This is a genomic window from Streptomyces sp. NPDC085937 (assembly GCF_044540535.1).
Taxonomy (GTDB): domain Bacteria; phylum Actinomycetota; class Actinomycetes; order Streptomycetales; family Streptomycetaceae; genus Streptomyces.
In genome coordinates, this window is sequence record NZ_JBITSH010000005.1 from 279,855 (window position 1) to 335,290 (window position 55,436).

Annotated in this window: 52 protein-coding genes, 2 tRNA genes and 2 pseudogenes (1 of these 56 only partly in view); 32 read left to right on the forward strand and 24 right to left on the reverse strand. The window is 71.4% G+C overall.

Features of this window, described 5'->3' with window-relative positions:
* The first annotated feature begins 26 nt into the window (after positions 1-26).
* The 3 genes from ACIF8S_RS13940 to ACIF8S_RS13950 all read left to right on the forward strand — a co-directional run bounded on the left by ACIF8S_RS13940 (position 27) and on the right by ACIF8S_RS13950 (position 1,914).
* Complete coding sequence (locus ACIF8S_RS13940) at positions 27-659, forward strand: DUF4352 domain-containing protein (RefSeq protein ID WP_399999319.1); 633 nt, start codon at positions 27-29, stop codon at positions 657-659.
* A 140-nt stretch (positions 660-799) separates the two neighbouring features.
* On the forward strand, positions 800-1,159 hold the full coding sequence (locus tag ACIF8S_RS13945) for a hypothetical protein (protein ID WP_349798660.1): 360 nt from the start codon (positions 800-802) through the stop codon (positions 1,157-1,159).
* 83 nt (positions 1,160-1,242) lie between these two features.
* Entirely contained in the window at positions 1,243-1,914 is a 672-nt protein-coding gene (locus tag ACIF8S_RS13950; protein WP_399999320.1) for an enoyl-CoA hydratase-related protein, read from the forward strand.
* A gap of 9 nt (positions 1,915-1,923) precedes the next feature.
* Here the strand turns inward: ACIF8S_RS13950 and ACIF8S_RS13955 are convergent, their stop codons facing one another.
* The 3 genes from ACIF8S_RS13955 to ACIF8S_RS13965 all read right to left on the reverse strand — a co-directional run bounded on the left by ACIF8S_RS13955 (position 1,924) and on the right by ACIF8S_RS13965 (position 3,361).
* Positions 1,924-2,367 (reverse strand): hypothetical protein, encoded by a 444-nt coding sequence (locus ACIF8S_RS13955; RefSeq protein ID WP_399999321.1) that lies wholly within the window; start codon positions 2,365-2,367, stop codon positions 1,924-1,926.
* A gap of 164 nt (positions 2,368-2,531) precedes the next feature.
* Positions 2,532-2,864 (reverse strand): hypothetical protein, encoded by a 333-nt coding sequence (locus tag ACIF8S_RS13960; RefSeq protein WP_399999323.1) that lies wholly within the window; start codon positions 2,862-2,864, stop codon positions 2,532-2,534.
* Complete coding sequence (locus tag ACIF8S_RS13965) at positions 2,861-3,361, reverse strand: DUF6232 family protein (RefSeq protein ID WP_399999324.1); 501 nt, start codon at positions 3,359-3,361, stop codon at positions 2,861-2,863. The genes ACIF8S_RS13960 and ACIF8S_RS13965 overlap by 4 nt, the downstream gene beginning before the upstream one ends.
* Positions 3,362-3,869: 508 nt before the next feature.
* Here ACIF8S_RS13965 and ACIF8S_RS13970 point away from each other — a divergent pair.
* Together ACIF8S_RS13970 and ACIF8S_RS13975 are read left to right on the forward strand one after the other, a co-directional pair.
* Positions 3,870-4,808, forward strand: a complete 939-nt coding sequence (locus ACIF8S_RS13970) for a MerR family transcriptional regulator (protein ID WP_399999326.1) — start codon at positions 3,870-3,872, stop codon at positions 4,806-4,808.
* A 53-nt stretch (positions 4,809-4,861) separates the two neighbouring features.
* On the forward strand, positions 4,862-5,428 hold the full coding sequence (locus ACIF8S_RS13975; protein ID WP_399999327.1) for a GNAT family N-acetyltransferase: 567 nt from the start codon (positions 4,862-4,864) through the stop codon (positions 5,426-5,428).
* Between the two features lie 229 nt (positions 5,429-5,657).
* Here ACIF8S_RS13975 and ACIF8S_RS13980 read toward each other — a convergent pair whose 3' ends face one another.
* The 3 genes from ACIF8S_RS13980 to ACIF8S_RS13990 all read right to left on the reverse strand — a co-directional run bounded on the left by ACIF8S_RS13980 (position 5,658) and on the right by ACIF8S_RS13990 (position 7,060).
* Complete coding sequence (locus tag ACIF8S_RS13980; RefSeq protein ID WP_399999328.1) at positions 5,658-5,858, reverse strand: dehydrogenase; 201 nt, start codon at positions 5,856-5,858, stop codon at positions 5,658-5,660.
* Between the two features lie 111 nt (positions 5,859-5,969).
* On the reverse strand, positions 5,970-6,299 hold the full coding sequence (locus tag ACIF8S_RS13985; RefSeq protein ID WP_399999330.1) for a hypothetical protein: 330 nt from the start codon (positions 6,297-6,299) through the stop codon (positions 5,970-5,972).
* A 179-nt stretch (positions 6,300-6,478) separates the two neighbouring features.
* The gene (locus ACIF8S_RS13990; protein ID WP_399999331.1) at positions 6,479-7,060 is read right to left on the reverse strand and encodes a hypothetical protein; all 582 of its coding nucleotides are present in this window, start codon (positions 7,058-7,060) and stop codon (positions 6,479-6,481) included.
* Between the two features lie 404 nt (positions 7,061-7,464).
* Here ACIF8S_RS13990 and ACIF8S_RS13995 point away from each other — a divergent pair, with 404 nt between their 5' ends.
* Complete coding sequence (locus tag ACIF8S_RS13995; protein ID WP_399999333.1) at positions 7,465-8,142, forward strand: hypothetical protein; 678 nt, start codon at positions 7,465-7,467, stop codon at positions 8,140-8,142.
* 650 nt (positions 8,143-8,792) lie between these two features.
* On the opposite strand, the pseudogene ACIF8S_RS14000 reads toward ACIF8S_RS13995, so the two are convergent.
* Positions 8,793-8,954, reverse strand: a pseudogene (locus ACIF8S_RS14000) (IS630 family transposase); the annotation flags it as partial.
* Positions 8,955-9,476: 522 nt separating this feature from the next.
* On the opposite strand from ACIF8S_RS14000, the gene ACIF8S_RS14005 reads away from it, so the two are divergent.
* Entirely contained in the window at positions 9,477-9,842 is a 366-nt protein-coding gene (locus ACIF8S_RS14005) for a DUF952 domain-containing protein (protein WP_399999335.1), read from the forward strand.
* A gap of 756 nt (positions 9,843-10,598) precedes the next feature.
* Here ACIF8S_RS14005 and ACIF8S_RS14010 read toward each other — a convergent pair.
* Entirely contained in the window at positions 10,599-11,354 is a 756-nt protein-coding gene (locus ACIF8S_RS14010; protein WP_399999337.1) for a GntR family transcriptional regulator, read from the reverse strand.
* Between the two features lie 236 nt (positions 11,355-11,590).
* Here ACIF8S_RS14010 and ACIF8S_RS14015 point away from each other — a divergent pair, with 236 nt between their 5' ends.
* A complete protein-coding gene (locus ACIF8S_RS14015) occupies positions 11,591-12,040 on the forward strand; it encodes an ATP-binding protein (protein ID WP_399999340.1) in 450 nt (149 codons plus the stop codon).
* A gap of 90 nt (positions 12,041-12,130) precedes the next feature.
* Here ACIF8S_RS14015 and ACIF8S_RS14020 read toward each other — a convergent pair.
* From ACIF8S_RS14020 to ACIF8S_RS14030, 3 genes are all read right to left on the reverse strand, one after another.
* Positions 12,131-12,206, reverse strand: a tRNA-Arg gene (locus ACIF8S_RS14020).
* Positions 12,207-12,433: 227 nt separating this feature from the next.
* Positions 12,434-13,243, reverse strand: coding sequence for an SAM-dependent methyltransferase (locus tag ACIF8S_RS14025; protein WP_399999341.1), 810 nt, complete (start codon positions 13,241-13,243; stop codon positions 12,434-12,436).
* A gap of 112 nt (positions 13,244-13,355) precedes the next feature.
* Positions 13,356-14,648 carry a M6 family metalloprotease domain-containing protein gene (locus tag ACIF8S_RS14030; protein ID WP_399999342.1) on the reverse strand — a complete coding sequence of 431 codons (1,293 nt, stop codon included), beginning with the start codon at positions 14,646-14,648 and terminating at the stop codon, positions 13,356-13,358.
* A 340-nt stretch (positions 14,649-14,988) separates the two neighbouring features.
* On the opposite strand from ACIF8S_RS14030, the gene ACIF8S_RS14035 reads away from it, so the two are divergent.
* Both ACIF8S_RS14035 and ACIF8S_RS14040 read left to right on the forward strand, forming a co-directional pair.
* A complete protein-coding gene (locus tag ACIF8S_RS14035) occupies positions 14,989-15,630 on the forward strand; it encodes a TetR/AcrR family transcriptional regulator (RefSeq protein WP_399999343.1) in 642 nt (213 codons plus the stop codon).
* 161 nt (positions 15,631-15,791) lie between these two features.
* Positions 15,792-17,348, forward strand: coding sequence for an MFS transporter (locus tag ACIF8S_RS14040; protein ID WP_399999344.1), 1,557 nt, complete (start codon positions 15,792-15,794; stop codon positions 17,346-17,348).
* Between the two features lie 96 nt (positions 17,349-17,444).
* Here the strand turns inward: ACIF8S_RS14040 and ACIF8S_RS14045 are convergent, their stop codons facing one another.
* Positions 17,445-17,963, reverse strand: coding sequence for a MarR family transcriptional regulator (locus ACIF8S_RS14045; RefSeq protein WP_349798617.1), 519 nt, complete (start codon positions 17,961-17,963; stop codon positions 17,445-17,447).
* A 181-nt stretch (positions 17,964-18,144) separates the two neighbouring features.
* Between ACIF8S_RS14045 and ACIF8S_RS14050 the strand changes: the two genes are divergently transcribed.
* Positions 18,145-18,906, forward strand: coding sequence for a dioxygenase (locus ACIF8S_RS14050; protein WP_399999461.1), 762 nt, complete (start codon positions 18,145-18,147; stop codon positions 18,904-18,906).
* Positions 18,907-18,955: 49 nt separating this feature from the next.
* On the opposite strand, the gene ACIF8S_RS14055 is transcribed toward ACIF8S_RS14050, so the two are convergent.
* On the reverse strand, positions 18,956-19,474 hold the full coding sequence (locus tag ACIF8S_RS14055) for a GNAT family N-acetyltransferase (protein WP_399999347.1): 519 nt from the start codon (positions 19,472-19,474) through the stop codon (positions 18,956-18,958).
* Positions 19,475-19,668: 194 nt separating this feature from the next.
* Here ACIF8S_RS14055 and ACIF8S_RS14060 point away from each other — a divergent pair, with 194 nt between their 5' ends.
* Both ACIF8S_RS14060 and ACIF8S_RS14065 read left to right on the forward strand, forming a co-directional pair.
* A complete protein-coding gene (locus ACIF8S_RS14060; RefSeq protein WP_145826856.1) occupies positions 19,669-20,667 on the forward strand; it encodes an RNA polymerase sigma factor RpoD/SigA in 999 nt (332 codons plus the stop codon).
* A gap of 480 nt (positions 20,668-21,147) precedes the next feature.
* Entirely contained in the window at positions 21,148-21,876 is a 729-nt protein-coding gene (locus tag ACIF8S_RS14065; protein ID WP_399999349.1) for a TetR/AcrR family transcriptional regulator, read from the forward strand.
* 64 nt (positions 21,877-21,940) lie between these two features.
* Here ACIF8S_RS14065 and ACIF8S_RS14070 read toward each other — a convergent pair whose 3' ends face one another.
* A complete protein-coding gene (locus ACIF8S_RS14070) occupies positions 21,941-22,912 on the reverse strand; it encodes a helix-turn-helix transcriptional regulator (RefSeq protein WP_399999350.1) in 972 nt (323 codons plus the stop codon).
* 63 nt (positions 22,913-22,975) lie between these two features.
* Between ACIF8S_RS14070 and ACIF8S_RS14075 the strand changes: the two genes are divergently transcribed.
* The 5 genes from ACIF8S_RS14075 to ACIF8S_RS14095 all read left to right on the forward strand — a co-directional run bounded on the left by ACIF8S_RS14075 (position 22,976) and on the right by ACIF8S_RS14095 (position 29,187).
* Positions 22,976-24,523, forward strand: a complete 1,548-nt coding sequence (locus ACIF8S_RS14075) for an MFS transporter (protein WP_399999351.1) — start codon at positions 22,976-22,978, stop codon at positions 24,521-24,523.
* Between the two features lie 365 nt (positions 24,524-24,888).
* Positions 24,889-25,650, forward strand: a complete 762-nt coding sequence (locus tag ACIF8S_RS14080) for a DeoR/GlpR family DNA-binding transcription regulator (RefSeq protein WP_356793796.1) — start codon at positions 24,889-24,891, stop codon at positions 25,648-25,650.
* Positions 25,647-26,588 (forward strand): 1-phosphofructokinase, encoded by a 942-nt coding sequence (pfkB, locus tag ACIF8S_RS14085; protein WP_399999353.1) that lies wholly within the window; start codon positions 25,647-25,649, stop codon positions 26,586-26,588. The genes ACIF8S_RS14080 and pfkB overlap by 4 nt, the downstream gene beginning before the upstream one ends.
* A gap of 123 nt (positions 26,589-26,711) precedes the next feature.
* Complete coding sequence (locus tag ACIF8S_RS14090) at positions 26,712-28,766, forward strand: fructose-specific PTS transporter subunit EIIC (RefSeq protein ID WP_399999354.1); 2,055 nt, start codon at positions 26,712-26,714, stop codon at positions 28,764-28,766.
* 109 nt (positions 28,767-28,875) lie between these two features.
* On the forward strand, positions 28,876-29,187 hold the full coding sequence (locus ACIF8S_RS14095) for a hypothetical protein (RefSeq protein WP_215213676.1): 312 nt from the start codon (positions 28,876-28,878) through the stop codon (positions 29,185-29,187).
* A gap of 81 nt (positions 29,188-29,268) precedes the next feature.
* Here ACIF8S_RS14095 and ACIF8S_RS14100 read toward each other — a convergent pair whose 3' ends face one another.
* Positions 29,269-30,015: a DUF6227 family protein gene (locus tag ACIF8S_RS14100; RefSeq protein WP_399999355.1), complete on the reverse strand. Its 747-nt coding sequence runs from the start codon at positions 30,013-30,015 to the stop codon at positions 29,269-29,271.
* Between the two features lie 271 nt (positions 30,016-30,286).
* Complete coding sequence (locus tag ACIF8S_RS14105) at positions 30,287-31,315, reverse strand: P1 family peptidase (RefSeq protein WP_399999356.1); 1,029 nt, start codon at positions 31,313-31,315, stop codon at positions 30,287-30,289.
* 43 nt (positions 31,316-31,358) lie between these two features.
* Here ACIF8S_RS14105 and ACIF8S_RS14110 point away from each other — a divergent pair, with 43 nt between their 5' ends.
* Both ACIF8S_RS14110 and ACIF8S_RS14115 read left to right on the forward strand, forming a co-directional pair.
* Positions 31,359-31,535: a hypothetical protein gene (locus ACIF8S_RS14110; RefSeq protein ID WP_399999358.1), complete on the forward strand. Its 177-nt coding sequence runs from the start codon at positions 31,359-31,361 to the stop codon at positions 31,533-31,535.
* 427 nt (positions 31,536-31,962) lie between these two features.
* On the forward strand, positions 31,963-32,460 hold the full coding sequence (locus ACIF8S_RS14115) for a peptidoglycan-binding domain-containing protein (RefSeq protein ID WP_399999359.1): 498 nt from the start codon (positions 31,963-31,965) through the stop codon (positions 32,458-32,460).
* Between the two features lie 101 nt (positions 32,461-32,561).
* On the opposite strand, the gene mscL is transcribed toward ACIF8S_RS14115, so the two are convergent.
* The 6 genes and pseudogenes from mscL to ACIF8S_RS14145 form a co-directional block, all read right to left on the reverse strand.
* Positions 32,562-33,077, reverse strand: coding sequence for a large conductance mechanosensitive channel protein MscL (mscL, locus tag ACIF8S_RS14120; RefSeq protein ID WP_399999361.1), 516 nt, complete (start codon positions 33,075-33,077; stop codon positions 32,562-32,564).
* 111 nt (positions 33,078-33,188) lie between these two features.
* Complete coding sequence (locus tag ACIF8S_RS14125; RefSeq protein ID WP_399999462.1) at positions 33,189-33,692, reverse strand: hypothetical protein; 504 nt, start codon at positions 33,690-33,692, stop codon at positions 33,189-33,191.
* A 342-nt stretch (positions 33,693-34,034) separates the two neighbouring features.
* Positions 34,035-34,877, reverse strand: coding sequence for an S-methyl-5'-thioadenosine phosphorylase (locus ACIF8S_RS14130; protein WP_399999362.1), 843 nt, complete (start codon positions 34,875-34,877; stop codon positions 34,035-34,037).
* A gap of 312 nt (positions 34,878-35,189) precedes the next feature.
* Positions 35,190-35,519 carry an FmdB family zinc ribbon protein gene (locus tag ACIF8S_RS14135; protein ID WP_349798587.1) on the reverse strand — a complete coding sequence of 110 codons (330 nt, stop codon included), beginning with the start codon at positions 35,517-35,519 and terminating at the stop codon, positions 35,190-35,192.
* A gap of 67 nt (positions 35,520-35,586) precedes the next feature.
* A complete protein-coding gene (locus tag ACIF8S_RS14140) occupies positions 35,587-36,879 on the reverse strand; it encodes an MFS transporter (RefSeq protein WP_399999364.1) in 1,293 nt (430 codons plus the stop codon).
* 225 nt (positions 36,880-37,104) lie between these two features.
* Positions 37,105-38,636, reverse strand: a pseudogene (locus tag ACIF8S_RS14145) (potassium/proton antiporter).
* A 260-nt stretch (positions 38,637-38,896) separates the two neighbouring features.
* Here ACIF8S_RS14145 and ACIF8S_RS14150 point away from each other — a divergent pair.
* Positions 38,897-41,710, forward strand: a complete 2,814-nt coding sequence (locus ACIF8S_RS14150; RefSeq protein ID WP_399999365.1) for a penicillin acylase family protein — start codon at positions 38,897-38,899, stop codon at positions 41,708-41,710.
* Positions 41,711-41,774: 64 nt separating this feature from the next.
* On the opposite strand, the gene ACIF8S_RS14155 is transcribed toward ACIF8S_RS14150, so the two are convergent.
* Entirely contained in the window at positions 41,775-42,419 is a 645-nt protein-coding gene (locus tag ACIF8S_RS14155) for a 5-formyltetrahydrofolate cyclo-ligase (protein ID WP_399999367.1), read from the reverse strand.
* A 92-nt stretch (positions 42,420-42,511) separates the two neighbouring features.
* Between ACIF8S_RS14155 and galU the strand changes: the two genes are divergently transcribed.
* The 7 genes from galU (at position 42,512) to ACIF8S_RS14190 (ending at position 48,109) form a co-directional block, all read left to right on the forward strand.
* Positions 42,512-43,423: a UTP--glucose-1-phosphate uridylyltransferase GalU gene (galU, locus tag ACIF8S_RS14160; protein WP_145826872.1), complete on the forward strand. Its 912-nt coding sequence runs from the start codon at positions 42,512-42,514 to the stop codon at positions 43,421-43,423.
* Positions 43,420-44,742, forward strand: a complete 1,323-nt coding sequence (gene glp / locus ACIF8S_RS14165; RefSeq protein WP_399999368.1) for a gephyrin-like molybdotransferase Glp — start codon at positions 43,420-43,422, stop codon at positions 44,740-44,742. The genes galU and glp overlap by 4 nt, the downstream gene beginning before the upstream one ends.
* 86 nt (positions 44,743-44,828) lie before the next feature.
* Positions 44,829-45,344: a cyclic pyranopterin monophosphate synthase MoaC gene (gene moaC / locus ACIF8S_RS14170; protein ID WP_215213461.1), complete on the forward strand. Its 516-nt coding sequence runs from the start codon at positions 44,829-44,831 to the stop codon at positions 45,342-45,344.
* Positions 45,341-45,862, forward strand: coding sequence for a molybdenum cofactor biosynthesis protein B (locus ACIF8S_RS14175; RefSeq protein WP_399999370.1), 522 nt, complete (start codon positions 45,341-45,343; stop codon positions 45,860-45,862). Before moaC ends, ACIF8S_RS14175 begins: the two co-directional genes overlap by 4 nt.
* Before the next feature lie 23 nt (positions 45,863-45,885).
* A complete protein-coding gene (locus ACIF8S_RS14180) occupies positions 45,886-46,542 on the forward strand; it encodes a GNAT family N-acetyltransferase (RefSeq protein WP_399999463.1) in 657 nt (218 codons plus the stop codon).
* 173 nt (positions 46,543-46,715) lie between these two features.
* Positions 46,716-47,975, forward strand: a complete 1,260-nt coding sequence (gene glpR / locus ACIF8S_RS14185; protein ID WP_399999371.1) for a gephyrin-like molybdotransferase receptor GlpR — start codon at positions 46,716-46,718, stop codon at positions 47,973-47,975.
* 60 nt (positions 47,976-48,035) lie between these two features.
* A tRNA-Ala gene (locus tag ACIF8S_RS14190) sits at positions 48,036-48,109 on the forward strand.
* 209 nt (positions 48,110-48,318) lie between these two features.
* Here ACIF8S_RS14190 and ACIF8S_RS14195 read toward each other — a convergent pair.
* Positions 48,319-49,197, reverse strand: a complete 879-nt coding sequence (locus ACIF8S_RS14195; protein WP_399999372.1) for a YwqG family protein — start codon at positions 49,195-49,197, stop codon at positions 48,319-48,321.
* A gap of 267 nt (positions 49,198-49,464) precedes the next feature.
* Here ACIF8S_RS14195 and ACIF8S_RS14200 point away from each other — a divergent pair, with 267 nt between their 5' ends.
* From ACIF8S_RS14200 to ACIF8S_RS14215, 4 genes are all read left to right on the forward strand, one after another.
* Positions 49,465-50,922 carry an aldehyde dehydrogenase family protein gene (locus tag ACIF8S_RS14200; protein WP_399999373.1) on the forward strand — a complete coding sequence of 486 codons (1,458 nt, stop codon included), beginning with the start codon at positions 49,465-49,467 and terminating at the stop codon, positions 50,920-50,922.
* 129 nt (positions 50,923-51,051) lie between these two features.
* Positions 51,052-51,324: a hypothetical protein gene (locus ACIF8S_RS14205; protein ID WP_399999374.1), complete on the forward strand. Its 273-nt coding sequence runs from the start codon at positions 51,052-51,054 to the stop codon at positions 51,322-51,324.
* Positions 51,325-51,329: 5 nt separating this feature from the next.
* Entirely contained in the window at positions 51,330-52,571 is a 1,242-nt protein-coding gene (locus tag ACIF8S_RS14210) for a low temperature requirement protein A (protein WP_399999375.1), read from the forward strand.
* Positions 52,572-52,839: 268 nt separating this feature from the next.
* Positions 52,840-55,436, forward strand: the 5' portion of a protein-coding gene (locus ACIF8S_RS14215) for an ATP-binding protein (RefSeq protein ID WP_399999376.1). The gene runs 163 nt beyond the window's last position; the window shows 2,597 of its 2,760 coding nt (coding positions 1-2,597); the start codon lies at positions 52,840-52,842; its stop codon lies beyond the right edge, outside the window.

A 55,436-nucleotide genomic window follows, 5' to 3' on the forward strand; every position in this document is an offset into this window, starting at 1 on the left:
GGAACGACCGAGGGGGACCCCGCACCGTGACCCAGCCGAACGACCCGAACCAGCAGCAGCCGCAGCACCGGCAGCAGCCTTATGTGAACCAGCATCCGGGGTACGGCGTCCCCGGTGCCCCGCCCCCGCCCCGTAAGAAGGGCCGCTTCGTCAGGTTCGCGGGATTCGGGTGCGCGGGCGTGCTCGGCCTGGTCGTCGTGATCGCCGCGGTGTCGGCGAGCGGTGACTCCGACGACGGCGGGGACACGGCCGCCGGCCCCTCCGTGTCCGCGGCGGCCTCCGCCGGGGCCGACGAGGACACCTCGAAGAAGGAGGAGGAGTCCGCCCGGACCGGCCCGGTGCGCATCACCGCGGAGCGCACGGAGTTCAGCAAGACGGTCCTCGCCGACGGCAGCGGCTACACCAGTGTGCTGATCACCGTCGTGAACAACGGCGACGACGAGGTGAGTGTGAACCCCCTGTACTTCACGATCACCGACACCCGGGGCAGCAAGCACACCGCCGAGCTCGGTGTCGACGAGAAGGAGATCGACGCGGTGGAGCTCGCCCCCGGCGAGAACATCTCGGGCACGGTCACCGGCAAGGGCGGTTTCACGCCGAAGTACGTCACCTACACGGACGGCCTGCTCGGCGACCCGGTCCGCGTGGACGTGTCCTGACCACGGGCGGCAGCGAGGGCAACGGAGATCGCTTGTCCCGGACACCGTCGGCCTGTCCGGGCAGGTCGGAGGACCCCTCCGTCCCCGTCCCGGACAGGGCCCGGCGCGCCGCGGACCGCCCCCGCATAGAATCCGGTCCCATGGTGAAGCCCGACGAGCTGATCGTAGACATCGCCGCCCGCGTGGAAGCGGGCCAGAGCAGCCAGATGTCTTTGACCGTGGTCACCGGTGGTGCCGTCATCACCGGCCGGCTGGCTCCCGAAGCGGTATGGCGGAAGAGGGTCTCGGAGGTGCTGAAAGCCTCCGACCGACTCGGTGAGTTCGCCCCCGTCTTCGACGCCCCTGTGAAGAACGACGGCCCTCCCACCCACCTGCACTTCCACGTCGCCCGGATCCTCCAGGGCACGATCGGAATCCCGGAGACGGGTGGCATGTACCGGGTCGCGATCGAGGACGTCAGCGCCTGGACCGTGGGGGACTTCAGCTACTCCGACCACTGAGCGCACGTCCCGTGACTCTTGCGCCGCCCACCTCATGGCCGTAAGTTACTGACGAGTAGGCCACAGGTGAACGGAGCGCCGTCATGCCCTCGCTCGACCGTCAGGAAAACGTGTACGTCCTCGACCTGGGGGACGGCGAGAACCGCTTCCACCCCGACTGGATCGCCGCGGTCGGGGCCGCGCTGGACGAGGTGGAGAAGGCGGAGGGCCCGCGCGCCCTGGTGACGGCGGCCACCGGCAAGTTCTGGTCCAACGGCCTGGACCTGGAGTGGCTGTTCGCCAACGCCGACCACTACCACGACTACGTGGTCTCGGTGCACGAGCTGTTCGCCCGCCTGCTGGCGCTGCCGGTCGTCACCGTGGCGGCGCTGCAGGGGCACACGTTCGCGGCGGGGGCGATGCTCTCCCTGGCCCACGACTTCCGCGTGATGCGCGCGGACCGCGGCTACTGGTGCCTGCCCGAGGCGGACATCGACATCCCGTTCACCCCGGGCATGTCGTCGCTCATCCAGTCCCGGCTGACCCCGCAGACGGCCCACGAGGCGATGACCACGGCCCGCCGCTACGGCGGCGGCGACGCCGCGGCCGCCGCCATCGTCGACCGCGCGGTCCCGGAGGACGCGGTCCGCTCCACGGCACTGGAACTGGCCCAGTCCCTGGCGCCGAAGGCCGGCGCCACCCTGGGCACGATCAAGTCCCGTATGTACGCCCCCACCCTGACGACGCTGCGCGACACCACGAACCCCTTGGGCTGACCGGCCGGTTCAGTCGCCGGAGTGGCCCCAGAAGTAGATCTCCTGGGGCTTCCCGTCGTCGTCGTGCAGCACCGCGCAGCGCCCGACCCAGCGGGACCGTGGGAAGATGTCGAAGTCCTTGACGTGCGCCCGTGTCAGCATGTCCGTCCCCAGCAGCTCCCGCGCCTCCTCACGCGTCACGGGCTCCACGGTCCGGTAGTCCGGGGTGTCGTCGGGCCCCAGGACGCGGGTGATGTCGAGGATCGAGTGCGTACCGGCCTCCTGCACCAACTCGTCGTCCCAGAGGTCGTCCAGCGACTGAGGAAGAGGCTCCGTGCTGTCCTTCGCGAGCCACTCGTCGCCGTTGACCCAGTAGTAGTCCCCGGCTTCGAACACCTGCTGCCGCAACTGCTGCAGCGCGGCCTCCAGGTCCTCCTGATACGGCACGTAGTAGTCCCACTCCGAAGCGCCCACGACCCTCATCCCCTCCACACCAGGTCACGTTGGCCGGAAGCTAACACCGGGCTGTGACATCGGGACCCGCACCGCCACGTCGTACGGGCGACGTGCCGATGCCCCCGAGCCGTGAACGGCTCGGGGGCATCGCGTCGTACCGGTCGGCGGGACCGCGCCTCGCCTCAGCCGGACAGCAGCGCCTTCGCGGCCGTGACGACCGGCAGGCCCACCTCACCGACCAGGGCGGCGATGCCGGTGACGCGCTGCACCAGGGTGCGCCGGCGCTCCGGAGACGACTCCTCGGCGAGCGACTCGGCGGCCGCGTCCACCTCCGCCCGGTCGCCCTGGTCCAAGTGCGGGCGCAGCTTGGCGATTTCCTCCAGAAGTGCCTTCACGGCGGGATTCGCGACCGTTGCCCCGACGGTCTTGCCGCCGGCCACGATGTCCCCGGAGCCGGTGTGCTCGGCCCGGCCGATGTTCCCCGAGCCGTACTGCTGAACGTGGTCGCCGCTCATGATGCCTGGATGCCCCCGCTCCCGCTGTGCTGAGCCGTGCCGATGTTTCCCGAGCCGTACTGCTGGATCACGTTGTTCTGGACCGCGTGCTCCACGTTGATGACCGTCTGGGCGACGTCGGGATTGCCGATGGCCTTGGTCACCTCGTAGATCAGTTGCTGGATCTCCTCCTGCCGTGTGGACCAGATGGCTTCGCGCTGGGTGCCGGAGGTGTTCAGGACGAGGCCGAACACCGGAGGTATCTGGAGGGTGGTGACCAACTTCCAGATCAGATAGGCCTCCACGGCGATGAAGATGATGACGCCCACGGCGTCCGCCGCAGCGACGAGAATGCCGCCGAGGACCAGCCACACGAAGGTCGCCTGGAAGAACTTCTTCCATGCGGCGCCTTTGTTGATGTCCATTCTCCTCTGACCGACGTGAGAGATGTTGCGCAGCGGATAGGCCTCGCCTCCCACCCACAGCACACCCTCATTGATTTGCACTTGGGCCGCCACAGGACCCTCCCGTCAGCTTTTGGACACTGAGGTGTGAAGAGTAGCGAAGGTTATGTGGACATGTGATGTGAATCCCTTTATCTCTTCGCCCTGATCTGGCGGGTTCCGGTGCGGTGCGCGCTGCGTTGAATTAGTCATACAGTCTTCTTAAATAAGCACCGAGCCTTTTCGTGACCAAAACAGAAAACAAATGCTCAGATGCGAAATGGCGACGCGACCGGGGGCGCCCGCCGGACCGGTGGCACGGGAACCCCAACTGGCCCCGACGGCCGCCCTGTTCCGGCGGGACAGCCGGGCTGTAGGGTCCGCCCCGAGAGGGCGAACATGGCTGACCAAGGCTGGTACGACGACAGCGAGTACCACGAAGCGACCCGGCGGGCGGAGCGGGCGACACGGTTCGGGTGGTCGGCGATCGCGGTGGTGGCGAGCCATTACCGGTGAGCCCCGCGCCTCATCGACAGATGCGGGGACTTGAGTCTCCCGCAGGGGGAGACGTCACGGTGGGGGCATGGACGGCGAAACGCTCTACTCGATCGGCGAACTGGCCCGGCGGACCGGCATGTCCGTCAAGACCATCCGGTTCTACTCCGATCGCGGAATCGTGGCGCCGACGGACCGCAGCCCGGCCGGCTACCGCCTCTACGACACGCACGCCGTCGCGCGCCTGGACCTGGTGCGGACCCTGCGGCACCTGGGAATGGACCTGACCACGATCCGCGCGATCACGGACAAGGAACTCGCGCTCCCGGAGGTCGCCGCCGCGCACGCGGAGGCTCTGGCCGTACAGATCCGCGTCCTGCACCTGCGGCACGCGGTGCTGACGGCGGTGGCCGAGCGCGGACTCACAGCTGAAGAGGCGGATCTGATGCACAAGCTGGCACAGCTCTCCGAGGACGAACGCCGACGCCTGACCGCGGACTTCCTGGACGCCGCGTTCGGCAGCCCGGCCACCGACTCGCCGCTGGTGGGTGTCAGGCGCTCGATGACCCCCGAACTGCCCGACAGCCCGGACGCGGAGCAACTCCAGGCATGGGTGGAGTGGGCCGAACTGACCGCGACACCGGACTTCCGCGCCGCCATGCGACGGTTGGCCGAGGACCTCGCGTCCGAACACGTGCAAGGCGGCTCCACGGTTCCGCACCGTGACCTAGGGGCCGTCGTCCGCGACCTGGTCACCCCGGCCCTGACGGCAGGCATCACCCCGGCCGCACGCCAGGCCGACGCGATCGTTACGGAGCTCACGGCCCACTACGCGCACGTTCAGGGCCGCCCCGACGACGCCGCGCTGCGCCGCGCGCTGCTGACCCGGCTGGAGCGTGCCGGCGACCCCCGCCGGGACCGGTACGCCGAACTCCTGGCGGTCATCAACGGCTGGCCGCCCCCGGAAAGCCTGGCACCCGCGGTCACCTGGTCCAGCGAGGCACTGCGCGCCCGGCTGGAACGGTAGCGGGCCGGCAGCCGCCGCCGTGGATGCGAACAACTGCCGCTTACGATCGACCGGTGGGTGACATCGTCGTGCTGCACGCGGAGGGCACACACTCCGCTCCCGTCCTCGTCCTCCGTCCCTGGCGCATGGAAGACGCGGCTGCCCTCGTCGCCGTGTTCCGGGACCCGGTACTGCGCCGGTGGACCAGCTCGGCCCTGGACACCGAGGGCGACGCACGGCGGTGGGTGCGGAGCCAGGAGCGAGGCTGGGCGGCAGGGGACCGGTACGGGTTCGCGGTACTTGAGGTGCAACCGGACTCGAACTCCGACCGGTTGGTGGGCCAGGTGGTCCTCAAGGACGTGGCCCCCGGCCATCCGTCGGCCGAGGTCGGCTACTGGACCGCGGCGCATGCCCGCGGGCGAGGCGTGGCACCGCGCGCCCTGGGGGCTCTCACCGGCTGGGCCTTCGACGCCGTGGGCGCCGACGCGCTGGAGCGTCTGGAACTCCTGCACCAGGTGGACAACCCGGCGTCGTGCAGCGTGGCCCACAAAGCCCGGTACGACTTCGCCGCAGTCCTCCCCGCAGCCCCGCCCGCCTTCCCGCGTGACGGCCATCTGCACATACGGCACAGGAGCCCGTGACCCCACGTGGACACCGCATGCTCCCGGCTGTCGGTCCCTGTCCGCCGCACCGGACGAATGACGCCCCGAACTGGCCGTCAGACTGATCTGCCCGACGAAGGCATCGATATCGTCCAGGGCGCCGAGATCTCGACGGGGATCCGGGGCCGCGACGACGACCACCGACGCACACTTCAGGCTGCTGTGCGGCGCCGTCGTCGTCCGGGGTCGTTGCTGTCGGCGTTCAATGTCACTGGAACAGCTCGGGCACCGTGCAAGCCTCCAGCGGAGACTCCGGCCGGTCGGCCCAGAGCCACCAGACATGCCGACCGGTACACCTCAACAGTGTCCGGCAGGTCCGCTGCCCGTCGTCTTCCCGCTTGACGAGGACGAAGCCGCCGGACTTCAGGGGCCGGCTGCACTCGGGACAGGCCGTGGCTTCGTTGGTCATGCGACGCACCTTAACGAGCGACCTCTTCGTCCCGAGTCACCTGCACTGATGGTCCGCAGATGCCTGCGCCCGTCCGCCATCGTCCGTGGGCGTCGTCATGCGGTCAGACACTTATGGCTGCTGCGCAGCTTGTTTCGCTGCAATGTTCCGAGCGTGAGCTTCGCGTCGCAGCCGGCGTTCGTAGTCCGCGATCTGGCGAGCTATGGGCACGCTGGTGGCAGTTCGGATCAACCGCTCGTTTTCACGATCCACCAGGAAAGGACCGTTGCCTCCCAACCGAGGGCGCTGTCCGTTCCGATCGTCCCAGACTGCCCCCCAGTAGAAGATCCAGCCGAAGGGCAAGGAACCCACGCGCAGGATCCGAAGGTCGTACGTGTCATGGCTCCGCACGGCGTCGATCTCGGCCAGCACCAGCCGGCGCGCGTCCTCTTCGGTCAGCATCATCCGATGGTGCCATGGTGCCCTCACGTGCTGGCCCGTGTACACCCGCTTCAGGCGAGTGGCCGGGGCGGCATGACGGTGACCTGGAGCTCCGACAACTGGGCAGATGCCCAGCAGCTCAACTGTCAGGCGCCCTCGTTGACCGTGACGACGACCTCTGCACCGAGCCAGGGCGTCTTTCAGTCCAGGAAGTACGACCAGAAGGGGATCGTGGCGTACTGATGATCCTCGAGTGTCGGCACAGCGCGACCGAACTCGTGGTGGAAGTAGTCCACCAGATCGGTGCCGTAGTAAATGATGTCCGTCTGGTGCATCGACAGCACAGGCGCTCCGGTGCGGTCCGGACCGGCCGGCACATACCGGTGAGAATAGATCGGCACCATGACCGGGACTTCGGCCAAATACGTGCGAGCCACTTCCAAGGCATCCTGAGTGGCCACCGGCCGCGGCTCCCAGTCCGGATGCCAGAAGCCGTTGCGCTCCACGTCGAACAGCACTCCGTCCACCGGCCGAGCCAACCGCGCCGCCAGGTCCTCCGGGTCGCCGTCCCGCCAATCGGGCCAACGGCGGCTCCCCGTCGGCAGTCCTGCGCCCAGCAGCACGCGGTGCTCCGGCGCGAAACGGAACCTCCAGCGCTCCTCGACATGATCAAGTTCCCGTTCGCTCATGCCTCGCTTTACCTCGACGCTCGCAGGGAGCATGGCAAGTAGCGCCAGGGCGTTCTCGGAAGTCATCGGGTTCTCGGAACTGATCGGAGTCATGCGCGGAACGGTAGGACATCATCAAAAATGGGTGCAGGGGCATTCCGCCGAGACCGCGGCGTAGGAACCGGCTTGACGGTTCCGTCGACCCGCTGTCGATCAGTGTCATGAACTGAGGGCGTCTCTGGGCGGGTGACCGCTGTCCCCTATGGCTCTCCGCAGCACCCGACACGGGAGCCAGCGGCCAGCCGACTCCTCGTCGGGAAGGCGTAGGCCGAGTAGATGCAATACCTGGACGTACAGTTCACGGAGAGGGGCATGTCGATGCAACGTGGCCGAGGGTTGTAGCTGGTCGCGGCCAACTGCCGTGGGGGCTGCACTTCGCGGCTGAAGCGGCATTCTCGTGGCCGGTGCCGAGCATATGGAGTGGTGGTCGCGTACCCCCTCACGACATGATCTGCGCCGTGACAGAAGCAGCAGGCTTGGGCACGGACGAGGGCCATGAGCGGGTCGAGCATTTGGCATGGGCTTTCGACTTGGTGTCGCCGGACCCCGCTGAGCGCGCTGCTGCCCTTGACCGTCACGCCAGAGCCCGCAGGGAGATCGAGGCCGCGTACGAGCGGTTGCACGAAGGCCGGTTCCCAAGGCTGTGGTTCAGAGCCAGGATGCGGGCCTACAGCAATGCCTGCGGCCGCTGCTTTCCGGGAGCGTTGTGGAGCGGGCGCGGGTATGCCCACGGGAAGGTCAGCACGTGGCCGCAGTTGCCCCTCGCGCTGCTCTTTCTGGAATGGGAGGCACGCTACCCACAGGAGTGGACGGAGCAGGCCAAGGCCTGGGGCACGAAACAAGCTCTGATCCGTGACCTGGCCGCCACCGACCACGATCAAGGTCTGAGAGCGAAACTTGTGGATCTGGTCGACCTGGCAGTCCAGCGGACCTACCGATGCAAGGACCGTGAGTATGTGCGTGTGGCCCGAGCAGTGGACGGAGACGAGCTGCGTGACAGGCTCCACAGGGCGCGGTGCTCGGGAAACCCTGCGGCACGGCTTCACGCAGGCTACGTGCTGTGGCTCCTCGACCGGCCTGAGATACCGAATACTCGGCATGTCTGGCGCACGTGGCGTTCCGGCACTCTCACCTGATGGCTTACGGCGCACGCCTTCCACGTCCCGGGCCAGGTACAGGTGGATGACGCGGAGCCCGGCAACCGTGTGAGGCTCCCACCTCCTTCCGCGGGGTGTCCGGCTGCTAGTGCTCTGACCGGAAGGTTCACCGCGGTCAGTACCCTGAGCCCGGCTGCGGTGGACGAGGAGGTCGGGCATGACTCGGAGACTGTCGGTGGACGAGGCCGTGGGACTGCTTGAGGGCGAACTGGGGTCAGGGCAGCGCGCGCTTGACGACCTGGTCACCGAAGACCTTTGGCTTGCCTTCCTTTGATTCGGCCGGCGGCTGTTCGATGTCTCGGACACACCCGACGCTGACGGTCTTCTATCTCAGTACGGGACCCACGCGTTCGACGGCCCTTCGGCATTCACGCTGGACGTCACTCGACAGTTCGAGATCTCCGACACCAACGGTGATCACGACCATTACGTGCAGGTCCACTGTGAGCTCAGATACGGACTCGCACCAGACCTGGAGGACCTCGGAAGCTTCGACTCGTGGTTCTTCCACGATGCCGGAGACGATCTCGAAGAGTGGGCTCAAGGACTGACCGAGCGGGCAACCTGGGCAACGATCCACAGACTCAAGCCGACCGAGATCAGGGTGTATCAGGAGCAGGTGTAGTCGTTCAGGCCGCCATCGTGGTGGGACGCCCTCCCCAGCGGACACCCTCCTCACTGCGGATGCGGGCTCGCTCACGTCGTTGGGCTGCGAGGACGTCGGGGTGGCGGGCGTTCTGGTTGCGCCAGCGCAGGTAGGCGTGGAGGGCCCGGGTCTGGACCGTATGGTTGCCCCATCCCGCCTCCCCACTGGTCCGGGAAAGCATTTCCAACCAGCACACGAGCAACCCGGCGAACCTTCCCGGTCACAGCACTGGCGTCCGGCACCATGTGGGCTCAAGAGATCGTGGCCGACCGACCGGCCTGGCGGTACATTCCCTCCGGAGTGGTCTTCCGGGCCATTCCCGGTGGGACGTTCCAGATGGGCCTGTCCGACGCGGAACTGGAGGCGGTGTGAGCCATCGAACGGGCCGACGCCGCCGATGACTCGAAGTTGCGACACCCGCTTCAAGGAGTTCAGTCCGAGTCCGCTCCGACCGGCTGCTAGGCCCGCGAGAGGGAGCGCGGCCACCGCGCCGAAGGACACGGCGAGTTCCAGCGGCAGGCGGGGGGGCCTGCCGCGCGGACGAGCCTCACGCATATACGCAACGCTCGTAGCGTGAATGGCTCGTTCGGGGACGTCCGGCGTCGTCGAAGTCATCCGTGGACGTCAGAGCGGCACAGCCGCATGACCTCGCTGGCACGATGGTCCCGTGGCTGACCAGGAATGCATCAAGGCAGAGACCGTGTGTACGTCGGAGCACATCGTGCACATCACCGAGCGCTCTCTATGGGAGGCGGCCCGTGAGTCCGGCACCTACGAGATGTCCACCCGCGGCCGGACGCTCCAACAGGAGGGGTTCGTCCACTTCTCCACCCGCGACCAGCTCCCGCGTATCGCGGCCTTCCTCTACGGCGACTACGAGGGCCCCGACGAGTTGGTGGTGCTGGTCGTGGACCCGGACAAGCTCGACGTCCCGCTGAGATACGAGGCCATGTCACCGAACGGCGAGGAGTTCCCGCACGTGTACGGGGCAGTACCAGTCGAGGCCGTGGTGGGCGTGGAGCCCTGGGGATGAGCGAACAGCCGACTTCGAAGGACCCGTGACCGCACTCCGTCTTCGTGGCCGAACAGCCCCGGCCCCGGTGCTGACCTGGGTCACGACCAAGGATTCAGGGTTTCGGGGCTCGGCGGCTTTCACCGTGGTTCCCCGCTCTTCCCCCTCGATCTGGTGCGCTTGTGGTCCATGGGTGCCACGCTGCATGCCGGGTATCCGTCCCTGCATGCTGGCCATCGTGTACCGGTCCCACGACGTGGCGACGACCGTGTGGGCGTTCGTGTTGTCGGTCCTAGTCGTGTTGGTCGTGGGCTGGTACGTCCGGCGTCGCAGGTAGGTATGACCATGACCACCGCATGAGAAGCGCATGCCGGAAAGCTCGCCCCAGAACTGTTATGCCGGAGCGTCCGCGGGCGGCGGGGTGGACTCCAGTCTCTCGACGTCACCCCTGAGTTCGCGCCCGCTCCCGTACCGCTGGGCGGCATCGTGGGCCTGTACGAACGACCTGGACGCCATGAGCCCCGTCTGCTCGGCTCTGCCTGGCGCAACGGTGGACGGGATGGGAGCCCACAACCCCTCGCCACCCATGGGCCCGCAGTCCGGAACGGCGCCCCCGCCATCCCGGTGCCGGCCGATCCCGTCGGAGGCACCCTCTTATGGCCGCCGATATCGTCCCGCGCTTGCCCGCATGCGCGACCGCGCCCTGCGCGGGCCTTGAATCAGCAGGGATAGTTCGGAACAGGCTTGGCTGAGGGGTGCTGCGGCGTCGGCGGTGGTCTATGCGTCGAAGTCGTATTCCAGGACGTAGGAGGCGGCGTCGAGGGTCATCTCGTTGACCTCGACGGGGCGGCCTTCGTCGGTGAACGCGGTGCGGCAGATGAGGATGACCGGAGTGCCCGGCGCCAGGCTCAGCTGCGTCTGCTCGTCCGGTGACGGCATGCGTGAGCGGATCTCTTCGCGGAAGTGCACCGGCTCGTAGCCGAGTTCGGCCAGTCGGGCGTAGGTGCCGCCCGGGCCGGTGTCCTCTTGGGTGACGGCGGATCCGGCTACCAGGGACAGGGGCAGGTAGCTCGTCGCGAGCAGGACCGGCTTGTTGTCCAGGACGAAGCGCCGGCGCCTCACACACGTCACGTCGTCAGCAGCCAGGTCCAGCACCGCACTGACGTGTGCGGGAGCCGTTTCTTCCGACACGGAGACCTGGTCGACCTCCAGCGCCCTGGACTCGAGATCCGCCGACCAGATCGAGCGGCCGTTGCCCCACTGCGCGCGGGCCAGTCGCTGAATGCCTCGGCGGCGAAGCGGGCGGAAGGCGCGGACGAACACGCCGGCCCCCTTGCGGGCCTCGGCGATGCCCTCGTCCCGCAGGACGCCGAGTGCCTGCCTGGCCGTCATGCGGGCCACGCCGTGCGCGGTCATGAGGTCGTTCTCTCCGGGGAGTCGATCACCGGGACCGTACTCGCCCGTCCGGATCGCCTCGCGCAAAGAGTCCGCGATCCTCTGGTACTTGGGCCGACGGTCGTCGGTAGAAGCCATTCCGGAACCCTCCTCGCTTCTCTAGACACCTTAGGCCATAGGTCAGGTGCGGGCTTGCTGCGTGTAGCCGTCCCGTCCCTCGTTCCGGCGGTCCACGGTCGCGACGCTTGGCATCTCTAGAGAGGTCTCGCGATGGTCGGGATGTCTAGAGAGGTCGTTCCGGCCTCTGTCTGGGCGAGGGGTGTCCTCATGCGGTCCGCGGTGGCTTCCCTTCCAGTAGCGAGGAGAGAGTGCTGATGGCCTTTGTGATCGACCGTGATCCCTGTGACGGGTCGCCGAGACTCGGGTCGATGGTCCTGGATCCGACGCCGGAGTCCGTCTCTCGGGCACGGTGCTGGTTCCGGAAGCTCATCGCCCCGTACGAACCTGCCTGTTCGCCGGATGACTGCGTTCTGCTGATCTCGGAGCTGGTGACCAACGCGATCCTTTACGGACAGTCCGACGAGGAGTGGGTCGTCCGGGTCGAGTGGGCGCGGAAGGGATCGTTACTGAGTGTGGAGGTGCACAACCCGGGATTCCCCGCGAGCGTGCGCCTCAGGCGACCGGACGCCGACGACGCTCACGGACGTGGGCTGCTCCTGGTCGACTCCATCGCCGCGGCCTGGTGCTCCGGACCGAGCCGCTTCGGCGGAACGGTCGTCTCCTTCGAATTGGCCGACGCCTGGCCCTCATGTCGTCCCGAGTGACAAGGGGAAGCCGCAATCGGCATCCCGATCGTTGATGTCAACGGGAGATGTCAAAGGCCCCGGACCGTGATCGGTCCGGGGCCTTTTGCCTGGTGCCCCCGGCAGGATTCGAACCTGCGACACCCGCTTTAGGAGAGCGGTGCTCTATCCCCTGAGCTACGAAGGCGTTGAGCGTCCTGGTCGGCGGCTGCGGGCCGCTCGCGTGGCCGCAGCACCCGCCGGGGCGCTCGATCCACAGGGTACCGGATCGCAGCTGGGGCGGTCGCTGGACGGGGAGGGAGGCGGCCAGGGGGGAGGGGACCCGGGTGGGGCGGGCAGTCAGGGGAAGGGAAGGTCCGGCAGAGGGCACCCCCTCAGCTCACCCCCGGCCCCAGCCCCCGCCCCGCCCCAGCCTCACCCCTTCCGCCCCACCCCTCCGAACATCGCCACCTCCGCCGGGAGGTCCGCGGTGGGGTCCTCCGGGCGCCAGTGGTTGCAGGAGACCACCCCCGGCTCCAGCAGCTCCAGGCCGTCGAAGAAGCGGGTCACCGCTTCCGGTGTCCGCTGCGTCAGCTTCGGGGTGCCGTTCTCGTTCCAGAAGGCGACCGCCGCGTCGACGTCCGGCATGTCCGGGCGGGTGATCGTGTGGGAGAGGACCAGGTGGCTGCCCGGCGGCAGGGCGTCCATCAGGCGCCGCACGGTGCCGTACGCCTCCGCGTCCTCCTCGACGAAGATGACCACGCCGAGCAGGATGAGGGCCACGGGCCGGCTGAAGTCGATGGTCTTCGCGGCCTGTTCGAGGATGGCGTCGATGTTGCGCAGGTCCTCGTCGAGGTACGACGTGCTGCCCTCCGGCGTGCTGGTGAGCAGCGCCTCGGCGTGGGCCAGCACGATGGGGTCGTTGTCGACGTAGACGACGGTGGAGTCCGGGGCGATCCGCTGCGCCACCTCATGGGTGTTGTCGGCGGTGGGCAGGCCGGTGCCGATGTCGAGGAACTGGCGGATCCCGCACTCACCGGCGAGGTACCGCACGGCGCGGCCGAGGAACTGCCGGTCGGCGAGGGCGTAGTCGCCGATGCCGGGGTGCAGCTCGCGGATCTGGTCGCCGGTCGCCTGGTCGACCGGGTAGTTGTCCTTGCCGCCCAGCCAGTAGTTCCAGATGCGGGCGGTGTGCGGCTGGTCGGTCCGGATGCGCTTGCGTGCCTCGAGCGATGCCGCGGACATCTCCGTCACAAGGTCCTCCAAAGCTGGGCGAGCAGCGGTCAAGGAGCAACCTAGCGTGAGGAGTTGGGGTGCGGGGCCACCCCGGCCGGCCCCCGAGCCGGCCTGGCGGGCCTCACCGCGCCGACGTACGCGTCACCCGCACCCGGTACTCGTCCTCGCCCCCCGTCAGCACCGCCACCCGTACCCCCTCCTCGCGGTCCACGAAGTTCTGGCCCGGTGTGAAGGTCGCGTCGGAGAGTTCCGCGTGCACGTTGGGCGCCCGGGTGCAGCCGCCGCTGTCCCGGGTGGCGTCGTGGACGGTGATCGGCCCCATGCCGGTGTCCACGTCGGCGTCGACGCGGTAGATGAGGATGCCGGGGCGGCACACCGCCTCGTCGTTCCCGGCGCGGGTGCGCAGTTCCACCGCGTAGCCGGAGTGGGTGTCGAGGGGGATGAAGACGAGCTTGGGTCCGCCCGCGCGCGCCAGCGGTGTCAGGACGTACTCCCGTGAGCCGTGCCGGGCCACGCAGCTCACCTGGGTCGTGTCCAGCCAGCCCAGCTTCCACTTGTGCCAGGCGAGGAAGTCGTTGTTGGCGCCCCAGTCCTCGCTCATGATGTCCCAGTGGCCGACCGCGCCGCCGCCCTCGGCGGTGTAGAGGTCGGGCAGGCCGAAGACGTGGCCGTTCTCGTGGGGCAGCACGCGGTAGCCGGTGCGGTCGTAGGAGCCGGAGCCGTCGTCCTGGCGGGAGTAGACGAAGGACGCGTTGGAGACGGGGGTGCCGTCGGCGGTCGGGGCCTCGTCGTTGCCGGCGAAGGTGACGGACAGGACGGTGTCCAGGGCGGCGGGCCCCGCGTTGGGGGTGACCAGCACGTTGACCAGGTCGTACGACTGGAAGTCCACCTCGCCGTCGGCCTCGGACACGATGTCGCGGATCAGTTCCCGGTAGCCGGGGTCGAAGGGGGCGCCGCGCTCTATGCCGTACTGGCGGAAGGACTTGGGCATGCGGAGCCAGTCGGGGACGGGGAGCTCGGGGCGGTAGTCGAGGCGGCCGTAGGAGCTGGTGGCGAACCACTCGCGGGTCTGCGGGAAGAACTCCCGGTAGCGGTCCAGGGCGTCACCCTCGCCGGGTGCGTCGGAGAAGTCGATCATCAGGGTGAGGGCGCGGACGGTGCCGGTGGAGCGGGTGTAACCGGGGGCGGTGGGCACGCCCTCGGACATCTGGACCTCGCGCTCGCTGCCGATCATGCAGGGGCCGTGCGCGGAGCTGTGGGACAGGGCGCTCGGGCCGGCGCCGGGGGCGGTGGTCGCGGGGGAGAGGTGGCCGTTGCCGGCCGAGTTGCAGACGGCGAGGGTGAGGGCGCCGACGGACGCCAGGGCTGCCAGGCGGCGCGGGGATATCCGGCGTCGGCTCGGCTGCGGCTGCATGGGGGGACCTCCGCTCCGCACGGCAGCCGCCGTCTCCGACTGCACCCTCTTGATCACCCTGCGTCACGGGGTGGGGGTGCGCTCGCTGGGAGGTCCGATCGTGGGCTCACCGTCCGCGATGTTGTGACGTGGGTCACATGAGAAAAGTCTCGTGCGGGAAATAACCGGGGATCCCTTCCCCGTTTACGCCTGTGTCCGCACGAACCGGGGACGCACTCCCCGGATCCGGCAGGACACAGCGAGACACAGCGAGACACAGCAGAACCGCTGACAGCACAGCAGCACAGCAGACAGCAGGCCCAGAACAGCCTGCGCACAGAGTCAACCCGAGGAGTGCACCGTGCAGACCGCGACCCCCCTGACGCGGAAGGCGTCCCGGCCGCGCGCCGACGCCCTGCGCAACCGGGAGCGGATCGTCACCGCCGCCCGGGAGATGTTCGTCGAGTTCGGCCCCGAGGTGCCGTTCGACGAGATCGCCCGCCGGGCCGGCGTCGGCAACGCCACGGTGTACCGCAACTTCCCCGACCGCGCCTCGCTCGTGCGCGAGGTCGTCTGCTCCGTCATGGACCGTACGGTCCGCGCGGCCGAGCAGGCGCTCAGCGAGACCGGGGATGCCTTCGAGGCGCTGGAGCGCTTCGCGCACGCGGCCGCCGACGAGCGGATCAGCGCGCTCTGCCCGATGATCTCCAGCACCTTCGACCAGAGCCACCCCGACCTGGAGGATGCGCGCCGGCGCGTCGAGAGCCTCGCCGTTCAGCTGATGGACCGTGCCCGGGCGGCCGGCCAGCTGCGGGACGACGTGGAGTACGGCGATCTGCTGGTGGGCGTCGCGCAGCTGAGCCGGCCCCCGGCCGGCACCGGCTGTGGGAGCGCCGACCGCTTCGTCCACCGCCATCTCCAGCTGTTCCTGGACGGCATGCGGGCGCCCGCCCGGTCCGTCCTGCCGGGTTCGGCCGTGACCGTGGAGGACTTGCGCCGCTGAGCGACCCCTGACACCACCACCGCACACCTTTCAGGCCGCCCGTCCTGATCACGGGCCATGACGCCGTCGGCCGTCGACGAGGACGCGCCGTTGTCTCAGCACGCCCGATTTTTCGTTATACACGATCGAATTCCGTCACAAGTACCGAAGTGGGTACCCCCATGTCTGAAACAGTCTCCCCGGCCGGAAAGGCCCCGAGCCGCCCCGGTGCAGGCGGTCCGGACGCCAACCGCTGGAAAGCGCTCGCCTTCATCGCGATCGCCCAGCTGATGGTCGTTCTGGACGCCACCATCGTGAACATCGCCCTGCCCTCCGCACAGCAGGACCTGGGCATCTCGGACGGCAACCGCCAGTGGGTCGTCACCGCCTACGCGTTGGCCTTCGGTGGTCTGCTGCTGTTCGGCGGCCGCATAGCCGACCTGTGGGGGCGCAAGCGGGCCTTCGTGGTCGGCCTGGGCGGCTTCGCGCTGGCGTCCGCGCTCGGCGGCGCCGCGACCAACGAGGCCATGATGTTCGGCGCCCGCGCGTTGCAGGGCGCGTTCGGCGCGCTGCTCGCGCCCGCCGCGCTGTCGCTGCTGGCGGTGATGTTCACCGACGGCAAGGAGCGGGCCAAGGCGTTCGGCATCTACGGCGCGATCGCCGGTGGCGGTGGTGCCGTGGGCCTGATCCTCGGCGGCTTCCTCACCGAGTACCTGAACTGGCGCTGGACGTTCTTCGTGAACATCCCCTTCGCCGTGATCGCCGCGGCCGGCGCGTACTTCGTCATCCGTGAGCCCGCGGGCGGCCGTAACCGCTCCCCGCTCGACGTCCCCGGCGTGATCCTGTCCACCCTGGGCCTGGTCGCCCTGGTCTACGGCTTCACCCGCGCCGAGTCGGCGGGCTGGAGCGACACCCTGACGATCGCCATGTTCGTCGCCTCGGCCGTGCTGCTCGTGTCGTTCGTGGCCGTCGAGGCGCTGGTCAAGGCGCCGCTGCTGCCGCTGCGTGTGGTCACCGAGCGCAACCGCGGAGGTGTCTACCTCTCGCTGGGCCTGGCGATCATCGCGATGTTCGGCCTGTTCCTCTTCCTCACCTACTACCTGCAGGTCGTGAAGGGGTACTCGCCGGTCAAGACCGGCTTCGCCTTCCTGCCGATGATCGCGGGCATGATCACGGGCTCCACGCAGATCGGCGCCCGCCTGATGACCCGGGTCGCCCCCCGTCTGCTGATGGGTCCGGGCTTCCTGGTCGCCGCGCTCGGCATGCTGCTGCTGACCCAGCTGGAGATCGGCACCTCGTACGCGGCGGTGCTGCTGCCGGGCATGCTGCTGCTCGGCCTCGGTATGGGTACGGCGTTCATGCCGGCCATGTCGCTGGCCACCATGGGCGTCGAGCCGCGTGACTCCGGTGTCGCCTCCGCGATGGTCAACACCTCGCAGCAGGTGGGCGGCGCGATCGGTACGGCCCTGCTGAACACGATCGCCGCCTCGGCCACCACGGCCTACGTCGCCGACCACATCGGCGGTGCCACGAGCCGGTCCCAGCAGCAGCTGGTCCAGCTCCAGGGCCAGGTGCAGGGCTACACCAGCGCCATCTGGTTCGCCGTCGGAATCCTGGCGGCGGCCGCGGCCATCGCCCTGACCCTGATCAACGCGGGCCGTCCGGGCGGCACGGCGGTCGCCGGATCCTCCGACGCCTCCGTCGAGGACGAGGTGGCCGTGCCGGTCGCCATGCACTGACGGACCGCCTGCCCACCTCCCGTAACCACCCGTACGGGAGAGGAAGGGGACGCCTCCTCCGTACGGCTCCCCGGACCTGCCCCGGCTCCCGCGGCGTCAGCGGAGCCAGGGCAGGTCCGCACCCGCTTCGCTCGGCTGAAGTCCCTCGGCGACGATCCCCATGATCTCGCCGAGGGACTTCTGCTGTTCCGGGGTGAGCCGGTCGAAGACCGCCTGCCGTACGGCGTCGACGTGGCCGGGCGCGTGCCGGCGCAGCACCTCCGTGCCCTCGTCGGTCAGCACGGCGAACTGGCCGCGCTTGTCGGAGGGGCAGTCCTCGCGGCGCACCCAGCCGTTCTTCTCCAGGCGGGCCACGGCGTGCGACAGCCGGGAGCGGGTGATCTTTGCGTCCTTCGCCAGCTCCGTCATCCGCAGCCGCCGGCGGGGTGCCTCGGCGAGCTTGACCAGCAGGCCGTAGTAGACGTGCGGCATGCCCGCGTCCCGCTGGAGCTGACGGTCGAGGTGGTCCTCCAGAAGCGTGGTGGCGTCGACGTACGCGCGCCAGACGCGCTGTTCCTCGTCGGTGAGCCAGCGGGGCTCCCCGGCGGCTGCCGATGATGCGGGTGCCGTGTTCATGTACTCCACTGTAAGGGCGCTCTCCTTGAAGGTTAAACAAATGAGGCGTACAGTTTTCCGTAGAAGTTGAGACTTCAAGTAGGCAGCTGGACCGCACACGCACCGGAGACGGCGCGCACCGGACGCGCCGAGCGCAACGAAGGAAGGAGTCGCCGTCATGACCACCGCCACTCAGGAGCGCATGCCGGCGCTCTACCTCAGCCACGGCGCCCCGCCCCTGGCCGACGACCCGGTCTGGCCCGGCGAGCTCGCCGCCTGGTCGGCGGGCCTGCCCCGACCCAAGGCGATCCTCGTCGTCTCGGCGCACTGGGAGGAGGCCCCCCTCGCCCTCGGCGCCACCGGGACGGTCCCCCTCGTCTACGACTTCTGGGGCTTCCCGGAGCACTACTACCAGGTCACCTACGGCGCCCCCGGCGCCCCGGGGCTCGCCGCATCCGTGCGCAAGCTGCTGCGCGCCCCCGGCATGCCCGTCCAGGACGTCCCGGACCGGGGCCTGGACCACGGGGCCTACGTCCCGCTCGTCGAGACGTACCCCGACGCCGACATCCCCGTGCTCCAGGTCTCCATGCCGACCCTCGACCCCGTGAAGCTGATGGAGATCGGGCGCCGGCTCGCGCCGCTGCGCGACGAGGGCGTCCTGATCGTCGGCTCCGGGTTCTTCACCCACAACCTCGCCGCGTTGCGCCAGGGCGGCATCCCCGCCTGGTCGGCGGAGTTCGACGCCTGGGGCAGGGAGGCCCTCGCGGCCCGGGACGTGGACGCCCTGCTGGACTTCCTCCGCAAGTCCCCGGCGGGCCGGCTCGCCCACCCGCGCACCGAGCACTTCGCCCCGCTCTTCGTCACCATGGGCGCCGCGGACGCCGCCGGGGAGCTCGGGGAACAGAAGTCCGTGATCGACGGGTTCTGGATGGGGCTGGCCAAACGGTCCGTGCAGTTCGGCTGAGGCGCGACCCCGGCACGCGCCGTGACCCCGGCGACCGCGGCGTCCGGGGTCACAGCTCCTTCTCGTACCAGGCCACGTCCCACCAGCGGCCGAACTTGTGGCCCACCTCCCGGTAGGTGCCGACGTGCCGGAAGCCGAAGCGCTCGTGCAGACGCGTCGAGGCGGCGTTCGGCTGGGCGACGCCCGCGTAGGCGCGGTGCAGGCCCTCGCCGGCCAGGGCGTCGAAGAGTGCCTGGTAGAGCAGGCTGCCGATGCCGCGCCGGCCGGCGTCCGGGGTGACGTACACCGTCGTCTCCACGGAGGTCGCGTAGGCGGGCTTCGGTCGGAACGGGCTCGACGAGGCGTATCCCAGGACACGGCCGGTGTCCGCCGCCGTGGCAACCATCAGGCGGTGGGGGCCGTCTACAGGGTGGGAGAGCAGCCAGGGGCGTCGCTCCGCCGGAGTGAACGGAGTGATGTCGAACGTGACGGCCGTCTCACGTACGTAGTGGTTGTAGAGCTCGGTGAGGGCCCCGAGGTCTCCCTCGGTCCCCGGCCTGACCTGCACCTCCGCCTGATCGGACGGCATCGCACCTCCCCGCGTGGCCGGACAGGGTACTGCATGATCAGAAAAATCGGGGGGCGGGTTGGGAATTCTGTCCGGATTCCAGTCGTTGTTTCCTACGGATGCGGGCACCCGACCAGAGTCCGGAAGAGACCCTGAAGACCGTGCCGAGTGTCCGCAGGACCACCCGCTGACCTCACCATCGCAAGGGAGCACGCATGGCAACCCGTGCCGTCGCCCGTCGTCAGTCCGCCTCCGGCGAGACGGTCGACTCGGCAAGCAGTGTTCGCGCCCATGGCGGCGAGATCGCCGACCGCGACCTGGTCGGCATGTACCTCGACGAGATCGCGCGCACGCCCCTGCTCGACGCCGCCAAGGAAGTCGAGCTGTCCCAAATCATCGAAGCGGGTGTGTTCGCACGCCAGATCCTCGACGGCGTCGAGGAGAACAAGGCCGGAGCCACCCCCGAGGAGCTTCAGGCCCTGGTCGACGACAGCGAGCGGGCGAAGGACATCTTCATCCGCTCCAACCTCCGGCTGGTCGTCGCCGTCGCCCGCCGCTACCCGCGCAGCGGCCTGCCGCTGCTCGACCTGATCCAGGAGGGCAACGCCGGCCTGGTGCGCGCGGTGGAGAAGTTCGACTACCGCAAGGGCTTCAAGTTCTCCACGTACGCCACCTGGTGGATCCGTCAGGCCATCACCCGCTCGATAGCCGACCAGTCGCGCACCATCCGGCTGCCCGTCCACCTGGTGGAGGAGCTGGGCCGCATCCGGCGCGTGCAGCGCGAGTTCAACCGCGAGCACGGCCGTGACGCGGAGCCCGCGGAGATCGCCGCCGAGCTCGGCTCCACCCCGGAGCGCGTCACCGACGTCCTGGACTGGGCCCGCGACCCGGTGTCGCTGAACATGTCGGTGGACGACGAGGGCGAGACCCAGTTCGGCGACCTCCTGGAGGACACCTCCGCGGTGTCGCCGGAGCAGTCCGTGATGACGCTGCTGCGCAGCGAGGAACTGGACGACCTGATCGGCCGCCTCGACCAGCGCACGGCCTCCATCATCAAGATGCGCTACGGCATCGAGGACGGCCGGGAGCGCACCCTGACGGAGGTCGGCAAGGAACACGGCCTGACCCGCGAGCGCATCCGCCAGATCGAGAAGCACGCGCTGCTGGAGCTGAAGAAGCTGGCCCGCAGCACCGGGTTCGACGCGGCGGCGTGACGTGAGGTCCGCCGTCGCCCGGCGGGGCGGCCGGGTCCCGCGCAGTCGCGTGAGAGCCCGGGGCCGCGTGCGCCGGGTGGCGGAAGACCGCGCAAACATGGCCGTACCCCGCCGCTTCAACCCGCTGGGGCCAGGGAACAAGACTTCCGAACCCAGCAGTTCGGCCCACGGGGCCTGAAGCCCCGTGCGGACCCGTATGCCACGTCCCGACGCACAACCCCCCCCGGCGCCGGGACTTCCCAGGCCGGGTCCGGCGCCTGTCCCCCCGGGCGCCGGGCCCGGCTTTTTCCTGCCGTCCCCCGGGCGCGGGGCCCGGTTCTTTCCTGCCGTCCCCGGGGAGCGGGGCACGGTTTTCAGTGCCGTCCCTCGGGCGCGGGAACGGGCCTTTCCCGCCGTGCGCACAGCGGGCCACCCCGAACCTGAACCCCGGGGTGGCCCGCCAGATGGCAGATTGTGCCACATGGGCATAGCCTGCCGAACGTGAGCAGTGCCACCCCGACGCCCCCGTCACCGTTCCCCGAAGACCCCACGGCCGACGGCTCGTTGACCGAGCGGCGCAAGGCGCGGACCCGCACGCACATCGCCCGCACCGCGGCCGCCCTCTTCGTCCGGCAGGGCCTGCGGGCCACCCGCGCCGAGGACATCGCCCAGGCGGCCGGCGTCGCCCCGCGCACCTTCTACCGCTACTTCGCCACCAAGGAAGAGGCCATCGGCCCCCTCTACGCCACCGGCGCCCGGCGCTGGGTGGACGCCGTGCGCACCGCACCCGCCGGGACGCCGCTGCCCCAAGTCCTCGAGGACACCGCCCGGCACACCCTCACACCGGGCCTCGGCGTGGCGGAGGAGTCCTGGAACTGGGTACGCACCCTGATCCGGCTCGCCGCCGACCACCCCGCACTGGGCCGGGTGTGGGCGGAGGCCTGCCGGAGCGGCGAGCGGGACCTGGCCGAGGCGCTGGCGTGGCGGCTGACCGGCGACGCCGCCCTGCGGCAGGGCGACGCCGCCCCCCAACCGGGCGACGTCGCCGCCCGCAGCCGGCTGAACTTCGCCGCGGCCGTCGCGAGCGCGGCCGTCCGCACGGCCATGGAGAGCTGGGCGGCCGGCGAGGGCCCCGCCGACGGCCCCGAGGGCCCGGCGGAACTGGCGGCGGCCAACCTCGCCGCGCTACGGGACTTCCCCTGGGACGAGGCGGCGCCGACGAGCGGCTGAGCCTCGGCCGTTCGCTCGCCTCGGCCGTACCTCCGCCGTCCGCCGTACCTCCGTCGTCCGCCGTTCACCCGTCGTCGCCCGCCGCCCGCGTCAGCCGGTCGCCCAGCACGCGCACCGCCTCCACGAGTTCCGCCGGCTCCTGCACGGTGAAGTCGTACCCCAGCATGGCCAGCCGGACCGCCAACCAGTCCTTGGGATCACTCACCGTCGCCCGCAGCCGGCAACTCCCCTCGTCCAGCGGCTCGGGCGCGCCCATCCAGTGCGGCAGCCGCGCGGCCACCGTCGCCGCGGGCGCGGCGAAGGTGACGACGACGTCGTACGACCCCTGCGCCCGGTACATGGAGCGGCGCAGGTACTCCGCGGCGCTCCCCGTAGGCAGCTCCCTCGGCGTGAACCGGGCCCCGGTCGCGAAGGGGTCACTCACCCGGTCGACGCGGAAGGTGCGCCAGTCCTCGCGGTCGAGGTCGTACGCCACCAGGTACCAGCGCCGTCCCGTCGACACCAGCCGGTACGGCTCCGTCAGGCGCCGCGACCCGGTGCCGTCGGCCGCCCGGTACGCGAACCGCAGCCGTTCGTGCCCGGCCACCGTGGACGCCATGACGGTGAGCGTCTCCGGAGCGATGGTGGCCCCGTCACCGCTGGTCAGCGGGGTGGTCGCGGCCTGGAGCGTGCTGACGCGGTGGCGCAGCCTGCCCGGCAGCACCTGCTCCAGCTTCGCCAGCGCCCGCACCGACGCCTCGTCCACGCCCTCCAGCGCGTGCCCGGCGCCGGCCCGCAGCCCGACCGCGATGGCCACCGCCTCCTCGTCGTCCAGCACCAGCGGCGGCATCGCCTTCCCGGCGACGAGACGGTAACCGCCGTCCGAACCCATCGTCGCCTGCACGGGATAGCCGAGGTCCCGCAGTCGCTCGACGTCCCGCCGGACCGTGCGCCGGGAGACCCCGAGCCGGTCGGCGAGCTCGCCGCCGGGCCACTCGCGGGGCGTCTGGAGGAGGGACAGGAGCTGCAGCAGCCGAGCCGGGGTGTCCGTCGTCATGGGAACGAGGATGCCCCACCACTAGGACGCGATCTGACCTACTCGTCTCATACGTTGCGGGACATGCACTCCACCGACACCTCACAAGCGCCGGCGCCGCAGGCCGCCGAGGGCGACCGACGCCGCTGGTTCGCCCTGGCCATCGTGATGACCGCCGCGTTCATGGACCTCGTCGACGTCACCATCGTCAACATCGCCGTCCCCTCGATCCAGCGCGACGAGGGCGCCACCTTCAGCCAGATCCAGTGGATCACCGCCGGCTACGCGCTCGCCTTCGCCGCCGGACTGGTCACCGGCGGGCGGCTCGGCGACATCCACGGCCGCAAGCGGATCTTCCTCCTCGGCATCGGCGGCTTCACCCTCGCCTCGGCCCTGTGCGGCTTCGCGGTGAACCCCGAGATGCTCGTCGCCTCCCGCATCCTGCAAGGTGCCATGGCCGCGCTGATGGTGCCGCAGGTGCTCTCCATCGTCCACGCGACCTTCCCCGCGCACGAACGCGGCAAGGTCTTCGGCCTGTTCGGCGCGATCGTCGGCCTGGGCGCGGTGTCCGGACCGCTGCTCGGCGCGCTGCTCACCGAGTGGAACCTCTTCGGCCTGGAGTGGCGGCCCATCTTCCTGATCAACCTGCCGGTCGGCATCGCCGCCCTCGTCCTCGGCAGCCGCTTCATCACCGAGTCGAAGGCGCCGCGCGCCCTGAAACTCGACCTCGCGGGCGTCGCCCTGGTCACCCTGGCCCTGCTCATGCTGCTCTACCCGCTCACCCGCGGCCGTGAGCTGGGCTGGCCGGCGTGGGGGTACGTGTCGATGGCCGGCGCGGTCGTGGTGTTCGCGGCGCTGGTGGCGTACGAGCGGGCCAAGGGCGCCCGGGACGGCTCCCCGCTGATCGAGCTGTCGCTGTTCCGCGTGAAGAGCTTCGCGGCGGGCATCGCCGTGCAGACGGTGTTCGGCGTCGGCCTCGGCGTGTTCTTCCTGGTCTGGACGCTGTACATGCAGGTCGGCCTGGGCTGGAGCGCGCTGCGGGCCGGCCTGACCGGGGTGCCGTTCTCCGTCGCGGTGTCGGCGGCGGCCGGGATGTCGGTGCAGTTGCTGGTGCCGCGCTTCGGACGCAAGGTGCTCCAGGCGGGTGCCCTGGTGATGGCGGCCGGCGTGCTGATCTACCTGCTGGAGGCCGAGCGGTACGGCCTCGGCATCACCTCCTGGCAGATGGTGCTCCCGCTGGTCGTCATGGGTGCCGGCATGGGCCTGATCGTGGCGCCGCTGACGGACGCGGTGCTGTCCGAGGTGCCGCGCGAGCACGCCGGGTCGGCGTCCGGACTCATCAACACCGTGCAGCAGATGGGGCACGCGCTGGGCCTCGGCCTGGTGTCGGTGGTGTTCTTCGGCGTGATCGACCACCGGCTCACGGACCGGGCCGCGCCGGCCGAGGTGGGCCGGGCCTTCGTCGACGGCTTCACCCACGCGCTGGGCTGGGTGGCCGGAGTGCTCATCGTGATCTTCCTGCTGATGTACGCGCTGCCCAAGCGTCCGGCGCAGCACGTCGAGGGCGCCGGACCGGAGGGGACTCCGGTGACGGGGGAGACGCCGGAGAAGAAGGCGGAGCTGGTCCCCTGACGGGACGCACGCGAGGCATGGCAGGCATGGCAGGCCCGGAAGGCCCGGCACTCGGGGAGTGCCGGGCCTTCGGTGCGTCGGGCGGGTGGTGCGGGATGTGTGAGCGGCGCGGACCCGTGAGCGGCGCGGACCTGTGAGCGGCGCGGACCTGTGAGCGGTGTCCGGTCGGGACGAAAAGCAGACACAATCGGAAGCCCGGTCATGCCCGTATGCAGGCCTCGGGTGTTTACTTTACGGACATCCCGTCGTAGCCTCCCAGCGAAAGTCACACGTTCGGACACCGGTGGCGTCGTGGCGCCGACGGCGCCGGGGCACCGACGACGTCGGAGTCCGACGGCACGGACGGAACCGGGAGGCAGGCGGACATGTACGCACCGGAACGGCAGCAGGAGATCCTGCGCCTCGCCCGCGACAGCGGACGCGTGGACGTGGTCTCACTGGCCGAGGAGTTCCAGGTGACCGCCGAGACCATCCGCCGGGACCTCAAGACCCTGGACCGGGCCGGCCTCGTCCGCCGCGTCCACGGCGGCGCCATCCCCGCCGGGCGGCTCGACTTCGAACCCGACCTCGCCGAACGGGAGACCACCGCCGCCGACGAGAAGGACCGCATCGCCCGCGCCGCCCTCGCGGAGGTCCCCGCCGACGGCACGATGATCGTCGACGCCGGTTCCACCGCCGCACGCCTCACCGGCTCCCTCACCGCGGACCTCTCCCTCACCGTCGTCACCCACAGCCTGCCCATCGCCGCCCGCCTGGCCGACCACCCCGGCATCCAGCTGCACCTCGTCGGCGGGCGGGTACGGCACCGCACGCGCGCCGCCGTCGACGCCTGGGCCCTGCGCGCCTACGCCGAGATCCGCGCGGACGTGCTGTTCCTCGCCGCCAACGGCTTCTCCGCCGAGCACGGGCTCACCACCCCCGACCTCGCCGAGGCCGCCGTGAAACGCGCCGCGATGGCAGCCGCCCGACGGGTCGTGCTGCTCGCCGACTCCTCCAAGCACGGCCAGGAACACTTCGCCCGCTTCGGCGGCCTCGACGACGTCGACCTGCTGATCACCGACACCGGACTGAGCCCGCAGGACGCCGCCGCCATCGAGAACGCCGGCACGGAAGTGGTGCGCGCATGATCGTCACCGTCACCCCCAACCCGTCCCTGGACCGCACCTACGAGGTGCCGTCCCTGGACCGCGGCGAGGTCGTCCGCGCCACCGGCGAACGCGTCGACCCCGGCGGCAAGGGCGTCAACGTCTCACGCGCCGTGGCCGCCGCCGGCCGCCGCACCGTGGCCGTCCTGCCGCTCGGCGGCGCACCCGGCGCCCTGGTCGCCGACCTGCTCGACGCCCAGGGCATCCAGGTGGCCCCCGTCCCCGTCACCGGCGCCACCCGCTCCAACATCGCCCTCGCCGAGGCGGACGGTGTCCTCACGAAGATCAACGCTCCGGGCCCCGAACTCACCCCCGCCGAACAGGAACTCCTCCTCGACACCGTCCGCCGCCACGCCCCCGGCGCCGACTGGATCGTGTGCTGCGGCAGCCTCCCCCGCGGCCTCACCCCCTCCTGGTACGCCGAACTCGTCGCCCGGGTGCACGCCGCCGGCCCGCGCATCGCCCTCGACACCTCCGGCCCCGCGCTGCTCGCCGCCCTGCGCGAACACCCGGACGTCGTCAAACCCAACGCCGAGGAACTCGCCGAAGCCGTAGGACGCCCCCTCACCACCGTCGGCGACGCCCTGAAAGCCGCGGAGGACCTGCGCGAGACCGGCGCCCGCGCCGTCCTCGCCAGCCTCGGCGCCGACGGGCAGCTCCTCGTCGACGACGACGGCGCCTGGTACGGCACCGCCCCCGTGGACGCCGTCCGCAGCAACGTCGGCGCCGGCGACTCCTCGCTCGCCGGGTTCCTCGTCGCCGGCGGACGCGGCCCGACGGCGCTCGCCTCCGCCGTCGCCCACGGAGCGGCGGCCGTACGCCTGCCGGGCAGCGTCATGCCCTCCCCGGCCGACCTCGACCCGGCCGCCGTGACGGTCACCGCCGACGTGCCCGTCGACCGTCCCCTGACCGTCTGCTGACCGGAGCGGCGCCCTCATGACCCCTTCGGCCCCCGCCGACGTTCCCGAGCTCCCCCGTCCCCCTCTCGTCCCCACCCCCGCCCACCCCGCAGTACGGGCGATACGCGTGCGAAGGAGCCCGCGATGAGCGACACGATCACCGCGGACCTGGTCGACCTCGACCTGTCCGCCGACACCAAGGAAGCGGCGACACGCGCCCTCGCCGGGCGCATGGCGGCCCACGGCCGGGTGACCGACCTGGAGGGTTTCCTGGCCGACGTCGCCGTCCGCGAGGCCCAGATGCCCACCGGCCTCGACGGCGGCATCGGCATCCCGCACTGCCGCAGCGAACACGTCACCGAGCCCACCCTCGCCTTCGGCCGCAGCACCGCCGGGATCGACTTCGGCGCCGCCGACGGGCCCGCCGACCTGATCTTCCTCATCGCCGCCCCGGCCGGCGCGGACGACGCCCACCTCACGATCCTTTCCGCACTGGCCCGCCGCCTCATGAACACCGGGTTCACCGACGCCCTCCGCTCGGCCACCGACGCGGAGACCACGGCGGCGCTGATCCGGGGCGAGGAGACGGCGGCCGGCGCGGACCCCGCCGACCCTGCTGACTCCGCCGGCCCGGCCACCTCCGCCGACCCCGCTGGCCCCGCCACCTCCGCCGCGTCCGGTGAGGACCGCCCCTTCCGGATCGTGGCCGTCACCTCCTGCCCCACCGGTATCGCCCACACCTACATGGCGGCCGAGTCGCTGGAGAACGCCGGACACGAGGCGGGCGTCGAGGTCGTCGTCGAGACCCAGGGCTCCGCAGGCTTCACCCGGCTCGACCCGGCCGTGATCGACGCGGCGGACGCCGTGATCCTCGCCCACGACGTCCCCGTACGGGAGAAGGAACGCTTCGCCGGCAAGCCCACCGTCGACACCGGCGTCAAGGCGGCCATCAACCGGCCCGCCGCACTGATCACCGAAGTGAGAGCCAAGGCGGAACGCGGCGAGACCACCACCGCCGCCGCCCCGTCCGGCGGGACACCCGTCGAACGCACCGGCGCCAACGGCGAGGGCTACGGCACCAAGCTGCGCACCTGGCTGATGTCCGGCGTCAGCTACATGGTCCCGTTCGTCGCGGCGGGCGGTCTGCTGATCGCCCTCGGCTTCGCGATCGGCGGCTACGAGATCAACGAGGCGCCTTCGGTCATGGACCACTTCGTGTGGACCCAGGCCGACAGCTGGGGCGCGCTGCTCTTCCAGATCGGCGGCGTCGCCTTCGGCTTCCTGGTCCCCGTCCTCGCCGGTTACATCGCCTACGGCATGGCCGACCGCCCCGGCCTCGTACCCGGCTTCGTCGGCGGCGCCATCTCCCTCACCGTCAACGCCGGATTCCTCGGCGGTCTCGCGGCCGGTCTCATCGCCGGCGGCGTGGTGCTCGCCGTCCAGAGGGTGCGGATCCCGGCGGCACTGCGCGGCATCATGCCGGTGGTGGTGATCCCGCTGATCTCCTCGGCGGTCGTCGGCTTCCTGATGTTCGTCGTCATCGGCAAGCCCATCGCCGAGGCCCAGAAGGGCATGACCGACTGGCTGAACGGCCTGACCGGCACCAACGCCGTCCTGCTGGGCGCCCTCCTCGGCCTGATGATGTGCTTCGACCTCGGCGGACCCGTCAACAAGGTCGCCTACACCTTCGCCACCGCCGGCATCGCCGTCGCGAGCCCCAGCGACTCGGCGATGAAGGTCATGGCCGCCGTCATGGCGGCCGGCATGGTGCCGCCGCTGGCGATGGCCCTGGCCACCAGCGTGCGCGGGCGGCTGTTCAACCGCGCCGAGCGCGAGAACGGCAAGGCCGCCTGGGTCCTCGGTGCCTCCTTCATCTCCGAGGGAGCCATCCCGTTCGCCGCCGCCGACCCCCTGCGCGTGATCCCCGCCTCGATGGCCGGCGGCGCGGTCACCGGCGCCCTGTCGATGGCGTTCGGCGCCACCCTGCGCGCACCCCACGGCGGCATCTTCGTGGTGCCGCTGATCGGCAACCCGCTCCTCTACCTCGTCGCCATCGCCGCGGGCGTCTGCGTCACGACCGCCCTGGTGATCGTCCTCAAGGGACTCCGCCGCACGGCCCCCGTCGGCCCGGCGACGAGTGAGCAGGCCACGGCGGCACCGGCGCGCGGCAAGGAAGCGGTCGCCGCACAGCCGTTGTGACGATGCGTCCGTTTGGGGGTGTGTGGGCAGTTCATGCCTAGTGCGATATAGATCACGATCGTCACGGTCCGGGGTACAGGGCCCCGGACCGTGGTGTGTACTGGGGCGCATGGCTGAGCACGAGACCCTCTCGCGGACGACGGGTGCCACCGTCCTCGCCCTGGTGGCTGTGGCCTGCGCGGCAGGCATCGCCGACGCCCTGCGGCGGCGCGTACGGATCCGCAGGCGCACGCGGGACCACTTTGGGGCCGGGACCACCGCGGCCCACACCCATCACAGCGCCCACACCCATCACCATCACAACGCCCCCACCATCCCCCGCCAGCGGGCCGCCGGCCCCCGTGCGGAGACGGTACGACTCACGGAGGCGGAGCGCGACGCGTTCGCCGTCCTGGTGCGACGCCTCGCCGAAGGGGACTAACCCCTCCGCGGTTCTCGGCGCCCGTGACGCGTCACCCTCCGCGGACCTGGGCGTTCGGTGATTCCACGCCCCGCGCGGGAGTCAACGGGCCTGCGCGGCCCGGCGTTCCATCGCGCGGCGTGCCGCGTCCTCGCTGGCGTACACCTCGCACATGTGCCGCCCGTCCGGCGTCACCGTGTGCTCGACCTCCCACAGGGAGACCTCTCCACCGTCATCCAGCAGGAACGCGTGCTCGTAGAGCGAGAAGCACAACGCCGCGCGCCCGGCCCGGGACGGACGGCCGAAGGCCTGGGTGATGCGGTGCGCGCACGCCGTGGCCAGCAGCGCCGCCGTCTCGTCGTCCGGCCGGTCCGTGTTCTCCGCCCGGCGCAGTAAGCGGCGGGCGTGGTCCGGGGAATCGTCCGGCACGTACACATGCCGCAGCGCCGGGGCCGGGAACGCCGCCGCCGTCACCGGCAGTTCGAAATCCGGGGCCTCCGGCGGCAACGGCAGCCGCGCCGTCGCCGTACGCAGCTCCTCCTCGTCCACGTACACCTCGTGCTGCGGCTCGCTGCCCGGGGCCGTGTTGTGCACCAGCTCCCACAGCGTGAGCGCCGAACCGTCGGCCAGCAGCCACGTGTGCCGGTACGTCTCCCGGTGCAGCCCCGCGCTGTGATGCGCCGAATGCAGGGAACCGTCGTGCGCCAGGGCGCAGTCCAGTCGGCGGATCGTGTCGTCCGGCAGCTCGAAGGAGTTCAGGGCACGGCCCAGGAGGCGCGCGAGATGCTCCTCCGGTGATTCGGACGAGTCAGGTGGTTCGCACGCTGCCGTCTCGTACGGAACGCTCAAGGTTTCTCCCGGCGTTGCTGCATGTCACCTTGTGGGTGCATACCGTAGCCCCTCGGCCGGACATCATGTCCGGGAACCGAGAAAACGTATGCCCGGAGGACGAGCGGACCACACGAGAAGTTCCCGACACGGCCCGCCCGGACGTGAGTTGTTGCTGGTCAAACGGTACATCCGAGTGCGCTCGGGCGGAGAGGCAAGCCGTTGCGCGACGGGCTCTCGCACGCCGGGGGCCCCGCCCCCCTCCCTCCCCCTCCCCACCCCCCGTCCTCCCTCAACGCCCCCCGTACAGCTCCCCGTACGACGGCCACGCGCCGCCCGGGCCGTCCACCGGGTCGGCGGTGCGCACCGCGCGGACGATCGACCGGGTCACCAGGTCCGCGCCCGCCGCGAGGACCTCGTTCAGGGCGAGCGGGTCCGCGGCATCCAGCGCACGCGTGCCCGTGGCCAGGGTGAAGACGGTGTCGCCGTCGTTCAGCAGATGCACCGGTCGGACGGCCCGCGCGATGCCGTCGTGCGCGGTGCCCGCCAGTTTCTGCGCCTGCGCCCGGGTCAGGCCGGCGTCCGTGGCGACCACGGCCAGCGTGGTGTTCATCGGGGGAGGGGCGTTGCGCTCGGCCGTCTCCGCCAGCCGCCGCAGCGCCGCCTCGTGCACCTCCGGATCCGGCAGCCGACGCCGGCCCTCGAAGAACTCCCCGTACGGCACCCCCGTCTCCGGGTCCACCGCCGAACCCACCGCGTTGGCCACCACCAGGGCTGCCACCGTCACGCCCGACGGCAGCACCGTGCTCGCCGAACCGACCCCGCCCTTCACCTGGCCCAGCACGGCGCCCGTCCCCGCTCCCACACAGCCCTGCGGCACCGGGGCGCCGAGGTCGGTCGCGGCGGCCGCCTCGACCGCCTCGCGGCCGAGGGCGGCGTCCGGCCGGGCCCGGAAGTCACCGCCGCGGCCCAGGTCGAAGACGCAGGCCGCCGGTACCACCGGCACGACGTGCGTGGGCTCCGGCCCGACCCGCACCCCGCGGCCCCGCTCCTCCAGCCACGCCATCACCCCGGACGCTGCGTCCAGCCCGTAGGCGCTGCCCCCGGTGAGGACGACCGCCTCGACCCGCTGGACCAGGTTGCGCGGATCGAGTGCGTCGGTCTCCTTCGTCCCGGGGCCGCCGCCGCGCACGTCCACCGCGGCGACCGCCCCGCCCTCGGGCGCCAGCACCACCGTGGTCCCGGTGAGCCATCCGTCACCGGTCCGCGTCGCGTGTCCCACGCGCAGGCCGGCCACATCCGTCAGAGCGTCAGCGTTCATGCGGCCAAGCTTGCCCCGACGCACCCGGCCGTACCCTGGACACATGAGTACCGCCCCCGAGCCCCGGCCGCGCGAGCCCAAGCCCGCGATGGTCTTCGACGACCCGCTGGACCAGCAGTCCTCCGACGACACGGACCGCGGATGGGGCGAGCGCCCGTCCGGCGACAGCGCCGCCGACCTGAAGCGCTTCCTCGACGAGAAGCCGCCCCACCACATCTGACCGGGCGGACACCTTCGGCCTCGTGGCGAACCGCGAGGCCACGGCTCCCGACCGTGGTGACGGGCACCGTGCGTGCGGGCGGTGGCCGCCGCCTGACGACCGGACCGCGTGACTGGGCCGGAGTCCCCGCCGGAACCGGGTGGTCAGCACGGGGCTCATGGTGCCGAGCCCTGTCCGCTCCGATGACGTGACCGACCCGGTGCCACCGTGGTCCGTGCTCTCGCAGCCGCCTGGCACATACGGCTCGCGACACCGGCCCGAAGGGGGCACCCTCCCGTAGCGGTGCCGGTCTTCCGGGCCGTGCACGACCGACAAAGCCTCCTGCACGGACGACACGGTCCGCAGCCCGTCGCGAACTTAGTTTCATGGCCGAGCCAGGAACTGAGACGACGTCACCCAAGGGGAAGGTCGCATCGTGCAAGGAGTAATGACGGGACGCCGGACCCGGTTCGGCGTGCTGGGAGCCGCGGTGCTCTTCCTCGCCGCCGGCCTGACGGCCAGCCCGGTGATGACCGCGCCGGCCCACGCCGCCTACGGCCCGTGCGACACGGCGGTCAAGCGCACCGACGGCGTGGCCGTCAACAACTACTACCGGGTGCCCGCGCGCACCGGTAACGGCCTGAACTGCTACATGCAGTGGCAGACGGGCAGCGAGAACGCGGTGAAGGCGTTGCAGCGGGCCATTCTGCGCTGCTACGGAAGCACTCCCGCCGCCGAGCGCATCCGCTCCAGCGGAGGGGCGGACGGTACGTACGGTGACGGCACGGTGGCAGCCGTCCGGTGGCTCCAGGCCAACCGTCTCGGCGTGAGTGCCGACGGCGTCTACGGGCCGGCGACCCGCGCGGCGATGAAGTGGCCGGACTACTGGCGCGATCCCTCCGACGGGAGCGTCGAATTCATCGACTGCTACAACCCGCCCTTCTGACCGCCCGCCACGGCCGTCCGCCGCGGGGGACGGTTCGTCACGGCGGCCGGCTGTCGGCCGATGGCCGGCCGCCGGCCGGCCGGGCAAGGCCACGATGTCTGTCAGCGCCCGGGGTCGTCCTTCCGCAGGCCGCCGTCGCCCTGCGCGCGCTGGGCCACCAGGGCGTCGCGGATCTCCTTGAGCACCTCCAGCTCGGTGATCTCGACGACCTCGCGGGTGCCCTCCTTCGCCTTCCGCCGGGCCTCCACGCGGGCCAGGTACTTCGCCATGGGCAGCACCATCAGGAAGTAGACGACGGCCGCGGTGATCAGGAACTGCAGCGTCGCGCCGAGCACCGAGCCCCACAGGATCCGCACGCCGGTCGCCGCGTCGCCGGTGCCCTCGCAGGGGCCCTTCAGGCAGGACGTGTAGCTGTCGAGGTCCTGGGTGCCGAAGGCGCCCACCAGCGGGTTGATGATCCCTTCCACGACCGAGTTGACGATGTTGGTGAAGGCGGCACCGATGACGACCGCCACCGCCAGATCGACCACGTTGCCGCGCATCAGGAAGGCCTTGAAGCCTTGCAAGAGGCTCGTCTTCTCCTGGTCGCTCACTGGGGGGCCCCATTTCTTGTCCATACGCTGCGGAAGAAAGCGCTCCGCAACTTACGTGACGACCGCCGCGACCTGTCCAATCGTGTCGAAAGGCGGGACGGGACCCCACGCCCGGGCCGGTGTCCGTCATCCCCCTCACCACAGGGTCACCGCCAGCCGGGCCGTGGCGCTCGCGCCGGCCAGGTCCGCCGCCGTGCCGCGCGGCACCGACAGCACGACCAGGGCCCCGCTGTCGCCGTCGTCGTCCACCGGCTGCGGCACCTCGGTCACCTTGGCGCCGCGCGCCACCACCCGGGCCGCATCGCCGGACACGGTCTCCCCGGCCGAGATCACGTCCACCCGGTCGCCGGGGCGCAGCAACCGGACCGTGGCCGCGTCGGAGATCCGCACCGGCGCCGTGACCGTCGCGCCCGCGCGCGGGGGCCGTGCGGGGCGGTCGCCGTCGGACGCCACGGGCGCTCCGGCCGCCGGGGCACCCGGGGGATGGCCGCGGGACCGGTCGGTGTCCCGGGGGCCCGCCGCCACGAGGGCCGCCGCCGTCACCGCGAGCCCGACCGCCACCGCCCGCCTGCGGTGCCGCATCAGCCGGCCCGCGAGTGGCAGGGAGCCGCGCACCCGGACCGGGGCGAAGTGCGGCACCCCGCAGGGCGCCGGGACGTTCACGCCGGGTGGACGCGGGACGACGGGGGAGGGGGAGAAGGAGGGCGGAGAGAAGGAGGACGACGGGAAGGGCGAGGGGAAGGGCGAGGGGGAGCGACGGGACACGGGATCACCACCTGGGACGAGGACCGGCTTGCGACCCCCACGATGAAGCCCCCGGCGGAATCCCGCCGGTGGCTGTGGAAGCGTCCTGCCCTGTGGAAAACCGGGCCACCCGAACGAGGGTCTCCACCTACCCGCCCTCGCTGCCGCTACCGCTGCCTCTCCCGCTCCTGTTCCCTCTACAACCGTGCCCCGCCTACAACCGTGCCCAGCCTCGCCTCACGGCAGTTCGAAGCCCGGGTCCATCCCGCCCAGCGCCGACGCGCACAGGCAGTCCCGGTCCTCCGTCGCCGGCAGCGCGGCCACCGCGTCGAAGAGCACCCCGCGCAGCCGGTCCACGTTGGCCGCGAAGACCCGCAGCACCTCGTCGTGGGAGACGCCCTCACCCGTCTCGGCGCCGGCGTCGAGGTCGGTGACCAGCGTCATCGAGGTGTAGCAGAGCTCCAGTTCACGGGCGAGGGCCGCCTCGGGGTGACCCGTCATGCCCACCACGGACCAGCCCTGCGCCTGGTGCCACAGCGACTCGGCGCGGGTGGAGAAGCGCGGGCCCTCGACGACGACCAGCGTGCCGCCGTCCACCGCCTCCCAGTCCCGGCCGCGTGCCGCCTTCAGCGCGGACGCCCGCCCGGTGGGGCAGTAGGGGTCGGCCAGGGACACGTGGACCACGTTCGGCACCTTGCCGTCGGGCTGCGGCAGCCCGTCGAAGTAGGTGTTGGCGCGGGACTTCGTGCGGTCAACGAGCTGGTCCGGCACCAGCAGCGTGCCCGGGCCGTACTCGGGGCGCAGCCCGCCCACCGCGCACGGGCCGAGGACCTGGCGCACGCCGACCGAGCGGAGCGCCCACAGGTTGGCGCGGTAGTTGATCCGGTGCGGGGGCAGGTGGTGGCCGCGCCCGTGCCGGGGCAGGAAGGCGACCCGCCGGCCGGCCACCTCGCCGAGGAAGAGGGAGTCACTGGGCGCCCCGTAGGGGGTGTCGACCTGCACCTCGGTCACGTCGTCGAGGAAGGAGTAGAAGCCGGAGCCGCCGATCACACCGATGTCGGCCTTCGCCATGTTCGCCATGCCCCGACCCTAGCCGCACCGGAAACGCCGAGGACCCCGTCGTCGGGGGACGACAGGGTCCTGTAAGACATCAAGAGGCCGTGGGCCCGGGAGCGCGCCCGCCTCGCAGAGGCACCGGCCGCCGCAACGCCGGACCCGCACCCACGCACCGTGAAGCCCACGGAAACGCCGAACCCGGCGGAAACTCAGGACCCGGCGGGGACGGAAGCCGCCCGGCGGCGACGGAAGCCCGGCGGCGACGGAAAACGCGGCCGGGACGGAAGCCCGGCGCCGACGGAAGCCGATCGGGACGGAGAACCCGGCGGGAGCGCCCTACGCGGCCGTCGTGCTCGTGGAGCTGCCCGACGACCCGGACGACGACGCGCTCGAACCGGACGACGTGCTCGACCCGGAGTCCGAGGACGAGGAGCCGGACGACGAGGACCCGGAGGACTTCGACGACGCGGGGGACGAGCTCGACGAGGCGCCACGGCTGTCGTTGCGGTAGAAACCGGAGCCCTTGAAGACGATGCCGACCGCGGAGAACACCTTCTTCAGGCGGCCCTGGCAGTTGGGGCACTCGGTCAGGGCGTCGTCGGTGAACTTCTGCACCGCCTCGAGGCCCTCGCCGCACTCGGTGCACTGGTACTGGTAGGTCGGCACTGTCTTCCTCCTGGCACTCTCACTCAATGAGTGCTAACGACGCTCCATAGTGACGCATTCCGTGGGCCTAGTCCACTGCGACGGGCTCGCGGTGACCCATGCCACGTGCGACCGTACGCCCCCGCGAACCGCCCGCGAGCCGCGAGCGCAGGGCCAGCAGCGTCGCGAAGGCCAGCAGGGTGCCGGTCATCGGCACCAGGAATCCGGCACCGTCCCACAAGCGGTCCTCGAGCTGTCCCGCGACCGTGACGGCGGCGGCCTGGCCGAGCGCGACGGCGCCCGTCAGCCAGGTGAACGCCTCGGTGCGGGCCCCGGCCGGGACCAGGCTCTCCACCAGCGTGTAACCGGTGATCAGCGCAGGCGCGATGCACATGCCGACCAGCAGGCCCAGCGCGGCCAGCAGCAGCGCCGAATGGGCGGTCCACAGGGCGGACGCGGCGAGCGCCAGGGCGGCGTGGGCGAGGACCAGGCGGCGCTGCGGGGAGACCTTCCAGGCGATCGCGCCACAGGCGATGCCGGCGAGCATGTTGCCCGCGGCGAAGACGCCGTAGAGGACGCCGTTCAGGCCCGGTTCGCCGATGGACTCGGTGAACGCGGCCAGTGAGACCTGCATGCCGCCGAAGACGGAACCGATGCCGAGGAACGTCACGATCAGCACCCGCACTCCGGGCACGCGCAGGGCGGACGCGGTCCGTACGCGCGCGTGGCCGTCGCCGGTCGCGGCGACCGGCGGCTGGGTGCCCTTCTGCGCGGCGAACAGCAGGCCGCCGATCAGGGTGAGCGCGGCCTCGGTGACGAGTCCGGCGGCCGGGTCGACCGTCGTGCACAGGGCCGTCGCCAGCAGCGGGCCGACGACGAAGGTGAACTCGTCGGTGACGGACTCGAAGGCGGCCGCGGTCGCCATGAGCGGGGAGCCCTTGAGGCGGACGCCCCAGCGGGCGCGCACCATGGGCCCGACCTGCGGCACCGAGGCCCCGGTGGGCACGGCGGCGGCGAACAGCGCCCACAGGGGGGCGTGCTGGAGGGCCAGGGCGGTGAGGGTGAGTCCGGCCGCCGTGTGCACCAGGACACCGGGCATCAGGACGGCACGCTGCCCGTGGCGGTCGGCGAGCCTGCCGCTCCAGGGGGCGAACAGCGCCATGGAGACGCCGGTGACGGCGGCGACGGCGCCGGCCGCGCCGTAGGAGCCGGTGGTGTGCTGGACGAGCAGCACGATGGAGAGGGTGAGCATGGCGAACGGCTGGCGTGCCGCGAAGCCGGGGAGCAGGAACGTCCACGCGCCGCGCGTGCGCAGCAGTCGGCCGTATCCCGGTCGGGAGGTGGCCGCCGAGTCCTTCGACGTGGTGACCGTGGATGCCACGGCCCGTGCCTTTCCGCCACCTGGTAGCGCCCCGCGCGAAGTCGCACGGGCACGCCGAGAGCTGTCCTCTTGCGCTGACTGCGGTAGATACCGGCGCCACAGCTCAGGGCGCCCGGCCGCCATACGGTCGCGCCAGCTCTGCGTCAGGCAGAGTTGGTTCGATCTGGGGTCGCTTCATGATACAGGGGACCGGCCGTGCCTACGCCTGTGAAAGTGAGCACCTTCTCAGCGTCCGGCCTGCGATCCGTCGGTGCCCAGCCAGCCGGCCAGCTTGCCGCCCCGGGCGACCGCGCGCAGCCGCCGCTCCGTCGCGTCCCGTACCGGGTCGGTGGCGACGACGAGGAGTTCGTCCCCGCGGCGCAGCATCGTCTGCGGCAGCGGTACGAAGGACGTGTCGTCGCGTACGACGAGGGTGACGGCGGATCCGGTCGGCAGCCGCAGTTCGCCGACCTCGACGCCGTGCATCCGCGACCCGGCGGGCACGGTGACCGACAGCAGGTGTCCGCGCAGCCGCTCCAGGGGCGCCGACTCGACGCCGAGGTCGGCGGCGCCGGAGTCCCCGAGCCGGAGCACGCGGGCCAGCCAGGGCAGCGTCGGGCCCTGGACGAGGGTGTAGACGACGACCAGCAGGAAGACGATGTTGAAGATCCGCTCGCTGGCCTCGACGCCCTGCACCATCGGGATGGTCGCCAGGACGATGGGCACGGCGCCGCGCAGTCCCGCCCAGGACATCAGCGTCTGCTCCTGCCAGGACACCCGGAACGGCAGCAGGCACACGATCACGCTGAGCGGGCGGGCCACCATGGTGAGTACGAGTCCGACCACCAGCGCGGGCACGATGTCGTCGCCGAGTTCGTGCGGGGTGACCAGCAGGCCGAGCAGCACGAACATGCCGATCTGGGCGAGCCAGCCGAGTCCTTCGGCGAAACCGCGGGTGGCGGGCCAGTGCGGCAGCTTGGCGTTGCCGAGCAGCATGGAGGCGAGGTAGACGGCGAGGAATCCGCTGCCGTGGGCGAGCGCGCCGGCCGCGTAGGCGGTCACCGCGATGGCCATGACGGCGATCGGGTAGAGGCCGGAGGCGGGCAGCGCCACGTGCCGCAGACCCAGGGCGCCGAGCCAGCCGACGGCGAGGCCGATGGCGGCGCCGAGGGCCAGCTCCAGGACTATCTCGCCGATCAGCACGTACCAGTGCTCCACCGGACCGGCCGTGGAGAAGGCCACCACCAGGATGACGACGGGGGCGTCGTTGAAGCCGGACTCCGCTTCGAGGGTGCCCCGCACCCGTGACGGGAGCGGCACCTTGCGCAGCACCGAGAAGACGGCCGCCGCGTCCGTCGAGGACACCACCGCGCCGATGATCAGCGCCTGCCGCCACTCCAGCCCGATCAGCAGGTGCGCCGCCGTCGCGGTCACCCCGACGCTCACCGCGACGCCGGCCAGCGCGAGCGCGGAGGCGGCGGGCAGCACCGGTCTGATCTCGGTCCACTTCGTCCCCAGACCGCCCTCGGCGAGGATCACGACCAGGGCGGCGTACCCGATGACCTGGGTCAGTTCGGCGTTGTCGAACTGGACGTCACCGATGCCGTCCTGTCCGATGGCGATGCCGATGCCCAGGTAGACAAGCAGGCTGGGGAGCCCGCTGCGCGAGGAGATCCGGACCGCCGCGACGGCGACGAGCAGGACGATCGCACAGACGAGCAGGAGCTGGTTGAGGTGGTGGACAGTCAGCGGCGTTCCCTTCCCCGACTCAGGCGCACCCGCGCGTGAGCTCATGTCCACCGCGGGCGATGCGACCGCTTTACCGCTGAACCGCTTCGTTTGTCACGGCGAACTACTTCGTTACCTTACCTAACTCTTGACGCGTTCTTGACGCGAAGCACGGCATGATCGAACGTCCGTCCGGGCTGGTTCCCGACTCCGCGTCAAGGGGCGCCGGGCCCTGCGCCTATCGTTGCTCCAGCGCTCAGTTAAAAGCACAGCCCGACCTGCCGCTCGCGTTAGGACAGCAAGGACAGCGATGCCCACCGACACCACCGCCGCCCCAACGGGTCAGCAGGCCGCCGGCACGTCCGGCAGGAAGAAGGGGCGCAAAGGCCGTCTCCTCGTGCTCGTCCTGGTGCTGGCCCTGATCGGAGGCGTCGCCTACGGGGCGTACTGGTCCATCAGTACCGTGCGCGCCTCCTTCCCGCAGACCAAGGGCTCGATCACCCTCGACGGCCTCTCGGGCCCCGTCGACGTCAAACGTGACGGCTACGGCATCCCGCAGCTCTACGCCTCCTCCGACGAGGACCTGTTCATGGCGCAGGGCTACGTCCAGGCGCAGGACCGGTTCTACGAGATGGACGTGCGCCGGCACATGACGTCCGGCCGCCTCTCGGAGATGTTCGGTTCCGGCCAGGTCGACAACGACGCCTTCCTGCGCACCCTCGGCTGGGACCGGATCGCGAAGCGCGAGTACGAGGAGAAGCTCTCCCCCGCCACCAAGAAGTACCTCCAGGCGTACGCCAAGGGCGTCAACGCCTACCTGGAGGGCAAGGAGGGCAAGGAGATCTCCCTGGAGTACGCGGCGCTGGGCTTCGAGAACGACTACACCCCGGGCGCGTGGACGCCGGTCGACTCGGTGTCCTGGCTGAAGGCGATGGCCTGGGACCTGCGCGGCAACATGCAGGACGAGATCGACCGGGCGCTGATGACCAGCCGCCTCGGCCCGAAGCAGATCGCCGACCTGTACCCGGAATACCCGTACGCCCGGAACAAGCCGATCGTGCAGGAGGGCGGCTACGACGAGGGCAGCGGCGAGTACGAGCAGGGTGAGGGCGGCTCGGGTTCCGGTGACGGCTCCGGCTCCGGGGACGGCTCCGGCTCCGAGCTCGACAACGGCACCGGCACCGGCACGGGGGACGGCAGCGGGGACGGCACCGGCACCGGGGGCTCGGGCGCCGAGACCCAGCTGGCGGGTCTGCAGCAGGTGCTGCAGGACCTCCCCACCGCCGTCGGCATCAACGGCGACGGCATCGGCTCCAACTCCTGGGTGGTCGCGGGCGAGCACACCGTCTCCGGCAAGCCGCTACTGGCCAACGACCCGCACCTGTCGGCCTCGCTCCCGTCCGTCTGGTACCAGATGGGCCTGCACTGCCGCAGCGTCTCCGACAAGTGCCGCTACGACGTCACCGGTTACACCTTCGCGGGCATGCCCGGCGTGGTCATCGGCCACAACCAGGACATCGCCTGGGGCCTGACCAACTCCGGCGTCGACGTCACCGACCTGTACCTGGAGAAGATCACCGGCGACGGCTACCAGTACGACGGCAAGGTGGTGCCGTTCGAGACGCGCGAGGAGACCATCAAGGTCGCCGGCGGCGCCTCGCGGAAGATCGTCATCCGTGAGACGAACAACGGCCCGCTGCTGTCGGACCGTTCGGACGAGCTGGTGAAGACCGGCAAGAAGGCCGCCGTCGAGAGCGCCGCCCCCGACCGGGGCGAGGGCTACGCGGTCGCGCTGCGCTGGACCGCCCTGGACCCCGGCCGCACCATGGACGCCGTGTTCGCGATCAACCGCGCCAAGGACTGGGGTGACTTCCGCGAGGCGGCCGAGCTGTTCGAGGTGCCCTCGCAGAACCTCGTCTACGCGGACACCGACGGCAACATCGGCTACACCCTGCCCGGCAGGATCCCGACGCGCGCGAAGGGCCACGACGGTTCGCTGCCCGCCCCCGGCTGGGACCCCGGCCACGAGTGGAAGGGCTGGGTCGGTCAGGACGAACTGCCCTACGAGTACAACCCGGAGCGCGGCTACATCGTCACCGCCAACCAGGCCGTCGTCGGCAAGGACTACCCGTACACGCTGACCACGGACTGGGGCTACGGCGCCCGGAGCCAGCGGATCAACGACCTGATCCAGTCGAAGATCAAGGACGGCGGGAAGATCTCCACCGACGACATGCGGCAGATGCAGCTGGACAACTCCAGCTCCATCGCCAAGCTGCTGGTGCCCGAACTGCTGAAGATCGACGTCGGCGACGAGCACGTGCGCGAGGCGCAGAAGCTGCTGGAGGGCTGGGACTACACCCAGGACGCCGACTCGGCGGCCGCCGCCTACTTCAACGCCGTCTGGCGCAACATCCTCAAGCTGTCCTTCGGCCACAAGCTGCCCAAGGAAGTGCGGGTGGAGGGCCAGTGCGTGTGGGTCGACCCGGTCAACACCACCGGCCCGGCCGACAAGGCGGGCAAGGTCCGCGAGTGCGGCCAGCGCTCCGCGAGCCAGGCGCAGCCCGACGGCGGCGACCGCTGGTTCGAGGTGGTCCGCCGGCTGATGGCCGACGAGGACAGCGAGTGGTGGACCACGCCCAAGCGCGGCACCCGTCCCGCCGCCGACAACCGTGACGAGCTGTTCAAGCGGGCCCTGATCGACGCCCGCTGGGAGCTGACCGCCAAGCTCGGCAAGGACATCGACAGCTGGAGCTGGGGCCGGCTGCACCGGCTGTTCCTGAAGAACCAGACCCTCGGCACCGAGGGCCCCGGCTTCCTGCAGTACGCGCTCAACCGCGGCCCGTGGAAGCTCGGCGGCGGCGAGGCCACCGTCAACGCGACCGGCTGGAACGCCGCCGGGGGCTACGGCGTGGTGTGGGTGCCGTCCATGCGGATGGTGGTCAACCTCGGCGACCTCGACAAGTCCCGCTGGATCAACCTCACCGGCGCCTCCGGGCACGCCTACAGCGCCCACTACGTCGACCAGACGGACAAGTGGGCCGAGGGCGAACTGCTGGAGTGGGCCTACTCGGAGAAGGCGGTCGAGGACGGCACCAGCGACACGCTGCTGCTCAAGCCCTGACCGCCCGCACCCCGCGGACCACCGGACCGGCCTCCACGCGCGCGTGGAGGCCGGTCCTCGTGTGTCAGGGGGCGTCGCCGGGCGCCTGCGGGCCGGGGCCGAACCGGCGCACCCCCGAGGGGGTCACCACCGCGTGCACCGGCCGGTCGTGCGGCTCCGCCGGCACCCGCTCCACGACCTCCCCGTCGTACAGCAGCACCACCAGGGCCGGGTGGACGCCCGCGCGGTCCAGCCGGGCGAGGACCCGGTCGTAGGAGCCGCCGCCGCGGCCCAGCCGCATCCCGCGGGCGTCCACCGACAGGCCCGGCAGCAGCACGGCGTCCGCCTCCGTCACGGTGTCGGGGCCCAGCCGCTCCCCGGCCGGCTCCAGCAGCGTCATCCGTCCACCGTGCCTCACCGGAACGAGGGAGCCCGCTCCGTCGTAGACGCCCCACGCCAGGTCGTTGTCCGGCAGCAGGGCCGGCAGCAGCACGCGCGTCCCCCGCGCGCGCAGCGCGTCCAGCAGAGCGAGGGTGCCGGGTTCACTGCCGACGGAGACGTACGCGGCCACCGTCTTGGCCCCGGCCAGCTCGGGCAGCGCGAGGGCGTGGCGGGCCAGGGCCTCCGCGTGCGTCCGGACGTCATCGTCCGTCAACGCGTTCCTCACCCGCAGGACTTCGCGCCGTCGCTCTCGTTTGTCAGGTTCGACCCGACCCCGGTTGTGTCTCAAGTCCGTCCCCGTACTGTCGCAATATGCTCATATGAGAAGTAATTCATCGGAGTCACAGATTCAGTGCAAAGACACCGGCTAGGGTGTCGGCCATGTCTCAGTCACACCCTCGGATCAGCAAGGCTGTCATCCCCGCAGCCGGCCTCGGCACCCGGTTCCTGCCGGCCACGAAGGCCACGCCTAAGGAGATGCTGCCGGTGGTCGACAAGCCGGCGATCCAGTACGTGGTCGAAGAGGCCGTGGCCGCCGGTCTCGACGACGTCCTCATGGTGACGGGCCGCAACAAGCGCCCCCTGGAGGACCACTTCGACCGCAATTATGAACTGGAATCCGCCCTGGAGAAGAAGGGCGACGGCGAACGCCTCGCCAAGGTCCAGGAGTCCAGCGACCTCGCCACCATGCACTACGTCCGCCAGGGTGACCCCAGGGGACTCGGCCACGCCGTGCTGTGCGCCGCTCCGCACGTCGGCGACGAGCCCTTCGCCGTCCTCCTCGGCGACGACCTGATCGACCCGCGCGACCCTCTGCTCCAGCGCATGATCGAGATCCAGCAGGAGTGCGGCGGAAGCGTCGTCGCGCTCATGGAGGTGGCCCCCGAGCAGATCCACCTCTACGGCTCCGCCGCCGTCGAGGCCACCGGGCACGACGACGTCGTCAAGGTCAGCGGCCTGGTCGAGAAGCCCTCCCGTGAGGAGGCGCCCTCCCACTACGCCATCATCGGCCGCTACGTCCTCGACCCGGCCGTCTTCGACGTGCTCCGCAAGACCGAGCCCGGCCGCGGCGGGGAGATCCAGCTGACCGACGCCCTGCAGCAGCTCGCGGCGGACGAGAAACTCGGCGGCCCGGTGCACGGCGTGGTCTTCCACGGCCGCCGCTATGACACCGGTGACCGCGGCGACTACCTGCGTGCCATTGTCCGACTCGCGTGCGAACGTGAGGACCTGGGCCCGGACTTCCGGGACTGGCTCCAGCGATTCGTCACCGAGGAGATGCAGCAACCTTGAGCAGCGCCGCGCCCCGCACCGCAGAACCGGACCACCTCTGGTCGGTGGACGAGCACCTGGACGACATCCTCGCGACCGTCCGCCCGCTCGAACCCATCGAGCTGAACCTCCTCGACGCCCAGGGCTGCGTCCTGGTCGAGGACATCACGGTGCCGGTCTCCCTGCCCCCGTTCGACAACAGCTCGATGGACGGCTACGCGGTGCGGGTCACCGACGTCGCGGGCGCGAGCGAGCAGTACCCCGCCTCCCTGGAGGTCGTCGGCGACGTCGCCGCCGGAGCGGCCGACCTCCTGCACGTCGGCCCCGGCCAGGCCGCCCGCATCATGACCGGCGCCCCGCTGCCGCCCGGCGCCGAGACCGTCGTCCCCGTCGAGTGGACCGACGGCGGGCTGGGACAGGGTCCGGCCGCCGGGATGCGCGCCCGCAGCCTCGCACCCGAGGGCGCCGCCGGGCACGTCGAGGTGTACCGCCCGGCCCCCGCCCGCGCGCACGTGCGCGCGGCGGGCAGCGACGTCCGGGCCGGCGACCGCGCCCTGGACGCCGGTACCGTCCTCGGCCCGCCGCAGATCTCCCTGCTGGCCGCCATCGGCCGCGGCACAGTGCGGGTGCGCCCGCGCCCGCGCGTCGTGGTGCTCTCCACCGGCAGCGAACTCGCCCAGCCCGACGAGCCGCTGGGCCCCGGCCAGATCTACGACTCCAACAGCTTCGCCCTCACCGCCGCCGCGCGGGACGCCGGCGCGATCGCCTACCGCGTGGGCGCCGTCGCCGACGACGCCACGACCCTGCGCGACACCATCGAGGACCAGCTGGTGCGCGCCGACCTCATGGTCACCACGGGCGGCGTGAGCGTCGGGGCGTACGACGTGGTCAAGGAGGCGCTGTCGCACGCCGGCGACGAGGACGAGCCCGGCAGCGGCGTCGAGTTCCGCAAGCTCGCCATGCAGCCGGGCAAGCCGCAGGGCTTCGGCTCCATCGGCCCGGACCACACCCCGCTGCTGGCCCTGCCCGGCAACCCGGTCTCCTCCTACGTCTCCTTCGAGCTGTTCGTCCGCCCTGCCATCCGCACGCTCATGGGCCTGCGGGACGTCCACCGGCCGAGGGTGCGTGCGGAACTCCGCGCGGAGCGCGCGATCGGCTCGCCCAAGGGCCGCCGCCAGTTCCTGCGCGGCCGGTACGCCGACGGCACGGTGACCCCCGTGGGCGGCGCCGGATCACACCTCGTCGCGGCCCTCGCGCAGGCGAACGCGCTCCTCGTGGTCCCCGAGGACATCGAGGACGTCGCGCCGGGCACCGAGGTCGAGGTGGTCCTGCTCGGCTGAGCAGGGCCGGTTGGCGGTACCGTGTCGCGCACAGCAGGCCCGCGCCCCGCACCGCGCCGGGCCCGGACCGGGAGCGCCACACGATCATGACCGTGCCTTCCCGGGGGGACACCCCCGGACCCACCGACGACCAGTCCCGCCTTACCCACATCGACGAGGCGGGCGCCGCCCGCATGGTCGACGTGTCCGGCAAGGACGTCACCGCGCGCACCGCGCGGGCCACCGGCCGCGTGCTCGTCGCGCCCCGCGTGATCGAACTGCTGCGCGGCGAGGGCGTCCCCAAGGGCGACGCACTGGCCACCGCGCGCATCGCGGGCATCATGGGTGCCAAACGCACCCCCGACCTGATCCCGCTGTGCCACCCCCTGGCGCTGTCCGGTGTGAAACTGGACCTGTCGGTCGCGGACGACGCCGTGGAGATCGCGGCGACCGTGCGGACGACGGACCGCACGGGCGTCGAGATGGAAGCCCTCACCGCGGTCTCCGTCGCCGCGCTGACCGTGATCGACATGGTCAAGGCGGTCGACAAGGAGGCGGTCATCACGGACGTGCGGGTGGAGGAGAAGACGGGCGGCAAGTCGGGCGACTGGAGCCGGTCATGACGCCCTCCGCGGCCCCCTACCGGGCCCTGGTGGTCACGGCGTCCAACCGCGCCGCCGCCGGTGTCTACGAGGACACGGGCGGCCCGCTGATCGCCGAGGGCCTGCGGCGGTTCGGCTTCGCCGTCGACGGCCCGCGGGTCGTCCCCGACGGCGACCCCGTGGAGGCGGCCCTGCGCGCGGCCGTCGACGCCGGGTACGACGTCGTCGTCACCACCGGCGGCACCGGCATCTCGCCCACCGACCGCACCCCCGAGGCCACCCGCCGGGTCGTCGACCACGAGGTCCCCGGCATCGCCGAGGCCGTCCGCGCCTACGGCCGGGACAAGGTGCCCACCGCCGCCCTCTCCCGCGGACTCGCGGGCGTCGCGGGCGGCACGCTGATCGTCAACCTCCCGGGCTCCCGCGGCGGGGTGAAGGACGGCCTCGCCGTCCTGGAGCCGCTGCTGAAGCACGCGGTGGACCAGTTGCGCGGCGGGGACCACCCCCGCCCGGACGCCGGCGACGGAGGTGCGCGCTGAACGCCCCGTACTGGCCGGCGGAGCTGGTGGACGGCGACATCGTCCTCCGGCCGATAAAGCTGCGCGACCAGAAGGCGTGGCGTGAGGTCAACCGGCGCAACCGCGACTGGCTGCGGCCCTGGGAGGCGACCATCCCGCCGCCCACTCCCAGCGGACCGGTCATCCACCGCCCGACCTACCGGCAGATGGTGCGGCACCTGCGCTCCGAGGCGAACGCGGGCCGCATGCTCCCCTTCGTCATCGAGTACCAGGGGCGCCTCGTCGGGCAGTTGACGGTCGCCGGGATCACCTGGGGCTCGATGTGCTCGGGCCACATCGGCTACTGGGTGGACGAGGCGGTGGCCGGCCGGGGCGTGGTGCCCACGTCCGTGGCGATGGTCGTGGACCACTGTTTCCGCACCGTAGGACTGCACCGCATCGAGGTCTGCATTCGCCCGGAGAACGGGCCGAGCCGCAGGGTCGTGGAGAAACTCGGATTCCGCGAGGAGGGACTGCGCCCGCGCTATCTCCACATCGACGGCGCCTGGCGCGACCATCTCGTGTTCGCCCTCACCGCGGAAGAAGTCCCCGACGGTCTGCTCGCCCGCTGGCGCCGGACCCGCGCGCAGGAGCGGTCCCGCCATGAGCTGCCCGGACGCGAGCAGCACGGCCGGGGAATCCCGCACGGACCGAGTAATTGAATATACGTTCGAATTGCGGCGCTGGGTGACCGTCTGGGAACCGGCAATTACCGGGTTCCGGCGACTGTCTGATCGCATCCATCACAAGAAAAGTTCGAAATATCAGCCAGATCGTGCGACACACCGGCCCAATTGGCCTATGGCCTCCTGCAAACCCCTCTACGGTGTGAGACGTGAGCAGCAGCGGCCTCATCTACGCAGTCATTGTCGGGGCCTGGGCCGCCTACTTGGTGCCGATGTGGCTCCGTAGGCAGGACGAGCTGAACGAGGCACGTCCGACGGAACGCTTCAGCACCGCCATCCGATTGCTGTCCGGACGGGCGGGCATGGAGCGCCGGTACGCCAAGGACCTGCGGACGCGCTCCACCGACGAGGGGGAGCGAAGCGTCCACGACCCGGATGCGATCACCGACTCGGTGGACGTCCGGGCCTTCGCCGTGTCCCAGACCCGTCCGCAGACCCAGGCGCCCGTACCGCCCGCCCCCGAGGAGCGGCAGGAACCCGAGCGCCCCGCCCGGGCCCCGCAGGAGCGCGCGGCGCCGCGTGCGCCCGAAGCGCGCGTACCCGAACCGGCCGCCGCGCGGGGCACGGGCGCGCAGGGCACGGGTGCGCAGGGCCGCGTCCCCGCCGCCCGCCGCGCACCGGACGCCCGCCACGACCGGACCGCGCAGGCCGCCGCCGAACGCGCCCGGCGCTCCAAGGTGCTCGCGCGCCGTCGGCGCACCATCACGATGCTGTTCCTCGCCTTCACCCTCGGCGCGATCGTCGCCGCCGTCGGCGGACTGGCGTTCCTGTGGGCGCCGGGCGTGCCCGCCGTGATGCTCAGCGCCTACATCGGCTACCTCCGCTCCCAGGAGCGCCGCCGGTTCGCCTACCAGATGGACCGCCGCCAGGCCGAGGCCGCCGCACAGCGGCTGCGCGAGCGGCGGCCCCGCCGCCGGCCCACCGTCGACGAGGCCGACCCGGACGAACCGGAGGGCCCGGAATCGGGCACCGACACCGACCCCGGCCTCATGGCGCTCGCCGCGGACCGGCGCGCGCTCGTCGAGCAGACCGACCATGCCGAGTGGGTCGACCAGCAGCGCGAGCGCAGCAGGCGGCCCGGCCAGGGCGGCGACAGCTGGGACCCGGTCCCGGTGCCGCTCCCCACGTACGTGACCGCCCCGGTCGCCCCGCGCGCCTCCGGCGACGTGGACCTCGGCGCCCCGGACACCTGGAGCTCGGCCCGCTCCAGCGCCGTACCGGCCGACGAGGCGCAGGCGGCGGCCGCCGCCGAGGAACCGGACCCGGCGGTCCCCGACGACCGGGACACCGACGACGACCGCACCGACGCCCGCCGCGCCGCCTCCGCCCGCCGCTCCCGCGAGCGCGGCCGCACCCCCCTGTTCGACCAGTACGAGGACGGCGACCGGCCCAAGGCCGCGAACGAGTAGCACCCGGCCGACGGATTTTTGAGCACACCGATCGGGATGCTAAAGTTTCACTCGTTGCAAGGGCCTGTGGCGCAGTCCGGTAGCGCACCTCGTTCGCATCGAGGGGGCCAGGGGTTCAAATCCCCTCAGGTCCACGCACGACTGTTCTTGAGTCAGCTCAGGGATGGTGACAAGATCCCGTCCGATCGCAAGATCGGACGGGATCTTCGTCGTTTCGACCGTCCGTACGGGCGGCGAGAACGCGTGTGCCCCGTCCTGGACAGCTCAGCCGCAGCGGCGCGGGCAGCGTCCTGGCTCGGCAGGCTCAGTGTTACGGCACCCCGATCGGGAGGCGTCGTGGCCGTCAGCCGCACTGCCAGGTGAACATCGCCCGCTCGAAGCGCCGCTCGGCCAGATCCTCCGGGCGGATCAGCCAGTACAGGGCACCGGCATCGCCCCACATCATGTCCGCGGCTTCCTCGCTGTCGAACTGGGCCAACAGCACCCAGCCGCCGGCCTCCTCGGACAGCCGAGGGTCGTCCCAGGACACCTCGCCGTCCAGGACCGCCTCCGCGATCTCCAGCTCCACCGGGTTCTGTACGGAGTGGGCGTGGCCGCCGATCCGGTGCCCCACCTCGTCGTCGAACTCCCACAGCGCGTCGAGGAACTCCTGCGAGCAGACGGGATGGTCGTACCGGTTCCCCAGCGGGGCGGCCGGGGCGAAGGCGGCCCGCATGGACGGATGCCAGGGCTCGGTCGCCGTCATCTCCACCCGGGCAGTGAGCGGCACCACCGGATACGGCTTGAGCCCTGCAGGCGCCCCCCGCTCCGCCACCTCCTCGTCAGCCGCCACATGGAGCACGCGGGCACCCGCCCAGCTCTCCCGGTCCTCAGCCAGAACGAGAGCGTCGCCGTCGTCCAACTGCCCGTCGAAGTAGAAGAACAGCAGCGTCCCAGCCGCGGGCAGATCCATGTCCAGCGCAGCCACCGACAGGCGCGCGCAGTCGATCGAGGCAATGAAGGAGAGCGGACCGTGGCCCTCCCGTACCGGCCACTCCGCGGCAGTCGGCAAGGCTGGAAGACCACCGAGCCGCCCCGCCACGTCGTCGGAGCCAGTAGCTACCTCAAGACGCACGCCAGGGCGAAGCAGACCGATCCACTTCTCGGCATCCACCGGCGACAGATGCCGCGAGGCAAGGAGGCGAAGGGCGTCGCGGGAACCATGTGTCATGCGCCCGATCATGCACGGCGCCACTGACAGAGACCTCGTCGGTCTCAGCGAGCCAGGCCAGGGGTCACTCATCCCCGCAGCAGTCCCCACCAGGCCAGCCGGACTCCGCACACCGACAAGGCCCCCTCCCGGCGTCAGTTACTGACGTTCAGTACTGACGTAGCGAGCCGTCGCCCGGATGTCAGTCAGCTGACGGAGGCTGTCGGTACGGTGGCCGGGCCATTCTCGTGGAGACATCGAAACCGCCCGGTAGCCGGGCGGGACCACGAGGAGCGGACCATGAACACCATCGCGCAGCACTGGATCAACGGACGGTGGACCGGCTCCGGCTCGGTCCTGGAGTCGATCGACCCGGCCGACGGCACCGTCGTCGGCTCGTTCTACGACGGTGGCGAGGCGGAGGCCTCGGCCGCCGTGGACGCCGCCGCCGCCGCGTTCGAGACCACCGAATGGGCGCGCACTCCCTCGCTCCGGGCGACCGCGCTCAGCCGGCTGGCCGACGCCCTCGAGGCCCGGGTACCCGAGGTCGCGGCCATGTTGTCCCGGGAGAACGGCAAGCTGCTGGGTGAGACCACGTGGGAGGTCAGCGGCGCGGTCGGGTGGCTGCGGTACGCGGCGGCGTCCGCGCGTACCCAGACCGCCGGGCGCGCCGCCGAGACGGCACCCGGCCAGTACACCCACTCGGTGCCCGAGCCGCTCGGTGTCGCCGGGATCATCTCTCCCTGGAATTCCCCCGTCATGCTGACCGTGCGGGCACTGGGCCCGGCGCTGGCCGCGGGCTGCACCGTCGTGGTCAAGCTTCCGGCTCAGACGGCGCTGACCAACGAGCTTTTCGCGCAGGTCCTGGCCTCGGTCCCGGAGATCCCGGCGGGCGTGGTCAGCGTGTTCACCGAGTCCGGCAACACCGGGGCCCCGTTCCTGGTCTCCTCGGACAAGGTCGCAGTGATCAACTACACCGGCAGTACGCCGGTCGGGCGCCGTATCGCGGCCGCGGCCTCCACCACGCTCAAGCGGCTCGGCCTGGAACTGGGCGGCAAGGCGCCGATGGTGATCCTTCCCGACGCCGATCTGGACATGGTGATCCCGACCGTCGTGCAGTCGCTGGTGCTGATGAACGGGCAGTTCTGCTGCACCGGCTCCCGTGTACTGGTGCACCGGGACATCGCCGACCAGGTGCGCACCCGGCTCACCGACGCCCTCGCGCAGGTGCGGCTCGGCTCGGGCGACGACGAGAAGGCCCAGCTCGGCCCGGTGATCGACCGGGCGTCCGCCCAGCGGGTGGACGCGATCGTCGAGGAGGCCGCCTCGTACGGCACGGTGCTGCTGCGTGGCGGTGTGGTCACCGACGGCCCGCTGGCCGCCGGGGCGTTCTACCGGCCGAGCCTGATCGAGGTGGACCGCACCGACGTCCGGATCGTGCAGGAAGAGGTCTTCGGTCCGGTCCAGACGTTCGAGGTCTTCGACGACGAGGACGACGCCGTGACCAAGGCGAACGCCACCATCTACGGCCTGGCCGCCTCGGTGTTCAGCGCGGACTCGATGAAGGCCCGCCGGATCGCCCGGCGCATCCGCACCGGCACCGTGTGGATCAACACCTGGGGAGCCATCAGCGAGGACTTCGAGGAGGGCGGGGTCAAGGGAAGCGGCTACGGCTACCTGTGCGGCCCGCGAGCGATCGAGGAGTTCCAGGCCCTCAAGGTGTACGTGGAGCAGGACCACACCCAGTCCGCTCACTGATCAGAGCGTCACCTGGCCCGGCGCCCACGTGGGCGCCGGGCGGCCCATCACGCAGCGCCCACATCGCCTCGGTCGCGCAGGAACCGATGGAATCAAAACGCTACGCAGGACTGCGATCTGGAGTGTTCCATGAACAAACGAACCGTCTCCCATGCCTACGGTGCCGACGATCTTGGCCGCCCCACCGTTCCGGCCGCCGTCCGGCGTTGGAAGCTGTGGCTCCTCACCGTGTGCGGTATCTACCCCACCATCGTCCTGCTGGGCCTGGCCACGAACCCTGTGCTGGAGGATCTGTACCTGCCGGTGCGACTCGCCGTACTCGTCCCGGCGGCGGCAGCGGCGATGGTCTGGCAGATCAATCCCCGACTGCAGCGGCGTTTCGGAGCCTGGCTCACCAGATGAACCGGATGACGAGCAGCCCGGCTCCGCCTCCGGTGTGGTCCGCGGCGCCCGCCCACCACAGACCCCTGCGCAGGCTCACGGCGCGAGGCCGCGACGAGACCCACCGCGGCGTCTCCCCACTGGAGCTCTTCTTCGACCTGTGCTTCATCGTGGCCATGGCCCAGGCAGGCGCCCAGTTGGTGCACGCCATGGCCGAGGGCCACACGGGCGAGGGGATCCTCGACTACCTGATGATCTTCTTCGCCATCTGGTGGGCGTGGATGAACTTCACGTGGTTCGCCTCGGCCTACGACAACGACGACGTGCTGTACCGGATCGCCACGCTGATCCAGATGGCCGGCGTGCTCGTCCTGACGGCAGGCGTCTCCCAGGCGTTCGAGGAACACGCGTACCTGGTCGTCGTCCTGGGCTATGTGATCATGCGGCTCGCCATGACGGCGCAGTGGCTGCGCGTGGCGCGGTCGAGCCGGGGCCCCGAGCGGACGACGGCGCTGCGGTACGCCGTCGGGCTGTGCCAGATCGGCTGGCTGGGGCTACTGGCCCTGCCGGAGGCCGGCCGCCCGTGGGTCTTCCTGGTGATGGCGCTGCTGGAGATGGCCGTACCGCTGTATGCGGAGCGGGCCCACCCCACGCCCTGGCACCCCCACCACATCGCCGAACGGTACGGGCTGCTCACGCTCATCGTGCTCGGCGAGACCATCGCGGCGGCCACCGTCGCCGTGAAGTCGGGGATCGACGAGCACGAGGCCCTGGGTGAGGTGCTGCCCATCGCCGCCGGCGGACTGCTGATCATCTTCGCCGCCTGGTGGGTGTACTTCGCGGTCCCCGTCCACGGGCACCTCCGGTCCAGCCGGCAGTCCTTCCTCTGGGGCTACGGCCATTACCTGATCTTCGTCTCGGGTGCCGCGATCGGGGCCGGCCTGGAGGTGGCGGTGGAGCAGGCGGTGGGCAAGGCGCACCTCTCGGCGCTGTCGGCGTCGGCGGCGGTGACACTGCCGACGGCGCTGTTCCTGCTCACGGTGTGGGCGCTGCACTCGCGCTTCTACAAGGTGGGGATCGCCCAGCAGTCGGTGCTGCCGGCCGCGGCGCTGCTGGTGGTCGCCTGTACGTTCCTGGGCCACTGGGCGGTGCCCGCGGCGGGGCTGGTGGCGGCGCTGGCGGTGGCGGCCGGGGTGACGCTGACGGTGCTCAGGGCGAGCCCGGAGCGCGGGAAGGGCGAGGAAAGCGCCGCGGTGCCCGTTCTGTGAGGGAACCCCGCCGCGGGCCATGACCGCGCAGGCCTCGGAGGACGGTTCCGCGTGACCTTCGTGTCGTCGTTGCGGTGGGGCTGCGGCGCCCGGCTGGTGTGCTGCCCGATCTGCGTCCGTGGGCTGCGGGTGTCGGCGAAGCCGAAGGGTTCACGCCCCGTTGGCCGGTGGGTGCGACAATCGCAGGTCAATTGCGTGGCTGGTGGTTCGACGGCTTCGCGAGGTACGGCGAGGGACACGGCGGATGTGGGCGAAGTCAAGTACAGGCATGAGTGTCGGCCCGACCGGGCTGGTCGGCCGGGAGGGCGAGCTCGCCGAGCTTGCGGCGTTCCTGGACATGGCCGGGACGGACGGAGCCGTCCTGCTGCTCACCGGTGATCCGGGCGTGGGGAAGACCGCGCTCCTGGACGCGACCGCCGAGCTGGCGGTGGCGAAGGGGGTGCGGGTCGTCCGCGGGAGCGGCGTCGAGTACGAGACGGACATCAGCTTCGCGGGGCTCCATCAGCTCGTCGGCTCGCTGCCGGACGAGCTCGGTCGTCTGCCGGGTTCCGTGCGGGAGGCCCTCGAGGTCGCCCTCGGTCTCGGCGCCGGTCCCGCGCCGAGCCGGATCGCCGTCCTGAACGCGGCACTGGCCCTCTTCGACGAGGCCGCGAAGGAGCGGCCGCTGCTCCTCGTGGTCGACGACCTTCATGTGGTCGACCAGGCGAGCCAGGCCGCGGTGGGCTTCGTCGCCAGAAGACTGGGGGGCCGCCGCATCGGGCTGCTCGGAGCGCAGCGGGCGGAATCCGGCGCAACCTTCCCGTCCACCGGTCTGCCGGAGCTCGAGATCGCGCCGCTGGACGACGCGGACGCCCTGCGGCTGCTGTCCCGGCGCTTCGCCCACCTTCCCCGCCGGGTCCTTTCGACCGTGGCGCACGAGGCGCAGGGAAACCCCCTGGCTCTGCTCGAGTTCGCCGGGTCCACCGGGACGTCCGGCGACCGGCACGGCCAAGGGGCGGGGTGGTCGAGCGGCCCGGGGCGGGACGTGCGCGCTCTGTACGGTGCCCGCGTCGGACGACTGCCGCAGAGAACGCGGGAGGTGCTGCTGCTCGCGGCTCTCGAGGGCTCCGGCGACATCGGCGTTCTGGAGGCCGCCGGCGGGCCGGGCAGCCTCGAGGAACTCGCTCCAGCGGAGCGTGACCACCTGGTCATGGTCGCGGAGAACGGCCGCGCGGTGCGCTTCAGGCATCCGCTGGTCGGGTCCGCGGTGGTCGACGGTTCCACCGGCGAGCAGCGGCGCGGCGCCCACCGCCGGCTGGCCGACGCGCTGGCCGACCAGCCCGAGCGGCGCGGTGATCACCTCGCGAGAGCCACGACGGCGCCCGACGAGGCGGTCGCCGCCGTCGTGGAGTCGGCGGCCCGGAGCAGCCTGCGGCGCGGTGACGCCGACGGCGCGATCGCGAGGCTGCGGCGCGCGGCCGAACTGAGCACCGACCGAGCAGACCGCAGGCGCCGCCTGTCGCAGGCCGCCTACGCCGCCGCCTGGGTCACAGGCCATCTGGAGGTCAGCCACGAGATCATGCGTGAGGTCAAGGGCGATCCGGCGGCCCGGTCGCTCTCGGCGGCCGCGACGGCCGGCTTCCTGGTGCTCGTCACGGAAGGCGACGCCGACACCGCCCACGCGCTGCTCATGGAGGCGGTCGGGCAGGCACCGGTGATGCCCGGTCCGCCGTCCGGCGAGCTGGAGACCGCGCTGTTCACCCTCACCCTCGCCAGCCAGTACTCGGGCCGGCCCGAGCACTGGCGGCCCCTGGTCGACGTGCTCGCCCGGTTCCCCGAGGCGGCGCCCGCCGCCGCGGCGTCGCTGGGGCGCGTCCACCACGACCTCGGCTCCGTCACCGACGGCATGCTGCGCCGCCTGGACGAGGAGATCGCGCGGCTGAGGGACCAGAGTGACGCCGACGTGGTCATCCGCACCGCCCTGACCGCCTCGTACCTCGACCGGCTCCCGGGCTGCCGCGAGGCCGTGTCCCGGGTCATACGCGACGGCGGCGCGGTGGGGTCGAGCATGCCGGCCCTGATGTTCGTCGCCCTGGACGACCTGCACGCCGGCCGGTGGCAGTCCTCGGCCGACGCCGCGGACGAGCTCATCGCCCTGTCCGAGGAGACGGGGTACCACCTGTTCGCCCAGGTGGGGCACTACGTCGCTGCGATGGCCGCGGCCCAGCGCGGCGACCTCGACGCGTGCCGGGAGCACTGCGAGGCCGTCTGGGGGTGGTCGAGGCCCAGGGGACTGCGGCGGCTGGAGAACTGCGCCCACCAGGCGGCGGCCCGGGCGGCCCTCGGCGCCGCCGACTTCGAGACGGCGTTCCGGCACGCCACGGCGATCTGCGCCCCGGGTGTGCTGCCGCCGTTCAACCCCGAGGCCGTGTGGTCCGCGCCGGACCTCGTCGAGGCCGCCGTGCGCTCCGGGCGGCAGGCGGAGGCGCGACGGCACGCGGACGCGCTGCGCGACGCCGGTGTCGGTCACCTCTCGTCGCGGTTCGCGCTGAGCGCGGCCACGGTCACGGCGATGACATCGGCCGGCGAGGACATGGCCCGGTGCTTCGAGGCGGCGCTCGGGCTGCCGGGCGTCGAGCAGTGGCCCTTCGAGGCCGGCCGTGCTCATCTGGCGTACGGCGAAGCGCTTCGCCGGCAAGGACTCACCCGTGACGCCCGGGTGCAGCTGGCCGCCGCCCGCGACCGCTTCGAGGAGCTCGGGGCCCGTTCGTGGGAGGCCCGGGCCGCGGCGGAGCTCCGCGCCACCGGCATGACGCGGACCGGCCGGGGCAAGGCCGGTGAGGCCCTCACCCCGCAGGAGCTGGAGGTCGCCGGACTGGCGGCGAC

What these genes read in the sequence shown, in the direction of transcription:
- ACIF8S_RS14040 (WP_399999344.1), top strand. Translation starts at nt 15,792, where the DNA reads ATGTCTGAAACAGTCTCCCCGGCCGGAAAGGCCCCGAGCCGCCCCGGT.
- ACIF8S_RS14080 (WP_356793796.1), top strand. Translation starts at nt 24,889, where the DNA reads ATGTACGCACCGGAACGGCAGCAGGAGATCCTGCGCCTCGCCCGCGAC.
- moaC (WP_215213461.1), top strand. Translation starts at nt 44,829, where the DNA reads ATGACCGTGCCTTCCCGGGGGGACACCCCCGGACCCACCGACGACCAG.
- ACIF8S_RS14075 (WP_399999351.1), top strand. Translation starts at nt 22,976, where the DNA reads ATGCACTCCACCGACACCTCACAAGCGCCGGCGCCGCAGGCCGCCGAG.
- mscL (WP_399999361.1), bottom strand. Translation starts at nt 33,077, where the DNA reads ATGGACAAGAAATGGGGCCCCCCAGTGAGCGACCAGGAGAAGACGAGC.
- ACIF8S_RS14025 (WP_399999341.1), bottom strand. Translation starts at nt 13,243, where the DNA reads ATGTCCGCGGCATCGCTCGAGGCACGCAAGCGCATCCGGACCGACCAG.
- ACIF8S_RS14060 (WP_145826856.1), top strand. Translation starts at nt 19,669, where the DNA reads ATGGCAACCCGTGCCGTCGCCCGTCGTCAGTCCGCCTCCGGCGAGACG.
- ACIF8S_RS14200 (WP_399999373.1), top strand. Translation starts at nt 49,465, where the DNA reads ATGAACACCATCGCGCAGCACTGGATCAACGGACGGTGGACCGGCTCC.
- ACIF8S_RS14130 (WP_399999362.1), bottom strand. Translation starts at nt 34,877, where the DNA reads ATGGCGAACATGGCGAAGGCCGACATCGGTGTGATCGGCGGCTCCGGC.
- ACIF8S_RS14090 (WP_399999354.1), top strand. Translation starts at nt 26,712, where the DNA reads ATGAGCGACACGATCACCGCGGACCTGGTCGACCTCGACCTGTCCGCC.
- galU (WP_145826872.1), top strand. Translation starts at nt 42,512, where the DNA reads ATGTCTCAGTCACACCCTCGGATCAGCAAGGCTGTCATCCCCGCAGCC.
- ACIF8S_RS13980 (WP_399999328.1), bottom strand. Translation starts at nt 5,858, where the DNA reads ATGACCAACGAAGCCACGGCCTGTCCCGAGTGCAGCCGGCCCCTGAAG.
- ACIF8S_RS14045 (WP_349798617.1), bottom strand. Translation starts at nt 17,963, where the DNA reads ATGAACACGGCACCCGCATCATCGGCAGCCGCCGGGGAGCCCCGCTGG.
- ACIF8S_RS14110 (WP_399999358.1), top strand. Translation starts at nt 31,359, where the DNA reads ATGAGTACCGCCCCCGAGCCCCGGCCGCGCGAGCCCAAGCCCGCGATG.
- ACIF8S_RS13950 (WP_399999320.1), top strand. Translation starts at nt 1,243, where the DNA reads ATGCCCTCGCTCGACCGTCAGGAAAACGTGTACGTCCTCGACCTGGGG.
- ACIF8S_RS13945 (WP_349798660.1), top strand. Translation starts at nt 800, where the DNA reads ATGGTGAAGCCCGACGAGCTGATCGTAGACATCGCCGCCCGCGTGGAA.
- ACIF8S_RS14070 (WP_399999350.1), bottom strand. Translation starts at nt 22,912, where the DNA reads ATGACGACGGACACCCCGGCTCGGCTGCTGCAGCTCCTGTCCCTCCTC.
- ACIF8S_RS14210 (WP_399999375.1), top strand. Translation starts at nt 51,330, where the DNA reads ATGACGAGCAGCCCGGCTCCGCCTCCGGTGTGGTCCGCGGCGCCCGCC.
- ACIF8S_RS14205 (WP_399999374.1), top strand. Translation starts at nt 51,052, where the DNA reads ATGAACAAACGAACCGTCTCCCATGCCTACGGTGCCGACGATCTTGGC.
- ACIF8S_RS13985 (WP_399999330.1), bottom strand. Translation starts at nt 6,299, where the DNA reads ATGCTGACCGAAGAGGACGCGCGCCGGCTGGTGCTGGCCGAGATCGAC.
- ACIF8S_RS13960 (WP_399999323.1), bottom strand. Translation starts at nt 2,864, where the DNA reads ATGAGCGGCGACCACGTTCAGCAGTACGGCTCGGGGAACATCGGCCGG.
- ACIF8S_RS14105 (WP_399999356.1), bottom strand. Translation starts at nt 31,315, where the DNA reads ATGAACGCTGACGCTCTGACGGATGTGGCCGGCCTGCGCGTGGGACAC.
- ACIF8S_RS14195 (WP_399999372.1), bottom strand. Translation starts at nt 49,197, where the DNA reads ATGATCGGGCGCATGACACATGGTTCCCGCGACGCCCTTCGCCTCCTT.
- ACIF8S_RS14015 (WP_399999340.1), top strand. Translation starts at nt 11,591, where the DNA reads ATGGCCTTTGTGATCGACCGTGATCCCTGTGACGGGTCGCCGAGACTC.
- ACIF8S_RS14095 (WP_215213676.1), top strand. Translation starts at nt 28,876, where the DNA reads ATGGCTGAGCACGAGACCCTCTCGCGGACGACGGGTGCCACCGTCCTC.
- ACIF8S_RS14050 (WP_399999461.1), top strand. Translation starts at nt 18,145, where the DNA reads ATGCCGGCGCTCTACCTCAGCCACGGCGCCCCGCCCCTGGCCGACGAC.
- ACIF8S_RS14010 (WP_399999337.1), bottom strand. Translation starts at nt 11,354, where the DNA reads ATGGCTTCTACCGACGACCGTCGGCCCAAGTACCAGAGGATCGCGGAC.
- ACIF8S_RS14055 (WP_399999347.1), bottom strand. Translation starts at nt 19,474, where the DNA reads ATGCCGTCCGATCAGGCGGAGGTGCAGGTCAGGCCGGGGACCGAGGGA.
- ACIF8S_RS13970 (WP_399999326.1), top strand. Translation starts at nt 3,870, where the DNA reads ATGGACGGCGAAACGCTCTACTCGATCGGCGAACTGGCCCGGCGGACC.
- ACIF8S_RS14030 (WP_399999342.1), bottom strand. Translation starts at nt 14,648, where the DNA reads ATGCAGCCGCAGCCGAGCCGACGCCGGATATCCCCGCGCCGCCTGGCA.
- pfkB (WP_399999353.1), top strand. Translation starts at nt 25,647, where the DNA reads ATGATCGTCACCGTCACCCCCAACCCGTCCCTGGACCGCACCTACGAG.
- ACIF8S_RS14175 (WP_399999370.1), top strand. Translation starts at nt 45,341, where the DNA reads ATGACGCCCTCCGCGGCCCCCTACCGGGCCCTGGTGGTCACGGCGTCC.
- ACIF8S_RS14150 (WP_399999365.1), top strand. Translation starts at nt 38,897, where the DNA reads ATGCCCACCGACACCACCGCCGCCCCAACGGGTCAGCAGGCCGCCGGC.
- ACIF8S_RS13990 (WP_399999331.1), bottom strand. Translation starts at nt 7,060, where the DNA reads ATGACTCCGATCAGTTCCGAGAACCCGATGACTTCCGAGAACGCCCTG.
- ACIF8S_RS14115 (WP_399999359.1), top strand. Translation starts at nt 31,963, where the DNA reads ATGACGGGACGCCGGACCCGGTTCGGCGTGCTGGGAGCCGCGGTGCTC.